This is a genomic window from Achromobacter aegrifaciens (genome assembly GCF_902859735.1).
GTDB classification, from domain to species: Bacteria; Pseudomonadota; Gammaproteobacteria; order Burkholderiales; family Burkholderiaceae_B; genus Achromobacter; species Achromobacter aegrifaciens.
Genome location: NZ_CADIJY010000004.1, coordinates 559445 through 614422 on the forward strand (window position 1 = coordinate 559445; position 54978 = coordinate 614422).

Genomic DNA, 54978 nt, shown 5'->3' on the forward strand with positions numbered 1-54978 from the left:
CACGAGGGACGTTATGACTTCGTGCTGCCCCGCGCTTGAGCACGCCGCCGGGGCGGCGCTGTGCCGGGTCGAAGACATTCCGGATGGCGGCTCGCTGACGGCGGAGATGGGCGCGCAGCCGGTGGTCTTGCTGCGGCGGGGCCAGACGGTCTGGGGCTACGTCAACCGCTGCCCCCACTTCTCGGTGACGCTCAACGCGGCCGACGGCGCGGTCCTGACCTACGAAGCCCAGGTATTGATGTGCGCGCATCATTCGGCCCTGTTCCGCTTCGAGGACGGGCTGTGCATCGAAGGCCCCTGCCAGGGCGCGGCGCTCGACCCGCAACCGCTGCGCGTGGACGCGGGACGCGTCTACGCGGCCGATTCGAATCTGAAAATCGATTGAAAGGTTGACGCCGCCGACAACAGTTGTTACACACACAGACGCATTGCACTTGCCCTCAGAATCTCTCCATAAGAGGTGGTTTATGAACAAGCGTATTGTTGTCGTAGGCGGCGGCGTAGGCGGCACCATGCTCGCCAATCAGCTCGCCGGAAAGCTGTACCCCGAAATCAGCCGCGGTGAAGTCTCCATCACGCTGCTGTCGGACACGCCAGATCACTACTACAAACCGGCGTTCATGTACGTGGCCTTCAACCTCTTCTTCCAAGAGGAACTGAAACGGCCGGAACGTTCCCTGCTGCGCCCCGAGATCGAATTCCGCGTCGACAAGGTCACGCGGTTCCACTTCGACCGCCAAGAGGTCGCCACGCAGAGCGGCAAGCGCTACGGCTATGACTATCTGGTCATCGCCACCGGCTGCGTACCCTCGCCCGAACGCATCGAAGGCCTGAAGGAGGCCGGAGACCACTTCTACCAATACGCGCCCGCCAGGCAGTTGGCGGACCGCCTGTCGCGCATCGAGCGCGGGCGGGTATTCATCAGCGTCACCTTCCCCAAGACGCCCAACGTCCCGCACCAGTGCGGCATCGCGCCGATCGAAACCACGCTGATGCTGGACGACTACCTGCGGCGGCGCGGCGTGCGCGACAAGGTGGAGATCATCTACACCTACCCCACCACCTCGCAGCTGCTTCGCAATTGCCTGTTCCTGCAGCGGCCAACCTGCGAAGTGCTACCCGCCATCTTCGAGCAGAAGGGCATACAGTTTCAACGCGGCTTCACCTTGTCGCGGGTCGATCCCGACCGGCGCATCGCCTACTCGGAGGAAGGCGGCGAACAGCCCTTCGACATCCTCATGGCCACGCCGCCGATACGCGCGGTGGATGTCGTGCTGGAGTCCGGCGTGTCGCAAGCCGAAAACAACGAAGGCTGGCTGCCGACCGACCATGAGACGCTGCAGGTCTACGGGCTGCAGAATGTCTACGTCATCGGCGACACCGTCGACCTGCCGGTCAGCAAGGCGGGCGGCTCCTGCCATAACCAGGCGCCGGTCATCGCCAACAACATCGCCGGCGAGATCCGGCTGGGCCAACCGTGCAGCGCCTATGACGGCCGGGTGCAGGCGGTGGCCCAGATGGGGCTGAACGCCGGCATGCCGCTCTGGTACGACTACACCCATGACGTGCTGCCCACGCCGCCCACCAAACTCGGCGGCCTGCTGCGCCACGGGTTCAACCGCGGCCTGTACTGGGCCGTCGCAAGGGGAATGCTATGAACGCGCCGCACGAAGCAAGCGCCACGCAGGCCGCCGACGCGGCCGCTCCGTTCCTGGGCGGCGGGCCGGGCGCACGCGCGCTGGCCGACAGGCTGGGCCTGCTGGCCGAAGCGGGACGGCTGGACAACATCGCCGACCTGCTGTCGCTGGCGTCCGATCTGGTGGATCTGCTGGATCAGTCCATGGTGGAAAAGCTGGCGCTGCTGTCGGAACAGGCCAGCAGCGCCGCCTGGACCGCCGCCAATACGCTGCGCGATGCCCACACTCGCACATTGCAGGAAGCGCGCCCTCCGAGCCTGACCGGCCTCATCGGCCTGATGCGCGATGAGGACACCCGCCGCGGCATGGCCGTGGTGCTGCGGGCGCTGCAGACGCTGGGCAGGCAGATGGCGGCGCAACGCAAGGACTACGCCGACGCAAGCTGAAGACGCATGTAAAAAACCCCCGGAAACTGGACGTCAGTCCAGCTTCCGGGGGTTGTTTTCATGCGCGGCCGGGATCTCGCCGCGCCGGACCCGTTTACTGCAAGGTCCGCGTAAAGACGAACTGCCCGTCCTGCCAGTCCACCGGCACCACGTCGCGCGGGCCGAAGCGGCCTTCCAGGATCAGGCGCGCCACCGGGTTTTCGATCTGCTGCTGGATCGCGCGCTTCAAGGGGCGCGCGCCGAACACCGGATCGAAGCCGGAGCGGGCCAGTTCCGCCAACGCGGGTTCGCTCACTTCGAGGCGCATCTCCTGCTTTTCCAGGCGCTCGCCCAGGCGGCGCAGCTGGATGCGGGCGATCGACTCGATGTGCTGCGCTTCCAGGCCATGGAACACGACCACTTCGTCGATACGGTTCAGGAATTCGGGGCGCAGGGTCTGCTTGAGCTCGTCCCACACCACTTCCTTGACCACTTCGTAAGGCTTGCCGGCCAGGCTCTGGATATGGTGCGAACCCAGGTTGGACGTCATCACGATCACCGTGTTGCGGAAGTCCACCGTGCGGCCCTGGCCGTCGGTCAGGCGGCCGTCGTCCAGCACCTGCAGCAACACGTTGAAGACGTCCGGATGGGCCTTTTCGACTTCATCCAGCAGCACCACGCTGTACGGCTTGCGGCGCACGGCTTCGGTCAGGTAGCCGCCTTCTTCGTAGCCCACGTATCCCGGCGGCGCGCCGATCAGGCGGGCCACCGAGTGCTTCTCCATGAATTCGCTCATGTCGATGCGGATCATGTGCTCTTCGGAATCGAACAGGAACTCGGCCAGCGCACGCGTCAGCTCGGTCTTGCCCACGCCCGTGGGGCCCAGGAACAGGAAGGAGCCGTAGGGGCGCGACGGGTCCGCCAGGCCGGCGCGCGAACGCCGGATGGCGTCGGACACCAGGCGTACGGCCTCGTCCTGGCCCACCACGCGCTTATGCAGGTATTCCTCCATGTGCAGCAGCTTCTCGCGTTCGCCCTGCATCATCTTGGACACCGGAATGCCGGTGGCGCGCGACACGACCTCGGCGATTTCCTCGGCGCCGACACGGGTGCGCAACAGGCGCGGACGCCCTTCGCCGCCCTCGGCTTCCTCGGCCGCTTCCGCGGCGCCCACTTCGGCCGCCTTCAGGCGCGCTTCCAGGTCCGGCAGCTTGCCGTACTGCAGCTCGGCCAGCTTGTCGAACTGGCCCTTGCGCTGCAGTTCCGCCATTTCGGCGCGCACGCTGTCGATTTCTTCCTTGATGGCCTGCGTGCCCTGCACCGCCGCTTTCTCGGCCTTCCAGATTTCCTCGAAGTCGTTGTACTCGCGTTGCAGCTTTTCGAGTTCGTCCTCGATCACGCCCAGGCGGCGCTTGGAAGCGTCGTCGGATTCCTTCTTGACGGCTTCGCGCTCGATCTTGAGCTGGATGATGCGGCGGTCCAGCTTGTCCATCACTTCCGGCTTGGAATCGATTTCCATGCGGATGCGCGCGCCGGCCTCGTCGATCAGGTCGATGGCCTTGTCAGGCAGGAAGCGGTCGGTGATGTAGCGGTGCGAGAGCTCGGCCGCGGCCACGATGGCCGGGTCGGTGATCTCGACGCCGTGGTGGATTTCATAGCGCTCCTGCAGACCGCGCAGGATGGCGATGGTGGATTCCACGTCGGGCTCGTCGACCAGCACCTTCTGGAAGCGACGCTCCAGCGCCGCGTCCTTCTCGATGTACTTGCGGTATTCGTCCAGCGTGGTCGCGCCGATGCAGTGCAGCTCGCCGCGCGCCAGCGCGGGCTTGAGCATGTTGCCGGCGTCCATCGCGCCTTCGGCCTTGCCCGCGCCCACCATGGTGTGGAGTTCGTCGATGAAGACGATGTTGCTGCCGTCGTCCAGCGACAGCTCTTTCAGCACGGCCTTCAGGCGTTCTTCGAATTCGCCGCGGAACTTCGCGCCGGCCAGCAGCGCGGCCAGATCCAGCGACAGCACACGCTTGCCGCGCAGCGTTTCGGGAACTTCGTCATTGACGATGCGCTGCGCCAGGCCTTCGACGATGGCGGTCTTGCCCACGCCGGGTTCGCCGATCAGCACGGGGTTGTTCTTGGTGCGGCGCTGCAGGATCTGGATGGTGCGGCGGATTTCGTCGTCGCGGCCGATCACCGGGTCGAGCTTGCCTTGGCGGGCGCGCTCGGTCAGGTCCATGGTGTACTTGGACAGGGCTTCGCGGTTGGATTCGCCTTCCGCGCCGGAGACGTTCTCGCCGCCGCGCACGGCGTCGATCGCGGCCTCCAGGGCCTTTTTCTGCAGGCCCGCGTCGCGCAGGATGCGGCCGGCGTCGCCCTTGTCGTCCGCCAGCGCCAGCAGGAACAGTTCGCTGGCAATATAGGTGTCGCCACGGCGCGCGGCTTCCTTGTCGGTGCGGGTCAGCACCGCCTGCAGGTCGCGGCCGACCTGGACGTTGTCGTCGCCCTGCACCTGCGGCAGGGACTTCAGGGCGCTGTCGATGGCCGACTGCACCCGGTTGACGGCCACGCCGGCGCGCGCCAGCAGGCTGCCCGCGCCGCTGTCGGAATCCGACAGCAAGGCGGAGAGCACGTGGATGGGCTCGATGTAGGGATGGTCGTTGCGGGCGGCCAGACTCTGAGCGTCGGCCAGGGCTTGCTGGAACTTGGTAGTCAGTTTGTCGAATCGCATAATGGTCGTTTGGCTTGTTGGGGAGCCTGACCGATACGTGCCGGCTGGCTCGATATCCTGAATATGCGGCCAGATGCGAGAATTTCAACACCCTGCCCGCGCCATGGTTTTTTCGACGTGCAGCAACAACCTGACCTATGAGCATATACGTTTTTGTCTACGGCACCCTACGCGCGGGCGAAATCAATGACCTGGCTCAAGCCGCCGCCCGGCGCGGCCTGCCGGCGGCCCGCCATGTCGGTCCGGCCAGCGTGCCGGGCCGCCTGGTGGACTTCGGCGACTGGCCCGGCCTGATCCCGGTGGACGACGGCCGGCGCGTGCGCGGCGACGTTTTCCAGGTGGAGCCCGCCCTGGTGGCGCTGATGGACGAGATCGAGGAGTACGAATCCGGCAAGCCCTGCTGCTTCGTGCGGCGCGAGGTCGTGGCGCGCCTGGAACCGCCCGCGCAAGCCCCGGAACTGCGCTGCCAGTACTATCCGATAGACCCAGCCCTGCGCGGCGCGGCGGTCGATATAGCCGCCGACGACTGGGTCGCTTACCGCCTTGCGCGCCCCCTATCGGACGCCCCGTAAGACGCCCGTAGTAACAACGGACTACAATACAGCTTGTCTTAAGCTTTATACCCATGCCGGCATCCGTCCGCGCAATGGGCACTATAGAGGTCATCGTATGCAAAAACGGGTCCCCGTTGCCCCTGATGCCGCCCATTGCTCCACATGCATGCTGGGGCATGTGTGCGTGCCCGTGGGCATGGCAGCCGCGGAAGTGGAAAAGCTGGACGAACTGGTCAGGGAACGCGTGCGCCTTGAAAAAGGCAAGCCGCTCTATTCGCTGAATCACCCGCTGGACGCGGTCTACAGCGTGCGCTTCGGCAGCCTCAAGACGCAGCTGGAAGACGCGACCGGCCAGATCCAGGTCACCGGCTTTCATCTGCCCGGCGAAATCGTCGGCATGGACGGCATGCTGGACGGCAAGCACGTCTCGACCGCCGTGGCGCTGGAAGATTCCGAGGTCTGCGTCATCCGCCTGGCCGACATCGACCGGGTCGCGGCCCACCTGCCCTCGCTGCAGCAGCAATTCCGCCGCCTGATGAGCCGCGAAATCAACCGCTCGCACCAGATGCTGGCATCGCTGGGCTCCATGCGCTCCGAGCAGCGCCTGGCCGCGTTCCTGCTGAACTTGTCGCAGCGCTACGCTTCGCTGGGCTATTCCTCCACCGAATTCGTGCTGCGCATGAGCCGCGAGGAAATCGGCAACTACCTCGGCCTGACCCTGGAAACGGTCAGCCGGCTGTTCTCGCGCTTTGCGCGCGACGGCCTCATCAAGATCAACCAGCGCGAGGTCCGCATCCTGGACCTGCCCGCGCTCAAGCAGTTGCTGGGCCAAGAGAGCTGCTGAATTTCCGCCGCGCCATGCGCCGCGCACCTATCCTCCCCTTGCTTGTAGCGCGGCCGGACCGCATGCGCGGCCTGGCCGCGCTGTTCGCCCTGGCGGCGCTCGCGCCGCTGGCCGCGCGCGCGCAGACGCCCCTGCCCGACCCTTACGACTACAGCGAAACCGCGCCCGCGCCCAAGCGCGCGGCGCCCTTGCGCTGGCAGTCCGTGGAACTGGGCAAGCCCGGCCACCGCTACAAGATGCCGGTCTACGCCAACCGCGACCTGGCCAAGGACGACCTGCGCAACATCAAGCAGGTCGTGGTCGTGATCCACGGCGTCAAGCGCGACGCCGACCGCTATTACGAATCTGTCGCCGCGCTGCTGGCGCACAACCCCGAGCGGGCCCGCGACACCCTGATCCTGGCGCCGCGCTTCTCGGGCTCCATCGATTCGGGTTTCGGCGGCATGGCGGCCTGGCGCAAGGCCAGCTGGGAAGACGGGGAAGACAGCGTGCAGGCCGCGGGACGCCCCGCGCCCGTCAGCTCGTTCCAGGTGCTGGACGACCTGCTGCGCAGCCTGGACGACCGCAAGCGCCTGGCCTCGCTGGCCGGCATCGTGCTGGCCGGCCACTCGGCCGGCGGGCAGTTGGTACAACGCTACGCGGTGCTGAACAACATCGACGGCCCGCTGCGGCGCGACGGGCTGGCGCTGCGCTACGTCGTCGCCAATCCTTCGTCCTACCTGTACCTGAGCAACGAGCGCCCCCGCGCCGACGGCAAGGGCTATGCGCCCTACGAGCGCGGCATCTGCCCCACCTACAACCAGTACAAGTACGGCCCGGACAAGCTGCCCGCGTACTCGCGCGAGACCGACGAATCCAAGCTCTTTGTGCGCTACGCCGCGCGCGACGTCACCTATCTGCTGGGCGGCGCAGACAACAATCCCGAAGACCGCCTGCTGGACAAGACCTGCGGCGCGGAAGCCCAGGGCGCGACCCGGCTGGCCCGCGGCATAGGCTACGCACAATACGAACACGTGCTGGCCGCCCGCGGCGCCAAACCCGTGACGCTGCACCGGCGCGCCTTCGAAGTGGCCGGTATCGGCCACAACAGCAAAGGCATGTTCGGCTCGGTCTGCGGCACGCAGGCGCTGCTGGGCGACGAGGCCCAGGCGGCGGACGGCGCCGCGCCTTGCGAAGTCATCAAGCCACGCGGCAAGTGAGCCGGCGCGGCCAGGCCTGACAAAAAGCTGAACAAGAAGCGGTATTGATACGCGTGCATTTCCGCGCGCGCAGGCGCAACATAACGCAATGCATGTTCCATTCGCGGCCCACCCGCGATCGCGTGTCCGGCGTCCCCCGACAAACGCACCCGAAGGATGGATATGACACAAGCGTATCTCGACATCCCCGACGCGAAGCGCCGCATCAAGGCGATCTTCATCGGCTCCATGGGCAATCTGGTGGAGTGGTATGACTTCTACGCCTATACCGCTTTCGCCCTGTACTTCGCCCCCGCGTTTTTCCCGTCCCACGACCCGGTCGTCCAGCAACTGAACGCGGCCACGCTGTTCGCGGCCGGCTTCATCGTGCGTCCGCTCGGCGGCTGGCTGTTCGGCCATCTGGCCGACCGCCATGGGCGGCGCCTGTCGCTGATGGTGTCGGTGGGGATGATGTGCGTGGGCTCGCTGATCATCGCGGTCACGCCCACCTATGCCACCATCGGCCTGGCCGCGCCCGCGCTGCTGGCCCTGGCGCGCGTGATCGAGGGGCTGAGCCTGGGCGGCGAGTATGGCGCCAGCGCCACCTACCTGACCGAGATCGCGGACCCCGAGCATCGCGGCTTCTATTCCAGCTTCCAGTACGTCACGCTGATCGGCGGCCAGCTCTGCGCCATCCTGGTGCTGCTGCTGTTGCAGAACGTGTTCCTGACCCACGAGCAGTTGGTGGAATGGGGCTGGCGCATCCCCTTCGTGATCGGCGCCATGCTGGCCATCATCACGGCCCTGATGCGGCGCGACATGCCCGAGACGGATTCCTACAAGGAGGCGCAGAAAGCGCCCAAGCCGCAGACCAGTTCGCTGCGCGGCCTGCTGAAATATCCGCGCGAGGTCGCGATCGTGGTGGGCCTGACCGCGGGCGGCACCGCGGCGTTCTATACCTTCACCACCTACATGCAGACCTTCGTGCGGCAGACCTCGGGCTTCTCCGACATCGTCACGACCTACATCATCGCCGGGTCGCTGATCTTCGCGCTGATCCTGCAGCCGGTGTATGGCGCGCTGTCCGACAAGATCGGGCGCAAGCCGCTGCTGGTGTTCTTCGGCGTGGCAGGCGCGGCGCTCACGGTGCCCATCCTGATGACGCTGTCGCATACGCATTCGCCCTTCATGGCCTTCCTGCTGATCTGCGGCGCCTGGGTGTTCACGGCCGGCTACACCTCCATCAACGCGGTGGTGAAGGCGGAGCTCTTCCCCACCAACATCCGCGCCACCGGCGTGGCCGTGCCCTACGCCGTGACGGTGTCGATCTTCGGCGGCACGGCGCCGGCCATTGCCCTGTTTTTCAAACAGCAGGGGCACGAGGAGTGGTTCTACTACTACCTCGCCGGCATCATCTTCCTGTCGCTGCTGGTGTACGCCACCATGCGCGACACCAAGCACCGGTCGGCCATGCACCAGCACGCCTGATTCCTTTCGCGCCAACTTTGTTGCTTGACAGTCCCGCGGCTTCGGCTTAATACTTAACCCTATGGTTAAGTTTAAAGACGACACGCTGGACAGCATCTTTTCGGCCCTGGCAGACGGCACGCGGCGCCGGGTGCTGGCCGACCTGGAACAAGGCGCGGCCTCGGTCAGCGAGCTGGCCCGGCCGCACGCCATGTCCCTGCCCGCTTTCATGAAGCATCTGCGCGTGCTGGAAGACGCCGGCCTGATCGCCCGCGCCAAGGACGGCCGCGTCGTGAACTGCACGCTATCGCCCGAACCCATGCGGGCGGCATCCGACTGGCTGGCCCGCTACGAGAAGTTCTGGAACGGGCAGCTGGATTCGCTGGCGCGCTACCTGTACCACGAGGAAGAGGTCCACCCATGGAAAAACGAAGCACCCGAGGCGAAACAGCCCCCATCGAACTCCGCCTCAAACGCCGCTTCGACGCCCCCGTCGAACGCGTCTGGCGCGCCTGGACGGACCCGCAAGCGCTGATGCGCTGGTTCGGTCCCGCCGAAACCCGCAAGGTGTTGCGGGCGGAAACCGACGTGCGCGTGGGCGGCGCCTATCAGGTGGGATTCGCCACCGAGGACGGGCTGGAGCACCACGCCAGCGGCCACTACCGCGAAGTCGAACCGCAGCGCCGCCTGGTGTTTACCTGGGCCTGGCGCGATACGCCCGCGGAAGTCTCGCTGATCACCCTGGAATTCACCCCTGCCGGCGGCGGCACCGAGCTTGCCTTCCTGCAAACCCCGTTCGTCGACCAGGCCACCCGCGACAGCCACCAGCATGGCTGGCTGGGCGCGCTGGAACGGCTGGCGGCCCATCTGGCGAAGCCGGCCTGAATCCCCGCCGTTCGCCCTACCCGGGCCTGCCGGCCCGTTCCAAGGAGACACACGATGCAGACCGATCACCCCGTCGTATCCCGAGCGCAATGGGACATCGCGCGCGAGGCGCTGCTGCGCCGCGAAAAAGAACTGACTCATGCCCAGGACGCGCTGGCCCGCGAGCGCATGGCCCTGCCCTGGGTCAAAGTGGACAAGCCCTATCGCTTCCAGGGCGCGGCCGGCTCCGTGGACCTGGCCGCGCTGTTCCAGGGCAGGAGCCAGCTCATCGTCTACCACTTCATGTTCGGCCCGGACTGGGAGGAAGGCTGCGTGGGCTGCTCGTTCCTGGCCGACCACATGGACAGCGCGCTCATGCACCTGCGCCAGCATGACGTGACGGTGGTCGCCGTGTCGCGAGCCCCCTACGCCAAGCTGGAGGCCTTCAAGCGCCGCATGGGCTGGCAGTTCCCCTGGTACTCGTCCGAAGGCTGCGACTTCAATTTCGACCTGCTGGCCTCCGTGCCCAAGGCCGACGGCAGCATGGAGGAAAACTCCGGCGCCAGCGCGTTCTTCCGCGACCCGGACGGCGAGATCTTTCATACCTATTCAAGCTTCTCGCGCGGCGTGGAAAGGCTGGCCGGGGCCTACAACTACCTGGAATTGGCGCCCCTGGGCCGCAACGAGAACGGCCCGCACTTCAACCTGGGCGACTGGGTACGCCATCATGACCGCTACGACGACGCGCGGCCGCACGCCTGCCACGCCTGCGGCTAGGCGCAAGCCCGGCGATGCAGTCCGCGTGGCCTCCGACGCCGCCGTCCTGTGGCTGGCCTGCACCGCAGCCATGGCCGCGGGGCTGTGGGCAGACACGCTGCGCACGCCGGCGGCGCTGCTGGCCAGCCTGTGCGGGGCGTCCGGCGGGCTGCTGGACCAAGCGTGGCGCCATGCGGCCCTGATGCCCGCCAGCAGCGCAGCCATGCTGCTTGCCGCGCTACTGCCACTGCCGGGCGCGCCGCGCATGGCAGCGCGGCTGGCCTGCGCGCTGGCGATGGCGCTGGGCATGCTGGCAGGGGCTCAATGGGGCATGGCGGCGGCGCTGGCCGCGAGCGTCGCGCCATTCGGCGGAATGGCGGCCGGCATGGCGCTGGGAATGGGCGTCGCCATGGCCGCCGCGGCGCTGATTGCAGGCGCTAGCGCCGCGCCCCGGTAAGCGGGCGCGGTGGCGCAACGGGCGCGGCCTCGATCGGCGCGGCCAGGGGCGCCTGGATTTCCAGGGCGGACTCGGCCTGCGCCACGCAGGGCAGGATCCAGCCTTCTTCCTTCTCGTCGCGCGACAGCCCCGGCCACTCGATGCGGTACGAGATCTCGCCTTCCAGCAGCAGGCACATACAGGCGCGGCATGTGCCGTTACGGCACGAACTGGGCAGCTTGATGCCGGCCGCCTGCGCCGCCAGCAGCACGGAGGTATCGGCCGACGCGTCAAAGCGCAGGCCGGCGGGCTGCACCAGAACGGGAAATGCGGACATGTCTGGACAGATTCCGGACGGGCTTCAGCCCGCGTGGTCCTGCCAGTCCAGCTGCCAGGCGCCGGACAGCACGTTCTGCATCCACAGCACGCAGGTCAGCGTCTTGGCGTCGGTGACCTCGCCCTTGGCGCAAGCCTCGATCAGCTCGGCGGGATCCGCGCTGATCACATCCAGGAATTCGTCCTGGTCCAATTGGCGAGGCCCGGCGCGCAGGCCGCGGGCGAAGTAGATATGGATGATCTCGGTGGAATACGCGATGGCCAGGTGCAGCGCTCCCGCATGCGCCCACTGATCCGCGGTATAGCCGGTTTCCTCCAGCAGCTCGCGCTTGCCGCAGGCCAGCGGATCCTCGCCCGGATCCAGCTTGCCGGCCGGGAACTCGGTCATCACGCGTCCGATGGGATAACGGAACTGACGCTCCAGCAGGACCCGGCCATCGTCCAGCAGCGGGATCACCACCACCGCGCCCGGATGCACCACGTACTCGCGCGTGGCCGTGTTGCCGTTGGGCAGGCTGACCGTGTCGCGCCGGATCTTCAGGAAGGCGCCGTTGTATGGCGCCTCGCTGGCGAGGAGTTTTTCTTCGAGATGGGAATCGGGCTTGCGGGTCATGGCGGGTCGGATACCTCAAGGGACGCGCGGATGATGGCCAGTCCGCGCGGGCAGCACGAGCTTACCATCGCCGCCCGCCTTCCCCGATGACGCCTACTCCGCGACGCGGATGACGAGCTTGCCGAAGTGCCGGCCCGACGCCAGGTGCTCGAACGCCTCGCGCGCTTCGGCAAACGAGTAGACGCGGTCGATGACCGGCGCGATGCGCGCCACGTCGACGAAACGCGCCACGTCCTCGAGCATCTTGCGGCTGCCGACGAAGATGCCTTCCAGCCGCTTGACGCCCGCGATCAACGCCAGGGGCGCGACCGGCACGGCCGCGAAGCCGCTGACGCCGCCGATGACCGCAATGGTGCCTCCCATGCGCGCGGCCGCGACGGAACGTTCGAGCGTGCCTTCGCCGCCGACTTCCACCACCACGTGGGCGCCCTCGCCGCCGGTCAGGCGCAGCACTTCGTCCTGCCATTGCGGCGTTTCACGGTAGTTGATCGTAAGGTCCGCGCCCAGCTCGCGCGCGCGGGCCAGCTTGTCCGCGCTGGACGAGGTGATGATGGTTCGCATGCCGGCTGCCTTGGCCAGTTGCAGGCCCCAGATGGAAACCCCGCCCGTGCCCAGGAACAAAGCCGTCTGGCCCGCCTTGGCGCGTCCGGCGACGAACAGCGCGTTCCATGCGGTGACGGCGGCGCAAGGCAGGGTCGAGGCCTGCTCGTCGCTCAAGGATGCCGGCGTTGCGACCAGGGCGTGCTCGGCAAACACGCTCTCGGTGGACAGCAGGCCGTCGGTGGCGGCGCCCGGCGCCAGCGCCACCGTGGCAGGCGTGGGCTCGCCATCGATCCAGTCCGGCATGAATGCGCCCATGACGCGGTCGCCGACCTTGAACCGGCTCACGCCCGCACCCACCTCGATCACCTCGCCCGCGGCGTCGGAGGCGGGTATGACCGGATCGCCCGAACCCTTCAGATACTCGCCGCGCGCCACCATCAGGTCGCGGTAGTTCAGCGACACGGCCTTGATGCGCACGCGCAGCTCCAACGGCCCCAGGCTGCGAGGCTGGCGCGTGACGCGCTCCAGCGAAGCGATGTCCTTGCCGCTGGTGACGGTGTATGCCTGCATGTTGTTTCTCCTATCGATTCAAAAAAGGCCCCCACGCTGCGCCTTCGGCTTGCTGCCCCCCAAGGGGGCTTTTTTTTGCCTTGGGGCGGCCCGGCGGCAAAAAAGACCGCCGCCCGCCATTGGCGGCTATCCGTGACGGTCAAGTACCGATAAGATATATGGGAACCAATTTCCCTAGTGGCGAATGTTTTTCATTTCATTGAATCCCACTAGGAACCAATAAATGCAGGGAGTCCATGATGGCTACAGCGATCACCTATGACCGGCTGAGCGGCATCGAAGTCTTCGTTCAGGCCGTGGAAGCAGGCAGCTTCGCGCTCGCGGCGCAACGCCTGAACCTCACGCGCTCCGCGGTGGGCAAGTCCATCGCGCGGCTGGAGGCGCGGCTGGGCGCCAGGCTGTTCCACCGCACCACCCGCCAGCAAAGCCTGACCGACGATGGCCAGGCCTATTACGACCGTTGCGTGCGCGCGCTGGCCGAACTGCAGACCGCCGAGGCCGAGCTGGACAGCGGCCGGCGCGAGCCCCAGGGTCGCTTGCGCGTCAGCGCGCCGTTGGTGTTCGGCCGCCATTGCGTCGCGCCCGTGCTGCGCGAACTGGCACAGCAGCATCCGCAACTGCAGGTGGAGGTTTCATTCAACGACCGGGTGGTCGATCTGATCGAGGAAGGCTACGACCTGGGCATCCGCGTGGGCGAGCTGCCCGACAGCGCCAGCCTGGCCGCGCGGCGGCTCGGCATGCAGACCATGGGCATCGGGGCTTCTCCCGCATACATCCAGGCACATGGCCGCCCGGTCACCGTGGATGAGATGCAGCGGCATGCCGCCATCGTCTACACGCGCAACGGCGTGGACAAGGCCTGGGCGCTGCATGGGCCCAACGGCCAGGTACTGCAGCTGCGCCCGCGTCCGTGCCTGCGCCTGGACGACCTGCAAGCCATCGCGGACGCCGCCATCGCCGGCGCGGGGCTCGCCTGGCTGCCCTGCTGGATGCTGACGCACTATGTGCGCACCGGCGAGCTGGACGTGCTGATGCACGGTGATCGCCTGGCCGCGCAAGAGGTGCACGCCGTCTGGCCGCAAGCGCGCTACCTGCCGTCCAAGACGCGGGCCGCCATCGACGCGCTGGCGGCCCGCGTACCCTCGATGCTGGCCGCCTGAGCGGCTCAGCCGAACTTGCGGCGGGCGTCCAGCGCCAGGCCGGCGCCGATGCTGCCGAACAGGTCGCCTTCGACGCTGCGCGCGCCCGGCACCAGGGCTGACACCGATTCGCGCAAACGCGGCACGCGGCTGGAACCGCCGGTGAAGAACACCGTATCCACGTCCGCGGTCGATACGCCGGCGTCGCGCAGCAACGCGCCCACCGTGGTCTCGACCTTTTCGATCAGGCGGCCCACGCAGGCGTCGAACGAGGGGCGCGTCACGTCCACGCCCAGCTCCGGCGCGATGCGCGACAGGTCGATGCGCGCGGCGGGCGTCTCCGACAGTGCGATCTTGGCCTCTTCGACCTGCACCGCCACCCAGTGGCCGGCGCGCTGCTTGACCAGGTTCAGCAGCAGGTCGATCTTCTCGCGGTCGCCGGCCTCGGCGCGGATGTAGGCGAAATGTTCGGCGGCCTTGCGCGTATAGGCCTGGTTGATGGTGTGCCAGCAGGCCAGGTTGCCATATTGCGTGGAGGGCACATCCTTGCCGCTGCGCAGCTGGCTGCCCAGGCCCAGCATGGGCATCACGTGCGCCAGGCTGAGCTGCTTGTCGAAGTCCACCCCGCCGATGTGCACGCCGCCGTAGGCCAGGATGTCTTCGCGGCGGTCGGCCTTGGTGGCGCGGCCGGGCCCCAGGCGGATCAGCGAGAAATCGGAAGTACCGCCGCCGATGTCGATGACCAGCACCAGTTCTTCGCGGTCGATCTGCGATTCATAATCGAATGCGGCGGCCAGCGGCTCGAACTGGAACTCGATATCGGTGAAGCCGACGCTGCGCGCGATCTCGCCCAGCGTGTCCTGGGCGGTCTGGTCGGCGGCCGGATTGTCATCCACGAAGAACACCGGCCGGCCCAGCACGGCGCGCGTGAAGCCGCGCCCCGCTGCGGTTTCCGCGCGGCGCTTGAGTTCGGCGATGAAGCGCGTGAGCAGGACGCGGAACGGAATCGAACGGCCCTGCACTTCCGTCGAGCCGTCGATCAGCGAGCTGCCCAGCAGGCTCTTCATCGAGCGCATCAGGCGCCCGTCGTAGCCCGCCAGGTAGTCGGAGATGGCGGCCCGGCCATAGCTGACTTCGGCGTCTTCGTCATGGAAGAAAATGGCCGAGGGCAAGGTGGTCTTGCCGTCTTCCAGGGCGAGGAGCGCGCGCTGATCGGGGCGGCTCCAGCCCACGGTGGAATTGGACGTGCCGAAGTCGACGCCGCATGCGGTGGAAATCATGGGGAATTCTGGGGCTGAAAGCAAAACGGCGCATAAGTGTAGCCGCAACCGCCAGAATCGCCATATCAGCCCGTGCGCGCCAGCGCCCTGGCCGTGAACGCCAGCGTCGCGGCCGCCACCAGCAAGCCGCTGGCAAAGCCCCCCGCGTAGCCGACCTGGGCCGCCAGCCCGGTCATGAGGGACGAGGTCAGGATCTCGCCCAGGTCGCGCGCGCTCTGCACCGCCGTCATGTCGGTGCCGGCCTGCTCGCCACGGCTGGCAAAGCGCATGGCCAGCGTCATCAGGGCCACGGACGCGGCGCCCGCGCCGAACGCGCCCAGCGCCTGCGCGCCCAGGGCGCTACCCGCCTGCGACGGCATCCAGCCCTGGGCCTGCGCCATCCAGGCCAGCGCGGCCGCGCCCGAGGCAGCCAGGCCCAGCGCCAGCACCGCGCGCGCGCCCAGCCGGCCGATCAGCCATGCGCCACCGCCGCAACCCAGCAGCACCGTCACCACGCCCCCCGCCATGCCGACGCGCCCCACGGCCTCGACCGCCCAGCCCGCATCCACCAGGAACAGCTTGGACAGGCCATAGCCCGCCACCGCCGTCATGGCCGACAGGAAGGCGGCCGCGGCCAGGGCCCAGGCGCCGGGGCGGCGCACGAAGGCGCCCAGCGTGGCGCGGCGCCTGGCCGCGGGCATGGCCAGTTCGGTTTCACGCCAGGCGGCCGCCAGCAGCAGGCTGAACGCCACCACGGCCGCCAGGGTCAGCAACGCGCCGGTCTGTCCGATATGGCCGGCCAGTACCAGGCAACCCGGTCCGCCGAAGAAGAAGCCCACCATGGTGCCGCCCACCTGCACGGCATTGGCGCGCGCCAGATCCTGCCCCTGGAAGCGCTCCGCCGTCAGGCCGTCGGTGGCGATATCCTGCGTCGCACTGGCCAACGAAGCCAGCGCCATCAAAGCGACCACCCAGGCCGCCCCCGCGGCATCGATGCCGAGCAAGGACAGCGCCAGCAGGCAGGCCAGCACCACGGCCTGCATCGGCAGGATCCAGCTGCGCCGCCGGCCCATGGCGCGGGTCCAGCGGTTGTCGACCACGGGCGCCCACAGGAACTTCAGCACCCAAGGCAGGCCGACCAGCGGCAGCCAGGCCAGCGCGTGCAGGTCCGCGCCGTCGCGGCGCAGCAGCGTGGGCAAAGCCTCCATGGCCACGCCCAGCGGTATGCCTTGGGAAAAATACAAGGCGCCTATCATCACGAACATGCGTGCGTCTGCAATACGGTTCACTTCAGATTTCCTTCAACAAGGGGCTGCGGGATTGCGGCGCATCCGCGCGACGGTGTTCGCTGCCCTGCCCCGGCGTCACGAACAGGATCTTGCCGGGACAGGCCACGTGCAGCCTGTGCCACACGCCGCGCGGCACGATGGCGCTGCGCCGGGTATCCAGCAGCATGTCGGTCTGGACGCCGTCCTCCGCCATCAGCGTGACCACCACGCGCCCTTCCAGCACGCAGAGCATTTCATCGCCGGCCGGGTGGCGCTCCCACACATCGCCATGCACGTCGGCGTCGCTGGCCACGGCCTTGATGCCGACCAGCCATTCGTCCTGCGGCGCGAGGCGGCGCAGACGGCCCACGTCGCGCATGGCGCCGTCGCGCCCCAGCGCCACGAAGTGGTCCAGCCAGTCGAACACCGGCCCGGTATCGGGTGCACTCATCGATCTCTCCTTCTGGTTGCCGGCGGACGCGCGGTGGGCATCCGCCGCGGGTCATCAGTATTCGGCGCGCAGGGTCAGCATGACGTTGCGGGGCTCGCCGTAGCGGTTGTTCCAGGCCGTGCCCGACAGGCTCTGGTAATAGCCGCGGTCGAACAGGTTGTTGACGTTGAGCGCCGCGGTCACGTGCTTGTCCACGCGATAGGCCATGCGCAGGTCCACCAGCGCATAGCCGCCCTGGCGCAGCGTGACGGGACCGGACACCGTGGAATAGCCCGACTGCACCTGCAGCCCGCCGCCCACGCTCAGCCGCCGCTCCATGCCAGGCAAGGCATAGTTGGTCCACAGGCGGAAGATGTGCTTGGGCGTGAAGCGCGCGAACGGCTGTCCGCCGGATTCCGAATCCGTCAGGTACTTGCTGGTGTTGAAGGTGTAGCCCGCGGCCACCGTCCAGTAGGGCGTGATGCTGCCGGAGGCTTCAGCCTCGATCCCACGACTGCGCACTTCCCCACCCGAGATGTAGTAGCAGTTGCGGCCCACGCATGGCCATGCCGGGTCCTCCTGCGCGCGGTTCTTCTGCTGGATCTGGAACACGGCCAGCGACAGGTTCAAGGCGCCGTCCGCCAGTTCGCCTTTGACGCCGGCCTCGTAGTTGGTGCCGGTAATGGGATCCAGCGGCTGGCCGTCGCGCGTCAGCTCGCCCTGCGGCTGGAAGACCTGTGCATAGCTGCCATACAGCGACCATTGGCGGTCGAGGTCGACGATCAGCCCGCCATAGGGCGTGAACTCCGGATCGATGCGCTGGCGCGCGCGGGGCGCGCTCTGGTTCCACCAGCTCATGCGTCCGCCCAGCACCAGCGTCACCGGATCGGCCAGCGAAAAGCGGCCCATGCCGTAGACGCCCTGCTGCTTGAGCCGGGTCTCCCCGGGCGAGGTGTACGGCCCCACGCCAGGCTCGGGCACGCTGTGCGGATCCCAGTCGAAGACGTTGACCGGCACGTTCGGATAGGGCGTCAGGTCCGCGCTGTACTGCTCGGACGTGGTGCGTTGGGCATTGCCGCCCAACAGCAGTTCATGGCGCCGGCCGAACAGTTGCACCGGGCCGCCGACATAGGCGTCCACGCTGGCCTGGGTGTTGTCGAACTTGTAGGCCGCGCCCATCAAGGAGGAACCCAACCCGGTCTGGCGGTCTATCGCGCCATAAGCGCCGGCGTACTTCAGGTTGCTGTCCGCGGTCAGGTAATTGGCGCTGATCTTGGCGCTCCAGCCTTGGCCGAAGCGATGCTCCAGGTCCGCGAACACGCGCGTCGTATCCCAGTTGAAGCGGTCCCAGGCCACGTCCAGGTAGGTCGAGCGCTTCAGGCCGATATCGCCGCCGTCCTTGTAGCGCGGCACGCCGGCCATGTTGGTGGTGGAGCGGATGCGTTGAGTCTGCAGGCCGGCGGACAGCACCGTGTCCGGCCCCAGGTCCACCTCGCCTATTGCGTAGAGCAGCGCCGATTGCTGATCCGCGACGTCATAGAAATAGCCACGGTCTTCCACGGCGCCGACGATGCGGCCGCGCACGCTGCCGCTGTCGTTCAAGGGGCCGCCCAGGTCGGCCTCCGCACGGTAGCGATCCCAGCTGCCGGCGCTGAGGGAGCCGTTGAACGAGAACTCGCGTTGCGGCCGCTTGCGCACCAGGTTCACCGTGGCGGCGGGATTGCCCGCGCCATGCATCAGGCCGTTGGCGCCGCGCAGGATCTCCACGCGTTCGTACACCGCCATGTCCTGCGGCGATGCCGCCATGTTGCCCATCAGCACGGGCACGCCGTCCTGCTCGAACGAATCTACTTTGAAGCCGCGCGCGTAGTACGCGGTGGTCAGCAGCTGATAGGGCTGCACCGTGATGCCGGTGGCGTGCTGCATCACCTCATCCAGGCTTTGCAGGTTCTGCTCGCGCATCCGCTCCTGCCCGATCACCGTCACCGACTGCGGAATCTCGCGCAGCGTCAGCGGCAGTTTGCCGAGGGTCGCCATGTCCTGCGCCACGCCCTCGCCGCTGACCGTCACCGCCGGCAGCGACGCGGCCTCCTGCGCCAGCGCCGGCCCCGCCGCCACCGCCAGCCACAGCGGCCAATGCCGCGCCCGCGCCGCGTTCCTGCGCGGCGCCCCCGTTTTCACCTGTTTTCGCACTGCCTGTCCTCTTAGAATTTTATTGAGAATAATTCTCAAGTAATTCTAGGAACGACAGCGGCCGCGCGTTGGCGATTGCGGAAGTCTTGCTGGCGATTGCGGAAGTTTCGACGCCTTAGCGGCCCGGCGCGACACTGCTGGGCAGCACGCCGTAGCGGCGCAGGAACGCCTTGGTGAAGTGCGAATCGGTATAGCCGCAGGCGTAGGCCGCCTCGGACACGGTATAGGCGCCTTCGGCCAGCAGCGCCTGGGCCTGCTCCATGCGCCGCTCGCGCACGTAGGCGTAGACGCTCTGGCCGAACAGCTTGCGAAAGCCGGTGGTGAGCTTGTTGACGTTCACGCCCACGCGTCGCGCCAGTTCGGGCAGCGAGGGCGGGTCCTGCAGGTTCGCCGCAACCAGGTCGCGCGCGTGATGCAGGCGTTCCACGTCGGCGCGCGTCAGGCCGCGCACGGGAGCACCCTGCTCCGCCGGCTGCAGCGCGCCCAAGGCAAGCGCGGTCAGTTCCAGCGCCTTGGCCGAGAGGTACATGCGCCTGAGCGCGCCCTGCACCGGGCAGGCCAGCATCTGGTGGCCCAAGGCCTCCAGCTTGCGGTCCGCCCGCATATTGGCCTCGGCGTATGCGCCAACGGCCCGCGGCGCGCGCAGCAGGCCCGCCAATTGGGCCGGATCCATGGCAAAGGCATCGCGCAGATGGTCCAGTCCCGTGCGCAGGGACACGAAGCGCAAGGACTGATGGGCGCCAAACTCGTGCTCCATGCCCATGGCGTCCTGGCACACGCTCAGGTGCAGCGCGGGCCCGCTCACGCGGGTGGACGCGGCGCCGCGCACGCTATAGCGCAGGTCCCCGTCCAGCACGAGCACCAGCTTCAGGCCCGGCTCCAGGCGCTCCTGCACGCGCTCGTCGCGGCCAAAGCGCAGCGTGCCGCCCGCCAGCGAAATAGCGGGCGTGGCGGCCGATACGGTCCAATCAGGTTCGGGATGGGCGGCGGTCAAGATGGCGGCTCCGTCGCGGCGGGCAGCGCTGTTGATGAGATTGAATATTATTACCGTTTGACCAGAACGGAAAGCCGCCCGTTGGGCGGCGGCGCGCGCCTTATTGCTGGCGACGCTGCTCCAGCTCTTTCAGGCACTGCGCCACGCCGGCCTGCATCTGCGCGTTCGACACGGCGGCGCGGTCCGACACTTCGCGGCAGCGCACGTACTGGGCCTGGCTTTCCGGCGTGTCGCGGATGACCGCGGGCGCGGAGCCGGCTTCGGGCGTGACCGTCATGCGCAACGTGGAAGGCGGCGACAGGCTGCCGTCCTTGGAGCGCACGCTGGGGTACTGGTATTCCTGCGTGACGGGCGCCGCATTCTGCGCCTGTACGGCGCCGGCCGCGCACAAGGCGGCAAGCAGGAAGGCGGAAATGTGGAGTTTCTTCATGACGACCTCTCTTCAATGGACTGACGTCCAGGGCGCGCTCCGGGGCCCCTGGACATGCCGCACTATGGTATCCCCGGCCGCTGGCGCGCGGCGTGCCAAGACGCTACACAATCCGCCACAGTTGTTTCCCGGGGTTTCTCTGGCGGGCCGCCCTACGCGGGCCGCGCCCTACTTCTTCGGCGCGGACTGGCGCAGCGGCGCCAGCAAGGAAGACAAGCCGTTGTGGTCCAGCTCGTGCATCAGGGCCAGCAGACGCCCCAATTCACCCGGCGGAAAGCCCTTGCGCGCGAACCAGGCCAGGTAGGGCCCGGGCAAATCCGCGATCAGGCGTCCCTGGTACTTGCCGAAGGGCATGGTGCGCGTGACCAGCAAGGACAGCAGTTCAGGATCCATGGCGGTCACCGGGCAACCACGGCGGCGAAGGCAATGTCCGCCGCAGGCCCGGCCAGCGCATTGATGCGGGCCAGCACGGCCTCGGCATCGGCTGGCGCGGGATTCGTCTCGAACAGCGCGCGCTGCACGTCTATCACGATCAAAGCGGAGGTCATGGTTTTCTCAAATTGGTTGGGCGTCAGTCCTGCGCGGCAGCGACCCGCGCGTACATCCAGAAGTCGCGAGGGTCGCCGCGCACCAGGCGGTAGCGGCGCATCAGTCCTTCGCGCTGAAATCCGCAGCGTTCCAGCACGCCGGCCGACGCCACGTTGGTATCCAGCACGGTAGCCTGGATGCGTGCGAAGCCCAACTCGCGCAAGGCCCACTCGGTCACGGACACACAGGCGCGCGTGGCGATGCCACGCCGCCAGTACGGCGGCGCGACGTCATAGGCGATCTCCGCGCGCCGCGCGGACGCAGCGATCTCGTTCAAGCCTATGGTGCCCGCCAAGACGCCGTCCAGCGTGACGATGGCCAGGCGCAGGCTGTGCGATACCGCTGGCTGACCATAACCGCGGATCAGGCGCACCAGCGTATCCGGTCCGTCCAACTGCCAGCTGGTATGGCGCGTGACCGCCTCGTCGCGCAGATATGCGTGCCAATCGGCCGCGTCTGCTTCCCGCAATGGGCGCAGACGCAAGCCTTCCAGCCCCAGTACGGGCAGGTCCTGCGGATAGTCAGTGAGTTGCGGAATCATCCTGGAGCGCGGTTGGCTGCGGCGGCAGCGCCGCGACATGGCGCAGCTTATCAGGGTTGCGCACGATGTAGATGGCGGCGATCCTGCCGTCGCGCACCTCCAGCGTGGTGGACCGGGGCAAACCGTCCAGTTCGGTCGCCAGCACCCCCGGCATGCCGTTCAATTGCGTCACCACGGCGTCCAGGAACTGGCCGCTGGGCTTTTTCGCCAGACCGGCAAAAAAACGCGCGATCTTGTCGCTGCCCAGAATGGGCCTGAACACGGCCAGCTTTTTGCCGCCGCCGTCCGCATGCAGCACGGCGTCATGCGCCAACAGGCTGCGCAGGGCATCCACATCGCCCGCGCGCGATGCCTGCCAGAAGGCATCGGCGATGCGCGCGCCTTCCTGCTCCGTCACTGCGAACCGCGGACGCGCGTCGCGCACGCGGCTGCGCGCCCGCGCGGCCAACTGGCGGCAGGCTGCCTCGTTCCGGCCCAGCGTCGCCGCGATCTCCGCGAACGGCATGTCGAACACGTCGTGCAGCAGGAAAGCGGCCCGTTCCAATGCGGACAGGCGCTCCAGCGCCAGCATCAGCGCCACCGACAGATCGTGCGCAATCTCCCCCGCACCCGCCGCCTCATAGCTGCCCGCGTCGGGCAAGGGTTCGGGCAGCCATGGCCCCACGTACTCCTCGCGCCGCGCGCGCGCCGATTTCAACTGGTCCAGGCACAGCCGCGTGACCGTCCGCGACAGGAAGGCGCGAGGCGTCTCGACCCGGCCGCGGTCCGCGTCGCGCCAGCGCAGCCACGCGTCCTGCACGATGTCCTCGGCCTCCGCCCATGACCCCAACATGCGGTAGGCCAGGCCCTGCAAATGCCTGCGATGGGGCTCGAAGTCGGCAACGGCATCGGGAATGGCGGACGCGCTCATACGGCCTGGCCTCAGTGCTTGGGATGCTGCGAGCGGAACCCGACTGCGATGCGGTTCCAGCTATTGATCATGTTGATGGCGACGGTCAGGTTGACCTGCTCTTCCTCGTTGAAATGCCTTGCCATTTCGGCGTAGTCCGCGTCCGGCGCGCGAGTATCTGCAAGTCTGGTCAACGACTCCGTCCACGCCAGCGCGGCGCGCTCACGCTCGCTGTACAGCGAAGATTCGCGCCAGGCATCCAGCAGGTACAGGCGCATTTCGGTTTCGCCCTGTTTACGGGCATCGGTGGAATGCATGTGCAGGCAGTAGGCGCAACCATTGATCTGCGAAGCGCGCATCTTCACCAGTTCGAGCAGGCTGTGTTCCAGGCCGCAGCTTTCGACGAAGTCGTTCAGGGCGATCATGGCTTTCATGGCCTTGGGCGAGGCGGTGTAGGCGTTCAGGCGGGCGGTGCTCATGGCGGGTCTCCGGCAAGGTAGGCATGCGCCGCAGGATGCGGCGCCATTACCCGTAGGACGAGACAGCCTGCCACGGCGTGACATCGCCCGCCGGAAAATTTGTAAATCCGGCTAGAAAGCCAGCCGTCCGCGCAGCTCCCCGAACGGCACCATCACATGTTCGCGATAGGCTGGACGGGCCTGCAGGCGCTCGTACCAGGCCTGCAGATGGGGCATGGACGGATGCGGGATGTCCAGTTCGAAGTAGCGGTAGAGCGTGGTGCCCGCCGGAATGTCGGCCAGGCCCAGGGTTTCGCCGCCCAGATACGGACGGTCCGCCAGCGCGCGGTCCAGTTGCCGCAGGCAGGCATGCGTGGCGGCGATGGAGCGCTCGATGGCCGCCGTGTCGCGCTGCGCCTCGGGGGTGCGGTAACAGCCCCAGAACACGCCCATCAGAAAGGCTGGCTGCAAGGCGGTCTGGGCCCAGTCCATCCAGCCGTCGGCGCCGGCCCGCTGCGCGGGGTCGTCCGCCCAGAAGCGGCCGGCGCCGTCGCGCGCGGCCAGATAGCGCAGGATGGCATGGGACTCCCAGACCGTCGTCGCGCCATCGCGCAGCAGCGGCACCTTGCCGTGCGGATTCATGGCGCGGAACTCGGCCGTGTCCAGCAGCCCGTGCTCGCCGCCAGCCAGCACATGTTCGTATTCCAGGCCCAGCTCTCCCGCCAGCCACAGCACCTTCTGCACATTGAATGAACTGCGGCGTCCCCAAATGGTCAGCATGGCGATGGTCCTCAGGCAGCTTGCACGATGCGCGGCTCGCAACGCACCGGGAAGTTGACCGAATTGGCAATGAAGCAGAAATGATGCGCGCGCTCGTGCAGTTCGGCCGCCAGCGCAGCGTCGTCGCCAGCGCGGATGGTCACTTCGGGGCGCAAGGTGACGGCGCTGAAGAAGCCGCCACGCTCGCGGTCCTCGACCATGACGCCTTCGGCCTCGTCGCGGTAGGCCTCCACCGTCACCCCTTCGACCGCGCAGAAGTGCAGATACCAGAGCTTGTGGCACGCGGACAGCGACGCCACCAGCATGTCCTCGGGATTCCAGCGCGCGGGATCGCCGCGGAAGGCCGGATCGGACGATCCCGGCACATCGGGCTTGCCCGCCGCACGGATCACGTGGTCGCGGGAATAGGCCGCGTAGCTGGACGTGCCGGAGCCGGTGTTGCCGGTCCAGTCGACGGTGACGTTGTAACGGTGTTCGCCTTTCATCGGAATCGTCCTGTTCAAGAGGGAAGGCCCGGGCCGGTGCGCCTGGAAAATAAGGTAGCGTAGCGCATGCACGGCCGCTGCCGGCCCCCGCGCTTTACATCCCGTTTCAGCACCGCCCCGTTACTGTCCGTATCGTGACCGGTTTGCCAAACAGGAGCTCGCCATGATGAAAACCACCCTGACCTGCGCCCTGACGCTAGCCCTGCTCGCCGGCTGCGCGCCCTCCCGGCCCGGCGCCGGCGGTTCCGCCCCCGTCGACAGCCACACCGCCCGCGATTCGCTGGACTGGGCCGGCAGCTACGAAGGCACCCTGCCCTGCGCCGACTGCCCGGGCATCCGAACCCGCCTGACCTTGGAACAGGATGGCCGCTACGAAAGACAGACCCAGTACCTGGACCGCCAGCCGCAGCCCGAGGTGGTAACCGGCACATTCAGCTGGGAGTCCGACGGCAGCACCATCCGCCTGGACGCGTCCGGCGACAGCCAGCGCTACTTCGTGGGCGAAAACCAGGTGACCATGCTGTACCGCGACGGCACCCGACCTACAGGTCCGCTGGCCCCGCACTACGTACTGCGCCGCGCACAATAAGGCATCGCGCAACGCGCGCGCTTGCGGCTATGCTTGCCGCATCGTGCGCGCCAGCGCGCGCCCCTACGCCCAAGGAAACCATGAAGACCGACCACGAGCTGCTTTCCGCCTTCGCCCCCACCGGCGCGTTGCGCGCGTCCATCAACCTGGGCAATCCCATCCTCGCCCACGCCGATCCCGTCACCGGCCAGGCCGGCGGCGTCTCGGTCGACCTGGCAACTGAACTGGCGCGGCGCCTGGACGTGCAGCTGGAACTGGTGGTCTTCAAGTCGGCCGGCGAATCCGTCAATGCCGTGGCCGCAGAAGAGGCCGACGTGGGCTTCTTCGCCATCGATCCGCTGCGCGGCGCGCAGATCGCATTCACCGCGCCCTACGTGGTCATCGAAGGCGCGTACCTGGTGCGCCAGGACTCGCCCATCGCCAGCATGGACCAGGTGGACCGCAAGGGCCAGCGCGTGGTGGTCGGCAAGGGCAGCGCCTACGACCTGCACCTCACGCGGGAACTCAAGCAGGCGGAGATCTTCCGCGCACCAACCTCGCCCGCCGTCGTCGACACCTTCATGCAGGAAAACATGGAAGTCGCCGCAGGCGTGAAGCAGCAGCTTGAAGTCGACGCGCAGCGCCTGGGCGGCCTGCGCCTGCTGGACGGCCACTTCATGCTGATCCGGCAGGCCATGGGCGTGCCCAAGAGCCGCGGCGACAAGGCCAGCGCCTACCTGGCTGCCTTCGTCGAGGCCATGAAGAAATCGGGCTTCGTCGCCGAAGCCCTGGCCCGCCACAAGATCCAGGGCGCCGCGGTGGCGCCACTGGAGGCCTGAGCCCGCTGCTCGCGCCTCGCAAGAACAAGGCCCCGCTCGAGCGGGGCCTTGTTTTATGCGCCATCGGCGCGTCCTCAGTGGCTGATCATCCAGGGCCTTGCGCCCGCGAACGACTTCGCCCCATCGGGCGTGGTGCGCGTCTTGCCCGCCGTCTTGCCGCCGGAGCAGCATCCGCAATTCATGCCGTGGCCGGAACGCGAACTGCGCGGCTCGTGGGCGCTGCGTTCATTGACCGCGCGCGCCCGGTTCACCGCGGACGATAGCGCCGAGATCGCCGGCGCTCCGCCCAGGATGCGGCCGCACATCGCGCCGCATTGCGGGCAGGCCGCGGGATCGCGCCACTGGGCCAGAGGCACCAGCGCCGCGAACTCGCCGCAATCGCCGCAGGCATAGTCATACATGGGCATGGGATGGCTCCTAGCGGTCGCGCGACAGCGGCATGTCCACGCCGCCCTGGATGTGCTTGACGGGGCCGGACGCCGACGGTTGGATGTCGAAGTCGAAAATCTCCGTCGGCAGCCACAGCGTGGCGCAGGAGTTGGGGATGTCCACCACCCCGCTGATATGCCCCTGCACCGGCGCGCAGCCCAGCAATGAATACGCCTGGGCGCCCGAATAGCCGAACTTCTTCAGGTACTCGATGGCGTTCAGGCAGGCCTGCCGGTACGCGACGTTCACGTCCAGGTAGTGCTGCTTGCCGGATTCGTCCACCGAAATGCCTTCGAAGATCAGGAAGTCCTTGTAGGCCGGCGTGATCGGGCTGGGCTTGAAGATCGGATTCCTGATCGCGTACTTGTCCATGCCGCCCTTGATCAGCGACACGCGCATGTGCACCCAGCCCGCCATTTCAATGGCGCCGCAGAACGTGATCTCGCCGTCGCCCTGCGAAAAATGCAGGTCGCCCACCGACAGGCCGCCGCCCTTCACATAGACCGGAAAGAACACGCGCGCGCCGCGCGAAAGGTCCTTGATGTCGCAGTTGCCGCCGTGCTCGCGCGGCGGCACCGTGCGCGCGCCTTCGCCCGCCGCCTTGTCGCGCTCCGCTCCCTGCATGGCGCCCATGTGTGCCGTCTTCGGCGCGGGCGGATTGGCCAGCGGCGGCACGCGGTTGGGATTGGTGTCGATCAGCGCCTGCTCGCGCCGGTTCCAGGTATCCAGAAGCTTCTTGTCCGGCAGGCAGCCGATCAGCCCGGGATGGATCAACCCGGCGAAGTTCACGCCCGGGATATGGCGGGACGACGTGAACATGCCATGGAAATCCCAGATGGATTTCTGCGCGTGCGGAAAATGCTCGGTCAGGAAGCCGCCGCCGTTATTGCGGCTGAAGAAGCCGTTGAACCCCCACAGGCTGTCCGGCTTGGCGCCGATGTCCAGCAGGTCCACCACCAGCAAGTCGCCAGGCTCGGCCCCTTCCACACCCACCGGCCCCGAGAGAAAGTGCACCGTGGACAGGTCTACGTCGCGGACGTCGTCGGCGCTGTCGTCGTTCTTGATTGCGCCGCCGGTCCAGTCATAGGTTTCCAGCACGAAGTCATCCCCGGGCTTGACCCACACGGCCATCGGAATGTCCGGATGCCAGCGATTGTGGATCTGTGCGTTCTCGTAGGGGGATTGGGCCAGGTCGACCTTGATGAGGGTATCGGTCATTCTCTTTCATCTCCAACGTAACTTGTTGATAAAACAGAAATTTCTATCTCCGACTGTCTCGCGAGCGCGCCAGGCGGCGTTGCAAGTCGTTGATATGTAAAGAACAGTAGGCGAGTTTCAGGCAACCGTAAACTGGGTTTTCGACCAGTAACCAGGGGATAAATTGGAGTAGAACTTAAGAGGCATGGGATGCGTCATGCGCCCGCTGCACCCCCACCTGCCATCACCTGATCCAGGGCCATCGCACAACACTCTTTCCATATATTCAATACAAAAAACTACACACGCAGGAAACATACCTCCGCCAGACTAATGGATCCGAAATTCAGTTCCTTTTCAAAGGGCAGTGAGCGTATCTATTGGATGCCATGTCGACCGCCCCCTCCGTCTCGTGCAGCACTGCGCGAAATTGTGCGATTTATATTTCCGGCGGCATCGGCGACGGAGTGCTCAGCATGGTTTTTGCCCGGGCATTGGCCGAACAAACCGGAGGGACGGTCTCATTGCTCATGACTCAAAATGAGTCCGCGCAAGAACTGTTCCGCGCTCAGCCCTATGTAGGGGAAGTCATCTCGCTGCGATCGGAAAACCGGCTGCAAGGCTGGGAACGAATCACACGGGTGAAGCAGGTCCTGGCGGATCGCGCCTACGACAGCCTGTTTCTCTTTACCTTCCGTACTCACATTGCGCTGGCGGCCCGCTTGGCAGGAATTCCACGGCGCATCGGTTTCGTACGCATGCATCATCCGCATCTCGCGGCACTGCTCACGCATCGTCTCTGGGTACGCCGCAAAGGAACCCCGCACCCCGACATCTATACATGGCTGCCGTTGCTGTATGCCAAGGCTGGCTATCAGTATGAGCCACGTTATCCGTCGCTATTCTGTACGGATTCGGCGAGCAGCAAGGCCATCCAGTTCTGCCAAGCGCAATCGCGGACGGTTGGCTTCGGCTTGAATGGATCGATACCCTGCAAACGCTATAGCGGCAGAGCATTTGCGGAGGTCGCGCGCATCTTGCATGCGCAAGATAGCGGACTGCGTTTTGCATTGGTGGGCGGCAGCGATGTCCAGGAGATCGCCCAAGAAATTCGCAGCTTGCTGCCCGAGTCCATTGTTTTGTTGGACGCAACGCAACAGGCCACGGACATATGCGATAGCCAGGCGCTGATCGCGCGCTGTTCGGTGTTTGTTTCCAACGACAGCATGGGCATGCACATTGCGGCGGCCCACGGAATACCGACCATAGGTCTGTTCGGCGCCACTCCTGCGTTGCGGTATGTGCCCTGGCTGCATCCGATTGAAGCCGCCGTAAAGGGCGACATGGCCAGCATTGCGCCGCAGACAGTGGCCGAGGCGATCTGGAAGCATCTGGCGGCAGCGGGTTCGGACGGATCTGCCCATCCGGCGCACTGATGCTCGCGGCAGTTATGATGCTGCCCATTCAGTCGCATTCCCAAGGTATCCCCGCATGGCCGCTCTTGACCGACGCTCCCTCGCCGTCCTGCTCCTCTGCGCCGCCAGCGCCCCCGCCGTCGCGCAAGACTGCGTTGCGCAGGTCCAGGCAGAGCAGGCGCGCATCGACCGCGCGCAGGACGTGCAGCGCACGCGCGAAGCATCCAACGATCTGCAATTGAATCGCGAGCTGTGCCAGGGCCGGCTGGACCTGCTGGATGCGCGCTACGCCCTGGTCGACGACTTCGAGGCCTGCCGCCGCAAGGGGGTCGAGTTTCCGGCGAAGATGGCGCGCGCGCTGAGCGACGCGTCCGAGGAACTGGCCGACAAAAAGGCCGCATGGATCAGAACCTGCGGCCTGCAGATGAAGGATTGAGCGGCCCGCCAGCCGGCGGGCGCGCGGCTCAGGCGGCCTGCTTCTCAGCGCTGTGCGGGAAGAAGATGGCCCGGCTTGGATCGAAGCCGTAGCGGTGCTCGAACTCGGTCGCATCCGCGGCCAGCGCCAGCACCGAATCCAGGATGAAATCGGCCTTCTCGTCTGGCAGCAGCACGCTGAAGTTCAGCCGGATGAAGCCCGGCTTTTCCATCTCGCGGCCGTCCAGGATGGCCTGGCGCATCTGCTGCGATTCTTCAGCGTCGATATCCAGCAGGCGATGCACGTAGGGTCCCGCGCAGGCGCAACCGCCGCGCGCCTGGATGCCGAAGCGGTCGCTCAGCATGCGCGTCACCAGTTGCTGGTGCACGAAGCCGCCGCGGCCGTTGCGCACCCGGAACGAGAAGATCGGCAAACGGGCCGCCGTCAGCGAACCCAGCAGTTCCAACTGCGCAGCGCCCTGCCATCTGGCCAGCGCGCGCTGTACGAAGTGTTGATTGCGTTGGCGCATGAAATCGGCGCCCAGCGCTTCCTTCACAAGCAGCACCAGCGCCGCGCGGATATCGCCCACCACATTGGGCGTGCCCGCTTCCTCGCGCGCTTCCAGGCTGCCGCTGTAGTCGTGGCCCGCGGGCGAAACAAAGCGCACCGTGCCGCCGCCGGGCCAGGTGGGCTTGGTGTCCAGCACCGCGTCGCGGCGCACGATTAGCACGCCCGAGGCGCCCGGGCCGCCGATGAACTTGTGCGGCGAGAAAACAATCGCGTCGATCGCCGCGTCGGCAGCAGGCGTCATCCGCATCGTCAGATAAGGCGCACCACCTGCGTAGTCCCACAGCATCTTCGCGCCCGCGGCCTTGACGCGCCGGGTCACTGCCGCCACGTCCGCCACGATGCCCGTCACGTTCGAAGCCGCCGACAGCGCGCAGACGACCAGCGCGCCCTTCCCGGCTTGCAGCGCCGCGTCCAGCTGGGCCAGCTCGGGGCCGCCTTCCGGGCTTTCCGCCAGCTCGACGACTTCAGCGCCGCATTCGCGCCACGGCAGGATGTTGGAATGGTGTTCGTAGGGGCCGATGATGATGCGCACCTTGCGGCCCGCGGCGATGGCCTCGCGCACGCCGAACAGATGCACCAGCCGGTTGATCCCCGCCGTCGCGCCAGACCCCGCAAAAATCACGGCATGCTCATCGCTCGCGCCGCAGCACCGCGCAATCGCCGCGCGCGCCTCGCGGCGCAGGCGGGTAATGAAACCGCCGCAGTATGACGCCTCGGTATGCGAGTTGGCGTAGTACGGCAGCACCTGCTCAAGAATGAAACGCTCGACCTGCATCAGCGCCCGGCCGGACGCAACGTAGTCGGCGTACACCAGCGGCTTGATGCCATAGGGCCCCTCGACCACCGCATCCTTGCCGATCAGCCCCTCGGCCAGCGCCGCGGCCACGTCGTCCGTCTTCAGGCTTTCCTGGAATTGCTGCAACGGAGTGATCTTGGCGGGGGTCGTTTTGGTAGGCGTATTCATGTCGGGGATGTTCCTGGGCACACCGAAATATCATACGATGGAAAGAAATTTGAAACCTCACCTAAATTTTGCCAAAAACCTCATAAATTGGGTCATTTGATCTTTTAAATGGAAAAAATAGATAAATTTGATCTGAATATCATCTCCTGCCTGCAAAAGGACGGCGCGCTGTCGCAACGCGAGCTGGCCGATCGCGTCGGCCTGTCGCAAAACGCCTGCTGGCGCAGGCTGCAGCGCTTGAACGCCTGCGGCATCATTCGCGGCACCCGGGCCGAGGTCAATCTGGTCGAACTGGGACTGGACCTGACGGTCTTCGTGATGATCCGCACCAGCCATCACGCCAAGGCCTGGGCTGACGGCTTTCGCCAACATGTGGAACGCCTGCCCGAAGTCACGGAGTTCTATCGCATCGGCGGCGACTGGGATTACCTGATCAAGGTGGTCTGCCGCGGCATGGCCGGGTACGACCGCTTCTACCAGAAGCTGATCACGGATTTCGAGCTTTCCACGGTGACCGGGTTCTTCAGCATGGAGGCCATCATCGAGAACCGGCCTCCGGATCTGGGGGGATTGGAGGGATAAGGCAGGCGGGGTACGACCCATGCGGACATGACAGAACCGTGACGCCGGGACGATCGGATTTGTAATTCCAATGACTGCGGATTGTCGGGCGACGGCCTGCACACTGGCCCTGCCAATCCGCCAGAAGACATGGTTTCCGTGGCTTCCGGTCGGTATGACGCATATCGATCTTCCCCGCTCACGGAGTCCCCATGAAAAAGCTATACGCCGCGGCGGCCGCCACGGCACTGTCTGGCGCCGCCTATGCGCAGCCCTCTTCCGTCACGCTCTATGGCCTTATCGACACCGGCATCGGCTACGCCAACGTCGATGGCGCCTACACCGATCCCGCCACCGGCAGCCGCACCCGCGTCGACAGCAGCCGCATCGGGTCCACCACCGGCACCACCGCGGGTTCGCGCTGGGGCCTGCGCGGCAAGGAAGACTTGGGCGACGGCCTGTATGCGCTCTTCCAGCTGGAGTCCGGCTACGACAGCCGCAACGGCAACTCGCTGCAAGGCGGCCGCCTGTTCGGCCGCGAAGCCACCGTGGGCCTGGGCAGCGCCGACTGGGGCGAAGTCCGCCTGGGCCGGCAATACAACGTCGCCGCGCGCTACTTCACCGGCATGTTCGGCTCGTCGTTCGGCGGCGGCTTCAATCAGTTGAACACCGGCGCGGGCCTGGGCTTCAGCTCGGCCTACTTCGTGCGCTACGACAACCTGGTCGTCTATGAAACCCCGTCGATGGGCGGCTTCAAGGGCGCCGTCGGCTATGCCTTCAACGCCGACGACCGCCGCCTGGCCCAGACAGGCTTCGCCACCGCCGACAACACCCGCGCCATCACGGCCGGCCTGCGCTACGACAACGGCCCCGTGATGGGCTTTGCCACCTATGACCAGCTCAATGCCTCGAACAAGCTGAGCCCAAGCCAGACCGACGCCACGCCGCGCTCCTACATTGTCGGCGGCTCCTACGACTTCGAGGTCGTCAAGGTCGCCCTGGCCTACAACCGCATGAGCGACGGCTGGTTCGCGGGCAAAGGCTTCCCCAATGGCGGCAGCATCGGCGGCTTCACCGGCACCCCGTCCTACGCATTCGTCAAGGGCTTCCGCTCCAACGCCTACATGCTGGCGCTGGCCGCCCCGGTCGGCAGATCCGGCGGCGCGTTCGCATCGTGGCAGCGCGCCGATGCCAACAACAAGCTGCTCACGGGCGGCGACGCCACCAGCAACACCTACAGCCTGGGCTACAACTACAACCTGTCCAAACGGACCGATCTGTATGCGGTGGCGTCCTACACCACCAACTGGGCGTTCCTGGACAACGTCAAGGCGACCGAAGTGAACATGGGCATCCGCCACCGGTTCTAGCGCCAGCATTCACAAAACGCTGTATGCAGGGAATCCCTTGATTGCGCCCTCCTCCGCGAAGGGAAGGCCAGATGATCGCCGCGCGCCGTTTTGGCGCGCGTTTTTTCTGACGCCGCGCGGCTGCCGGCCGCGCATGAAGACTTGTGCCGATCACATCGGACCCGCCGCCAGCATATAGCTGCCGCCCCGTATCGTATGCAGCAGCTTGGGCCCCGGCCCTGCATCGATCTTCTTGCGCAACCTGCGCATCGTGACCGCGACCGCATGCGACTTGAAATTACGCTTGTCGTGGATATGCAGCTTCATTTTCCAGACCTGCTCGGCCAGCTCCCATCCCACGCACACGACCCCGGGCCGCTGCATCAGAAAAGCCAGCAAACCGAATTCCTTGGGCGTGAGCGGCAGGAACTGCCGGTCGCGGTAGGCGCGGCAACGCAACAAGTCCAGCTCCAGATCGGCAAGCTGCAACCTGGGACTGGACTCGGGGGGATTGATCACGGAGGATTCAGCCACGCCGGGCGCTCCTGCCCCGCGGGCGGCTATCGCCGCGACGCGTTCTGGCGTTGCACTTCAGCCTGGTACTCCGGCCCCGAACGCAGGCGGAAGTACTCCGTAAATGCCGCCTTGTACTCCGGACTGTAGATGTCCGGCGTCTCTTCGCCACGCCAGAAGCGGTCCACGCCCGCGCGCTTCCATAGCGCCAGGTCGGCCAGCACTTCGGCGCGCGTCAACGACGGACCATTGGGGTTGGCCAAACCAGCGGGCGGCGGCGCGGACTGCGCCAGCGCCGTGCCGGTGGCGGCGGCCGACAGCGCCAGGATCAATGCGGCTTTGCGGATCATCTGCATGCTTGTTTCCTATGTATCGTGGAGGGGACTGCACGATCAAATTCTAGGAAGGCGATGCAGACAGAAAGCGGATAGCGGGATTACGTTTTTGAAATGGCGGACCGCGGACGCGTGGCCCGCGATGCCGCTACCAAGCCAGGCCCTGCTCAGCGAATCCCAGGCGCCGCGGCCTCAAGAACACATAGCAATGCTGGAATCCATCCGCCACGACGTGGCGCGCGCCCGTCGTCCCCGCGATACCGGGCTCGAATGTCTTGAAAACCTGAAACCCCTTGGCCTGCTCGACCACGAAACTCAGGCGCTCCGGTTTGTCGTTGTAGCCAAGCACCAGCATTCCATCGTCGGCCAGGACACGATGGCATTCAAACATCAGCTGATTGAATGCTTCTTCCGTATCCAGGCCGAAGCCGATCAGCCCATTGGCGAACACCACGTCAAAGCTATGGGGCGGATAGTAGGTAGACAGCTCAGTCGCGGAACCCACCACGTGCCTGTTGGGCTGACCGTACGCGGCGTTGCGCGGATTCAGGTCTATCGAATAGAAATCCAGATCCAGCAGCCGGTCGTAGTGCCAGTTGTGCTTATCCAGCCCGATGAAAAGACATCTGGCCGCTGGAGCCGCGATGCCGCGCCGGAAATGCTCATTGACGTAGTCGAAGACCTCTTGCTCCATGAACATCCTGCTGGGCACCCGCAGCCGGAAATCGGCGCCCAACATTCTCAAAAGGCCCGGAGAAACCCGGAAAACAGCGCGCTTCAGCGCGTAAGCTATTTTTTTAACGAACCTCATGATCCCCAAGATCTCAAAAACCCGAAAAACGCCAGACCTGCTACCGGCATTCCCGCCGGCCAGCCGTCGCGCTTTCAAATTTTATTTTTGGGAGAGATTCTTTATCCGGAGTTTTTCTGAATTGGTAATTACTTTTTCTTGTGGCGCGGCCACAGAAAAACATGGCGATGCTGGAATCCAGCCCGCCATGACGCGTGAATTTCCAAAAAAAAGTGCCCGACTGAATTTTCAGCTGAAGAGAATTTCGTCGGACACTTTTTAGACAGGCGATGCAGACAGAAAGCCAATAGCGGGATTACGTTTTCGGAATAGCGGGCGGCTCTGAGCGGCCGTCCCCAGCTATGCCGCCGCCAGGTCCATGCCCAGTTCACCCAGCCCCAGGCGCCGAGGCCGCAAGAACACATAGCGATGCTTGAACCCATCCGCTACGACGTGGCTCGCGCCCGTCATTCCCGCTATGCCGGGCTCAAACGTCTTGAAGACTTGAAAACCCGCGGCCTGCTCAACCTTGAAACCCAGGCGGTCAGGCTTGTCGTTATAGCCCAGCACCAGCATCCCATCGCTGGTGAGGACACGATGGCATTCAAACATCAGTTGATTGAATGCTTCCTCCGTATCCAGCCCGAAACCGATAAGCCCATTGGCGAAGACCACGTCGAAGCTGTTCGGAGAATAGTAGGAAGACAATTCGGTCGCCGAACCCACCACGTGCCTGTTGGGCGGGCCATAGGCCGCGTTGCGCGGATTCAAGTCTATGGAATAGAAGTCGAGATCCAGCAGCCGGTCATAGTGCCAGTTGTGCTTGTCCAGACCGATGAAAAGGCATCTCGCCGCCGGAGCCGCCGCGCCGCGCCGGAAATGTTGATTGACGTAATCGAAGACCTCTTGCTCCATGAACATCCGGCTAGGCACCCGCAAGCGGAAATCAAGGCCTAGTTTCCTGGCAAGAGCCGGAGACGCGCGGAAAACGGCGCGCTTGAACGCGTAAGGTATTTTTTGACGAACTTCATGATCCTCCAGAACTTCAAAACAAACCCGTATGGCACCAAGTGCCGAAACGGCCCTCCCGCGGGCCGCCAGCCCCACTTGTTTTTTGTGAGGTCTGTTCTTTGGTCGAATTCTTCCTTGGCTTGCCTGATGGCTATCGAAACGCAGCCTTGACAAGCCTGAATTTTCTTGTTCGAAGAGCTATCAGACCCGATCGCCACTTTGGTGGCGGCAGGTCACGCCGTGTCCGTCCAAACCATGGAGATGCACACGTCCCGAGGGAAAGAGTCCTGGCCGGGCTGCTCGATAGGCAGCAGTCTGATGAATCAATTTGCCGGCGCTGTCCCAGTGCATCGCCCCGTTGCGCTGCGCTGGGATAGGATTCCTGCGTCGTAGCGGCTCAGGAGGGAGCCTGAGGCTACGCGTCTTCTATTGATAGCTAACGGCTGGTCAGGGCGATTCTTAATGTTTTGGGTTTGTTTTTTGGATTTTTCCGTCCCGAAAAAAAGTGACGCGCGCCCGGAATTTTCCAGTTATCAACTGTCCAACTTTTAGGGAGGAGGTCACTTGGACCACAGGAAGCTCTTGGTCTTGTAGCGGACCTCGTCGTAGGCCGAACCGGTTTCCATCCCGGCGACCAGGTTGATGTCGCGTCCCGCGACCAGCGTAAGGTTGCCGCCCGCCGCGATGGTCGAGCCGACGCATGAACGGCGGCGATTTGGGCGGTAGGGAATTACAGCGGCAGAAATAAATAGCCCCGGCTGCGCCGGGGCTATTTATATATATCTAGAAGACTTCGTGCCTGAGTCGTTTAAAGCAATCACTCTTCTTGATAGCTTCCTCTATATCAGAGGATCGATCAGTAGCATTTATGTAGAGCAAAACCGGGTAATCCGGAAAACCCTGTTCAACTGGCTCCTCATCAAATGGATCAAGATTCATCTTCAGAACAAAATTTTCCGAATCATTACTACCGAACATGTAGTAATCACCGCCATGATAGGTGCTATTTCTTTCCTCAAAAGAAATCCCAAAAACTTCCTCAATACGACTTCTTGCCAGCAGAAGGCTTATATCTTTGGCACCATATAGATCATATGCATTGTTCATTTCGGAAGAACCACACTTGGAGAACGACTTGCAGCTGTTGCAACAGAGTCATAAATCATAAAGTTAACTTCACGGTCCGCCTGTGTACTCAGCTTACTTGCTAAATCTCTTAGCCCAAGAGCTTGCAAGTCTCTAGCACTTAGAGGACCTGTACGAGAACCACCGCTACGCACCAATAAAGGTGTCAGACTGAGCTAACCCGGGTTTTCCGGACACCCGAAGAAGTAGACAATACTTGAAGGAGGTGTCCCATGGATAAATCCAAACCCGAAGGCAAGCCGCTTGAAGCCAAACGCCAGTATCACAGTCGAGACTTCAAGATCGAGGCGGTCAGACAACTGGAGGAAGGCAAGGTCAGCGGCACGCAACTATCGCTGATGCTGGGCGTGAAGCGGTCGATTATTTACCGATGGAAGAAAGAGCTGGCGACACACGGCCCAGACGTCTCATTTCCCGGTAAAGGCAAGGCTCGCACCGACGAGCAGACCGAGATTCAGCGCCTCAAGCGTCAGTTGGCCGAGGTCACCGAAGAGCGCGATATCCTAAAAAAAGCGGCAGCGTACTTTGCGCGGGAACTGCCGTGAGGTACGCCTTTGTGCAGGCTCATCAGCAGCAGTTCCGGGTCGCTCGGTTATGCCGGGCCTTGCACGTCAGCCGCAGCGGATATTACGACTGGCAACGTCGTGAACCCTCGGCAAGGCAGCAAGAGGACGTCAAGCTGCTCGCGGCCATCGAGCAGACCCATCAGACCTGCCGGCAAGCGTATGGCGCGGAAAAGACCTGGCGCGCGCTTAACGCCAACGGCGTGGCGTGCGGCAAGCATCGCGTCGCAAGACTGCGACGCCAGGCCGGCATCGAGGCGCTGCGCAAGCAGCGGTTTCGTCGGCTGGAGAAGCATTCGCTGCTGGGGCCAGCCCCGAACCGCCTGCAACGTCAGTTCACCGTGCAATGTCCCAATAAAGTCTGGGTGGGCGACATAACGGTTGTACCAACACGGACAGGCTGGCTATATCTGGCCGTACTGCTGGATCTCTACTCTCGGTCGGTGATCGGCTGGAGCATGGCCGAGAAGGCCGACCGCAGGTTGTTGGTCCATGCACTTCAAATGGCCCTAGCCCGGCGCCGTCCCGATCCTGGACTTTGCACCACAGCGATCGCGGTGCGCAGTACAGTTCGGCAGAGTACCGAGGCATGCTTAAGGACCACGGCATCATCATCAGCATGAGCGCCAAGGGAGATCCCTACGATAATGCCGTCGCAGAGAGCTTCTTCAGCAACTTAAAGAACGAATTAACGCATCACAAGGTCTTCCACAGCAGGGAGCATGCGCGGCTGGCGATCTTTAACTACATTGAGGTCTTCTATAACCGCCAGCGAATCCACCAGGGGCTAGGTTATCGAACCCCTGCCCAGGTCGAGGCCTCCGTGCCTTAACCAAACTGTCCGAGAAATCCGGGTCAGCTCAGTCTGACACCTTATATCCAAACGGTTTGGTCGCCTGATGAAGCGTATAAGGCCGGCACCATGCACGCCCTGATCATCTACAAGCTAAAAGCTTGAGTCCGCCCCGTGCAACAAGCCATTGATTCAGAATACATTTCCCCAGAATTCCGTTGGGAAAACTCAGAGTTCGACACCATTTCTTATCTCTATCTTCGAAACCAATACAAATCTAAAGCCTCAAGATCAGCTCTTAGCTCTGCAGCCTCATCAGGAGGCAAGCCCTTCAAAGCAGAGGAGATATCAATCTCCTTGAACAACTCAGAGATAATATCGAGATGATATTTCTCAACCGCCCTCGAAGACCTTCCTGCTAAAAGAACCAGAGTTAAAACCTCCAGCATTAACTTTTCAATTGGCATATCAAAGGAGTTTTCAAGCTCGCTATAGGCATAGCCAGCTTCGCTTTCACCCGCCCCCCACGGACTTTTATGACTTAGCTTGACTCTGCAATAGCTATAATAGCTGCCCAGAAACCAAGCACGGATTTCACCATAAGTTACGCGTTCTTCCGTCATGGGGTCTTCCTCGGCGGGCAGAGCATACCCCCCCTGGTTATCAAAGATACTGACTGTAACATTTGAATGTTTTGCTTTCAAAAAAGGTGTCAGACTACATTTTCGGCTGTGGAAAATGTAGTCTGACACCTTTTTTAGTCCACTGAGCGTCAACCGCCGTGTTGTCATTGCACTCCGCACCGTGCTTATCAAGGCGTTGAGCCGGTTCAAATGTAGGCTGGGGATCGAGTCCTGAAGCAGTTTCTGCAATACTCCGACTGCGTGCATGGCCTGTCTTCCTTCAAACGGTTTGGTCGCCCGATGAAGGGTATAGGACTGGCACCATGCACGCCCTGATCATCTACAAGCTAAAAGCTTGAGTCCGCCCCGTGTAACAGGCCATTGATTCAGAATGCATTTCCCCAGAAATTCGTGGGGAAACCTCAGAGTCTGACACCTTATTTATATTGAACCAGCTAATCAGCGACTATTTTTTGCAGCAAGCCCGCGACTTCGGCTCTAAGCGCCTCACCGTCAAATTCATATTCTTCCCTAGATTCGTCTGGTTCGTACATATCCGCAGCACAAAAAATACTGGACAAACACTCGCTCAACGAAGGCTCATCGAGCTGAAGGACATTGCTATCTCGTTCAATTTTCCAAAGCTCAATATAAGCTTCAGAAAAAACTTTGGCTTTCAGTCTTCCTGCTACATACGATCTTGCAAACTCGAGGATAGTGAGACTCATCGCAGAACTCCATTTTTAATAGAGTTTTCAAACTGCTGAGTTCCCGGCGAGAGCTTAAAGCCCGTCACAAAATTCCCTGACGCATCGAGCACAACAGCGTTGTTGGCGGTCGAATTAAAGTGGGAATAAAGGTGTCAGACTACCGAATAAAGGTGTCAGTCTGACACCTTTTTTTCAGCACTCGAACCGCTTCCCAATGAACTCTCCCTGAGGACTGCTGTAACTCCCGTAGGTCGACCAAGTGAGTCGAGTTCGCCAAGAATTACGTTGCTTGGGGCATTTGGACTTGGCCTGGCGAGTGTCGGATAGCTGCTTCCTGCAGATTAAAAAGGGTGTCAGGCGACACTTTCACATTCGGAAAATTTAGTCTGACACCTTATATCCCAATCTGCATCCCCTACTGACCAAACGCCTGCTGGAATTCCAGTTGCTCGCGCACCTCTTTTGAGCGCCCGTACCAGCAACGTCTCCAGCAGTGCCTGTCGCCTTTGAACCAACTAGTTAAGTCAAAACAACTCTATAATTTCTTTCGCTAACCATGCCTCACTTTTATCTATAGAAATGTAGCATCCTTCGAATGAGCCGCTTGTCAAAACAAGCCTATGCCCTGCATATTCAATAGTAACTAGAATTGAGTAAGGACCTTGCTCACGCTTTATTTCCTCTGCATTTAGTTTTTTCAAAACAACACCAACAAACTCCTCAAATCTTTCTTCCTCATACTCATTAAAATAGACAAAATTACCAAGCTCGGAACTAGACTCAGAAAAACGATTCATGTTCACATCCCCAACCCATTATTCACGCTTTCTCTAGATGACTGGGATTTTTCGATAATTTTGCGCCACAAATCATCCCCAGAAAGACCTTGTGACGAGTATTTATTAGTGATCTCCGACCACGTTCTATTGGGATCACTCTTATTCAAAGAGTCTGCCAAATCTCTGTTAGACATTAACTCTCTAGCTGTAGACCTTAAATCATTCCTCATGGCAAACGCCTGCTTAGCCTGATCTTCCAGCGACAGTCCTGCATCAATTCGACTGGGAATTTCTGCCTCTTTAGATAAGTACCAAGCCCTAGCCTCTCTATCAGTTAGAGTCCTAGGTTGAGCAATATTGTCCCACCACTTTGTATAGGCGGCAGAATCATCGATTGCTTTTGCACCACCTCCCGCCACCCTCCCTACATCAAGGGATTTTTCCACTTCGGCAAACACGTGAACCGCCTGGCCGCCCTTCTTAAGCATGCCGCCAACTACCGGCACCAAGCCAATCGACGCAAAATACCGATTCGCCTCATCCCCAGTCGCCGTCTTCCCAGTCACAAGCTCGTACAGCGAACTTGCGTTTGACACCCCTGGAGCCAGATCCAAAACGGCTTGAGCAAGCGCGTCCGCTTTCTCCTTGGTCAAGTCTGGGTAGTGGGTGAGCGTTATGACTTCGTCATACGCCGCCGCCATACGATCCGCTTCCGCCCATCCCGCTTGCAGGCAGCTATTGCTATCACCGCAAGCCGCCTCCAAACGCCCAACGAGTTCGGCCTTCAGACGAGCAACCTTGTCGCGGTTGCGGTAGAGGCTGTTGTTTTCAGCCTCTATACGGGCAGCGACCTCCGCCGACACTGCAGACGATGGATCAATCGAGGCTGCGATACCCGCGACGATGCTGCTGATCAGATTGACGCGTGCTTGTGCATCTTCTGGAGACAGATCGTTGGCTTTATCGCCCTCCGCGCTCTCCAGCAACTTGCTAAGGACTACACCAGACAGCGCCCCCGCGCCGCCGGCGCCGCACGCCGAACCCTGAGCGGCGGCACCAGCGCAACCCAACAACGTGTGAAGGGCCATGTGTCCAACCGAGCCCTCCCCGCCCAACGCGCTACTGATCTCCTTGATCTTGACCGCGCCCAAGGTTTGCAGATAGTTGACCGCAGCGGATTGGACAACCTGCGCAGTACCTGCCGTCACGTTGCCGCTGATGGCCCCGAGAATGACCGTGCTCAATTGACGATACGTCCCCTGAGAGCCCCAGTTGCTTTCCAGCTCCGCATATTCTTGAGCGGCCCGAATTCGCTCGGAGTAAGGCAACGAAGCGTCCTCTGAACGCGCCTTCGCGTCCTTCAGCTCCTCCGCCCGGTTCGCCAAAAACTGCCCCACCTGGCGTCCAGTCTCTCCCACGATCTCGAAGCCCGCCCCCACTTCCTTCTCGTCAAAGATCGGATCCAGGCTGTTCAGCGTGTCCTTGGTGTCGCGATTCAGGCTAGCGATTGCCTCTGCTGCCGTCTGGCCCGTCTGCACCTTCTGACCGGTCTCGTCGCGTATGACGATCTTGCCGCCACTGATGCCGCTGAGCGTCGTGGAGTTGGATTCGCCCTTGGCGCCCATCGGCACAGGCGGGACCGCGCTGACGCCGTTGATGGCAGGCAGGTTCGAATTCGGCGTCGCCTTGGAGCCGCCCGCGGCATCGCCCTTGCCATCCGTGCCGACGTTGTTCTTGTCCTTGCCGTCCTCCTTACCGCCGCCAAAGCTCACGCCCCCGCCCAATTGCAGGGACTGGCCTTCATAGCGGGCTCGGTTCTCGATGTCGCGGCTGGTCAGCGTGCCGGTGATCAAGACGTTCCTGGCGTCGGCTACAGCCTTGTCGCTGCTGGCGATCACTCCGCCGATCAGGCCGGTGTTCTTGGCAACGTCCAGTTGGAAGCCGCCATCGCCCGCCCATAGCCCGGTCTGTTCGGTGACGCTGGCGTACTTGCTGTCGATGTTGGTCTTGCCATAGTTGCCGCTTACCGAGCTGGCGCCATAGCAGATGGGCGGAATGCACAGGCTGACCTGCACGCCTACGCTGCGGTCACGAGCAGTGAAGCTATTGATGTCCTGCAGGCTCTCGACGAGCAGATTGCCGCCCACGGTTGCCAGGATGCGATCGCCGCTTGCCTGCGCGCCGCGCAGCACGGTGTCGCCGCCGGAGTTCATGGTCAGCGTGTTCCCGGCCTGGACGTGGGTGTTGTTCCAGGTGGAGGCTTGTCCATCGGACTTGCTCTTGCTGCCGCCCGCCCCGAGGTTGATGCTGAAGCCTTGCTGGCTTCCGCCCAGGGAGAAGCCCACGCCTATGCTGGCGTTGCTGCTCTTGCCGTCGGTTTTCTGGCTGGACGTGTTCTGCTGCGCGATGAGCAGCAGATCGCCTTGCGCGTCCAACAGCACGTTGCGTCCAGCCGCGAGGTCAGAGCCGGCCACGATAATGTCGGATTGCTCGCCTTTGCCTGCCGCAATGATCGTCAGGTCACGGCCGGCTGCAATGGCTGCGCCGCTGGCGGTGCTGCTTTGTCCAGTGCTGGTCTGACTGGCGCTGCTGGCGCCCAGGTCCACGTTGAGGCTGATGCCGCCTGCCCTGGCGGGATCCTTGGCCACGGCGTCGTATGCGTTCTTCGCCGCGAGGCCCGCCGCGACGGCGGCGATGGCCTGCAAGCGCCCATTGTTGCTTTCCTGGGCTGCCTCGCGCATGCGGTTGGTGCTCTGCACCGCGCTGATAACCGGATTGCTGGCGCTGACAGTCACGCCGATCTGACTGGTCTCCTGGAATCGGCGATAGACGCTGGTGTCGTAGCTGCCGTCAATCGTGACAGTCTGCCCACCCAACAACATGTCGCGGCCCGCGCGAATGTCGCTACCACGTATCAACAAGTCATCTTGGGCGATGATGGAGACGTCGCCCTGCCGACTCGTGATCGTGCTGCCTGCGGCGCTGGGCGTGCTGCTGCGTTCATCCAGACTGCCGCTGCTGCTGCGCACGCCCACCGTGAGGAAATAAAGGTGTCAGACTACATTTTCCGGTGTGAAAAATTTAGTTTGACACCTTATTTCTCCAGCGAATCCACCAGGGGCTAGGTTATCGAACCCCTGCCCAGGTCGAGGCCTCCGTGCCTTAACCAAAATGTCCGAGAAATCCGGGTCAACTCAGGCTGACACCTTATATCCATGCAGCTTTTTTACCAACGACCCAACCTAATTTTTCAGCAGACTTTCGACCACACTTCTATCAATAGTTCTGAACACTACTTCTATCTCGTGCCTATCGTCATCGACCCAATCAAGGACCGAGTCACGCAAAATCTCAAGATATACCTGTAGATCGTCGATTGGCAGTCGCGGCAGGGACTCATGCACAAGGACGATTTTTTGACACGGAATCCAGCTGAGATCTCTTAAACAGTCATACAAGGCATCCCAGTTGAATCCAAAGTATCCCGGAAACCAAAGTAGATAATACAGTGCTTTTATTAATTCCTCAATTCCTCTGTAGTCTCAATAATGGGATCAATGCGAACATAAAAAACCTCGGTCGTGTCATATGAAGGTGAAATTTCTAAAAACAAGAATGGCGACATTTTCAACAGACCTTAATTTTTTATTTGGATGAAGGTTTTGTAGTGGTCGGCGGTGTAATACATTTCGCCGCCTTTCCCTACGACTATTCGCTGAGGCCCAGGCCCTGCAATGCCCGGTAGTAAAGGTGTCAGACTACATTTTCAGGTTTGAAAAACGTAGTCTGACACCTTATTTTGAATCCGCCCTACCGCGCCAGTCGCTTTTTGACCTAATCAGCAGCTTTAAAAAAATGCTTATCTAGATCAGCAGACGGGAATTGACCAGGTAGAACTTTTGACGAAATATCCTTACCAAGAAGCCTTAAAAGAAACTCAACACAGCCACAATTGTAGATCTCTTCTTCCCCTTGGTCGGAGCTATGAATAGCAACTTTCCATGAATCTGGCTCTCCATCAACCAACCAAACAAAAGTTTCTCCATTATCTGTCACTGCCCAAGGAAGAAAAGAACCTTCCGCGGGATAGTCTGGCCTTGGATAGTCCGATAAAAACTCCTGCCGCATTACAGCGTACGCGCCTACAAAGCATTTACTTTTCTCATAATTCAAATTTGAATTTTTTGAAAAAGGATCTAGCACCCACACAAAATCGTCTATCGCCCTGCATCCATAAATTGAAATAAATTCTTTAAAATCATTGGGCAGTCGCAGGTTCTCCTCAGTTTCAAGATTCGTCCAAGCGGCCTTGTCAAAGGCTCGCGGAGAGGGTGGCGGGAGAAGGCTAATCAGCTTATTTATCATTCCTACTTCACCCCACTTAGGAAACCTCAGTGTCAGACTACAATTTTCGCTGGCCGCCCGCGCCGTCGGGTAACCACCTGCCGATGCAGGCCATGCTCCAAACCCGCACAATACTCTTCCGACCCAAGCGGGTTTCCTGACTGGGTCGACTGTCGAATGCGCTCAATTTCTTCAGTGGGCATCGCTGATTCCACGTAGCTGCGATAAACAGCTCGGCGCTCATCCTCCGAACACCCCAGTGCCAGATACAAGGGATGCGGTTCCAGCACTCCACCTTCGGCCATCCCCATACGACCTCTATAGCTCGACCATGGATAGTCTGCTGCGTGTGCTGCCATGTGCGCTCGCACCGGGTTAAGTTAGATATACCTGCAACATGCTAGCAAGTCAGAAAAAAGGTGTCAGACTACATTTTCGGGTGTGGAAAATGTAGTCTGACACCTTATTTTGTTTTTCCTTTCGTGACACCCTTTTCGTGAGATCTTTTTCGCAGCCCGACTTCTTTTTTTCTGAGCAACGTTTCATTTCGTTCCCTTAACCTGAAGTTCCCTTCTAAGCACGTCCAACATGTCGGACCAGTTTTTAAAAAGCCACTCATCCCCTTCGAGAGAAGCATTTGCCGTCGGCATATATCTGACAAAAGAAGAGACAGACACAGGATAACCAAAATCTGCGTACAACTCCTCAACGACCCTCAAGGGATCTCGATATGAATTCCTATTTCTAAATACCCAAAGAAAAATCAAGAAAATCCATACCTTTTCCTCTCGCTCGATATCTCTCGGGAATTCTGAAGCAAGATTACTAACGTGCTGCATCACCACATTTACGTCATCACCGGCCAAGCAGGCTAACTCATAATGTTCAGCAGAAGAATCTACGGCAAGATTTTTAACAGCATACTGAACGGCGCCACGAGGACTCAAGAAACCGCGCTCCAACCCATATTTTATGTCGCCCCATTGCATCCAGGGCGCTTCTTCAAGACAAAAATTACTATCCAACTTAATATCCACAACTCGCCCCATTATTTTGGCAGCCTAGATGGAACCTGATTTGGCGTTCCCGTTATTTTCCCCTCAGGTATTAAAAAATAGGTGTCAGACCACATTGTCAGGTGTGAAAAATGTAGTCTGACACCTTTTTGGTCGCGCCCTTGAGAAAAAAAGGTGCCAGACCAAATTTTCGATTATTGAAAATGTAGTCTGACACCTTTTCCCATCTACGGGCTAGCTCAGTCTGACACCTTTTTTTTCTCCCGCAAGCGGAAATCAGGGCCTAGTTTCCTGCCAAGAGCCGGAGACGCGCAGAATATTGAAAATGTAGTCTGACACCTTATTTTTTTCCCGTTCCTTTGTGAACGAACTCTACATCGATTTCGTACTAACTAGGGGGGCAGGTCATGACACCTTATTTCATCTACGGGCTAGCTCAGTCTGACACCTTTTTTTCTCCCGCAAGCGGAAATCAAGGCCTAGTTTCCTGCCAAGAGCCGGAGACGCGCGGAATATTGAAAATGTAGTCTGACACCTTATTTTCGCGCCCCCTAACATCTTTCGAAAATAGGTTATAGATAAAACTTTCAACGCTGGAAGATGTAGTCTGACTACCTTATTTTCATGCAGGGTCTAACATCTTATTCCCTGCACCTTCCAACTTTTATTTTTCCCTAGCAATCAGAATCGCTCTATCAAGCATTTCTGTAGTTACATACAGAACAAAGCCAAGTCGATTACCTCTTTCGAAGCTATCTCTATAGGACACGAGAATATCCACTTCGCGCGCCATTGCTAGGGCTGCCAAATGGCGAAGCGGCATAGCGCCCTTGGCATCCGTTGGCAAACTTCTATATATTGCCAGCCCAGATTCAAGACTCTCGGCGTCAGCCCAGGAGATAGCCTCTTCAGCCAACCCCAACACATCGCCAGTTGATAATTCCAACATTTTTCTTGGCGGACTATTTCTAACTACAATCGGCTCATATTCAATATTTTCCCCAAAAATACGCGAGACTGCTTGTGAAAACGGCTTGCAAGATATCGACGGCATGAACGTAACTCTAAGATGATCAGATCGCTTGCGAATCGTTGGAAATATCCGGATCATCTTATCGCCGAAATCCAGCACACAAAAATGATCGCCCACCTCGTCAGGTTTGCAACTCCATCCACATTTTTCAAGAATTGAAGTAATTTCAATCTCTGTCATTTCTTAGCTCCGGGAAAACGCAGCGGTTCGACTGGAATACCATTAGGATAGCCTTGGTCTTTAAGTGGTATTCCGGGAATCAGTCCGAACTCCCTCGCCACCTGGCCTCGGGGGATAGAATTCCCATTCTCTATCTGCGGGAAGATCTCAGACTGCCTAATACTTAAGTCCGCATTCCCTGTCTTTATTTCGATAATTTTTATCCCACCATCAGGAGCTCTTGCCACGATATCCGGTCTGCAACGACCAACGACCCCGCATGAGTTTCCAAAAGAGATCTCTCTCTCACTAACACTATAACCCTGCTTAACTAGTTGATCCTTGACATCATCCACCATGTCTAAGTGGTGGTCATAATGATCTCTAATAGTGATTCTCGAAGCACCCGCGCCTCCAATGGCCTCTCCCTCGCCCTCGGAGAATATCAACCCCGGCCCGATTTTATCTGGCATCGGCGTTACGGTCGTAGTCCGCCCCGACGGCCCCTTATTCTCCTGCCCCGGCACCCCACCAATCTCAGGCACATCCCCCGACTTACCAGGCAACTGCGTATCCGGCACTGTTCCCACACCACCACCAGGCGGCACGCCCACCGGTGGCACCGGGTCTCCGGGTTTCCCTGGAATGCTCTGGGGTTCGCCGCCGGTGGCGATGTACTGAACAACCGCCAACAACAGCGCTTGGTCCTCCGACAAGCCAGGCGTCTTGCCGATCAGGTCTGCGGTCATCGCTGTGATCGCTGCGAATGCAACTGGCCCGATCACCTTCTCTTCGCATGCCGGTGACCGGAAGCAAGCCCCTAGCGCCGCCATACCACCACGCTTGAGCAGGGTCGCTACCGCGTTGTTCTCGGTTTCCAGTCTGCCGCTGTTAACCACCGCACTCGCATCCGCTCCCAGCCCAACAGCGACGCCTGCCAACAGCGAGGACACCAGATTGCTACGAGCCTCCTTGTCTTCCGGTGACAAGGCCGAACCAGACTTGCCGCTGGCGGCATCCAACAAGGCGTTCACCACTGAGGCAGCTCCCGCGCCTAGCGCGGAAGCCCCGCAACCATCACCGCGTGCCGAGCCTCCAGCACATCCCACCAGCGTGTGCAGCGCAGCGCGTGCAGCTTGTGCTTCCGCACCGCCACCCAACGCATCGGAGTACAGTTTGACCTGCTGCGCGGTCAACCCCTGGAGGTAGTTGACTGCGCTGGCTTTCGCCACATCAGAAACACCACCGGTAACATTGCCTGTCACACCGCCCAGAATCGCGGTGGCGATCAGACGGTATTGGCCGCCGGGCTCCCACTTTGCAGCATCGCCCAGATCATCAGTCAGCCGGGCAATACGTGCGGAGTCCCCTCCGCCGGGCTTCTTCAATTCAGCGGTCAACTCATCAGAGAGCGCCTTCGCCTCCTTCGCCCGATTCGTCAAAAACTGCCCCACCTGCCGCTGGGCTTCCGACGCAATCTCAAACCCCGCCTCGATCTTCTCCTTATCAAAAATCGGCTTCAGCGCATTCAAGGTATCCGAGGTATCCCGGTTCAACGCCGCGATCGTTTCCGCCGCCGTCATCCCGCTCAGATCCTGCTGCGCAGCCACGTCACGAATCACGACCGTGCCGCCGCTGATGGCGCTTTGCGTGGTCGAGTTGCCGCTGCCCTTGGCGGCCACGACGATGGGCGTGCCCATGCCGAAGCCGCTGCTGCCGGTGGCGATGGACGTGGCATGGTCCTTGCTGGCGCCGCCTGCCACTTGGCCGTCCTTGGTGGTCCCTAGGCCGGAATCCGCTCCCTTGGGTCCGCCGAAGCCGAAGCCCCCGCCTATCGAGACCTGGCCGCCGCTGTACTTGGCGCTGTTCTTGATGCTCTCTGTGATCAGCGTGCCGGTGTCGAGCTTGTTCAGCCCCTCCGCCACGGCCTGGTCGCTGCTGGCGATAACGCTGCCGATCAGGGTGGTGTTGTTCTTGACGTCGATCTGGAAGCCGCCGTCGCCCGCCCGCAAGCCCGTCTGCTCCATGACGGACTTGAAGTTGCTGTTCATCTTGCCGGTGCTGGCGTTGGCCGAGAAACTACTGGCCCCGGCGCAGAACGGCGGTATGCACAGGCTCAGCCCGAAGCCGGCGCTCTTGTTCTTGGAGTCGTACTTGCTGCTGTCCTGCAGGCTCTCCAGCAGAAGGTTGCCGCCCACGGACGCGATGATGCGATCCGCCTCCCCCGTCGCGCCCTTGAGCGTGGTGTCCCCGCCCGACTGAATCGCCAGCACGTTGCCTGCCGTGACATGGCTGTTGGTCCAGCTTTCGTCCTTGCCGTTGGCCGAACCCCGGCCAACCGAGGCGCCCAGTTCCAACGTGAAGCCGTTGCGCTCGCCGCCAGTCGAGAAGCCGATGCCGATGCTGCCGCTGCTGCTCTTGCTTTCGGTCTTCTGTTCGAAGGCGTTGCGCGCGGCCTGCAACACGATGTCGCCTTCGGCCTTGAGCACCACATTGTTGCCCGCCGACACGTTCGAGCCCGTAACTGTGATGTCGGAGTCCTTGCCCGCGCCTTCCGCAACGATGGTCAAGTCCTTGCCCGCAGTGACGGTCGAGCCATAGGCGTTGGACGAGCTGCGATCAGTGGTGCTGGTGCTCTTGCTGGTACCCAGGCTGAGCTTGATGCTGATACCGCCCACCTGGTCGATCTTGTTGCTAGAACCAGGCTCGGCCAACTCCGCCGCTTGGGCGGCCAGGGCGGACTTGCGGACGGCGTCGTAGGCGTTGACGCCCGCGATGCCGGTGGTTACCCCGGCGAGACCCTTCATGACGGTGTTGTCCGTCTTGCCTGCCGCGTCGGCCATGCGCGCGCCGGTCTGCACGGCACTGACCAAGGGGTTGCTGGCGGTGAGCGTCAACCCGGTCTGCTTGATCTCATGGAACTCCTTCTCGCGCGCGGTATCGAGCGCCGCGGCGATGTTCACCTCCTTGCCGATCAGCGTCATGTCGCCCTGGCGCGCCAGGAGGTTGCTGCCCGTGATGTTCAGTGCCTCACCGGCCTTGATCAGCACATCGCCTTCAACGCTGCCCACCGTGCTGGCGGTGTTGAAAATCTTCTTGCCGTCGATCCAGTCGGTCTGCTTGCTGCTGCCGTAGCTGATGCCGCCCATCGCACCGAAGCCGGACTTCTTGACCATCTTGTAGTTGTAGCTGTCCTCGGCGTTCTGGCCGGGCAGGATGTTCACGTCGCGCTCGGCGGACATGACCAGGTCCTTCTGCGCGGCGACGTTCGACCCCACCACGTTCAGGTCCCGCCCCGCCATCAACACCGCTGTGTCGCCGGTAAAGGTCGAACCCTTGGCCTGTTCCCAATCGTTGGAGGTAATGGTGTGCGTGGTCTTGGAAGACAGGAAGCTCTTGGTCTTGTAGCGGACCTCGTCATAGGCCGAACCGGTTTCCACGCCGGCGACCAGGTTGATGTCGCGCCCCGCGCCCACGGCGAGTTGCTTGCCGGCGGTGACTTCGGCCGCACGCGCGTTGACGTCCTGCCCCGCGACCAGCGTAAGGTTGCCGCCCGCAGCGAGGGTCGAGCCGACTTCGGCGCTGGTGCTCAGGTCGTGGCGGTTATTCTTGTTCAGGACCAGCGTTTCGCCATGACTTTCAGTCAGCGTCTCCAGCGCGATATCGCGCCCGGCCTGCAGGCGCGCATCATCCTTGACCGAGACTTGCGCCGCGGTCAGCGTGATATCGCGGCCGGCCTGCATGTTGAGGTTGCCGGCATCGACGCGGGCCACGCCGCTGACGTGCGTGCCCCAGGTGCTGCCGAAGTTCTCGGACGCCGCGGTGGACGTCAGGGCGATGTCGTTCCCGGCCTTCAGGGCGACGTTGTCGCCCTTGATCAGCGACACCAGGTTGGTCAGGTCCTCGCGCGCGGCGAGGTCGACGGTGGAACCCTGGATCAGCCCGCCGCCCTGGTTGACGATGTTGCCGGCGGTCATGACGGTGGCTTCGCGCGCGCCGATGGTGCCGCTGTTGACGATGTCGCCTTCGGCCTCCAGCTTGACGTTGCGGCCGGCCATGAGAGTGCCGTCGCCCTTCAGGTCGCCTTCGCGCACCAGCAGGTAGACCTGCGGGACCAGCACGGTCTCGGTGGTGCCGTCGGGCAGCGTGACGGTCTGTTCGACCAGCCAGACCAGGTCGGTGGTCAGTTGGCGCTGTTGCGCCTCGGTCAGCGCGACGCCGAGCTGGACGCCGTTGTCGCGGGCGAATTGCGCGCCGGCGGCGAGCAGGGCCTTGTACTGGCTGTCGTTATCGCTGTACTTGTCGAGGAAGCGCTGGCCGGTGGTGGCCAGGATCTGGTCGGACACGAGCTTCTGTTCATAGAAACCGTCGCCCGAACCGGCGCCGTGAAGAAACGTGTCAGACTAAATTCTCAGCTATGGAAAATTTAGTCCAGTAAAAATTTTACGGAAAATTCAGATTGAAGTTTTTTTTGTCTATTTACATAAAAATCACTCTACAAACTGGAACTGCGGAACTCTGTAGGCATGATTCGTCGATTTTTTTGGATCAAAAAAAACATTGTCGTCCAAATGACTCTTGACGCGCTTTCGCACCACATCCACCTCATAAAACCGCTCATGCAAGTCAAATATAGATTCTGACAACTGTATGTAAACCGACTCGTCTCCCCAAGCTTCAACCTTGTACGCTGGCGCCGAAAGCAGTCTTTCTCGTCCAATAAGTTTCACATAGGCAGGTCCAAACACTTGAGACCATGCAACATCTGGAACGCATTTCATCAATCTATGAGTTGGAATCATAAAGTGAGATGCAAAAGGCAAAAATCCGTTTGCCAATCCCACAGCCTTGTACGCCTCGGTCGTGCTATCGCAGATAGCATATTCAACCCCAAAGCGACCTACCATATGTCGGAAATAATCAACCAAGTTTTTTACTTGATCAGCGTGATTAACTGAGACCTCCAACGCATGGCTGGCGAACTGGGGGCCACGCAGTGGATATGTACGTTTCCGAAATACCCCCCAGCCCTTCGGTATCGCTTTACGCTTCCACATTATGCTATTCACATCTTGACTAAGAAACTCACGCAACTCTGCTGCCGTCAACTCCAGATTGATTGGCTCTACAACTCCCCAATGGGAAGGAGAAAAACTCGGGACCGCAACGCTAAAATCTTCAATAAGATTTACAAAATCGGCCGCACCACTAAACGACGGTGTCAACAATATCTGCCCGTCTACGCCAATGTACTTTTTTTTCAAATCTCCACTCCTCGACTAAGGCACCCACGGGTTAAGCGTTTTCTTTTCCAAGTCGAAAACGCGAATCGATCCGCCGCTATCATCAATCAACCGGGCTAGAGGTTCAGATATCTTCGTCCGTGGAGAAACTATAAGATCAATCCCCTCAAACTGTTTGAACGCACCGTTGCCGGAACCCAGCCCTTTGGTAACCACCCCTCCCTCTTCTACCAACTTGGCATATGCTCGAAATTGGGCACTATTACTTAGCTTGGCCACATCCTTAATTTCCAGAATTCTAACGGTTTTCTCCGTACCATCCGGAATCACAGTAACCAACCTTCCATTCACACTGGCAGTAAAAGAGGTAGTGTTTTTTTCCAACGACACATATCCCAGAACCACCTCTTCAAATGTCTTACCCTGCGCCTGATTCGCTGCGATTTGCTTCGCCGCCGCCACGGCAGGCCCATTCTTCAAGACCCGAGCCAGATCGCCAAGCTTATCTACCGCCTTGCCCAGTTGTGCGCCTCGTACGACTCCCAAAGCTGCAAAGAAATAACTGGCTTCCTCTTTGCTGGCGGCAGTCTCGCCGGTGGACAACTCATAGGCAGACATTGCCATTCCAGGGAATGTCAACAGCCCACCTACGGCCTCGGCGAACATTGTCACATGGACGTCCGACATCAGAGCTAACTGCTCCGATATACTTGCCCCGCTCTGAATGTTATAGATCGTCAGTAGCGCATCAATCTTGCTCGATGACACGTCCAGCGTTCTAAGCGCTTGTTCGTATGCCGCAGGGCTAAGCCTTCCTTCATCCCATTCCTGTTCCAACGCTGCGCGTTGACTAGCGGTCGCCTGCGCGACCGAGGCCGGATTTCGGTAAAAGGAGTTGTTTTCGGATTCAATCCGCGCAGCTGCGTTCGCTGTCGCTGCTTGCCCTCCTAGTCCACCAACGACACTCGCGACAATCCCACTTAAGAGGTTGTTCTTCGCTTCGTTTTCTTCGGCGCTGCCATCCGCCGAGGTCGCAAGCAGATAACCCAGGACACTGCTCAAACCCGCCCCGGCTGCGCCGCTGGAGCACGCAGATCCTTGTACTGCGGCGGAACCGCATGCCAGCACACCATGCAGTGCGGCGCGCACGCCTTCCGATTGCGCGCCGGCTGGCAGAGAATCCGCCCATTCCTTTACCAATTTGGAGCCCTGCGCTTGCAGATATCCGACTGCCGCGTTGACAGCGAAATCGCCAACACTACCGGTCACATTGCCTGAGGCCGCTGCCATTACCACTGTGACCGCAGGAAAAAGGTGTCAGACTACATTTTCAGCTGTGGAAAATGTAGTCTGACACCTTTTTTCTCCAAAGCGCGTTCACCCTATCGCCCGGATTACGCCTAATCTCTTGACGGGTAAGACGGTATCTTTTTTATAGCCTGAAACTTTTTATATTAGATTTTATTTAGTTTTTTGCACAACTCATACAGCCTACTTCTCAGGCAGTCAAATTCACAATTTTCCGCGACAAGCACCTTTCCTTCCTGATAAAGAACAACATCATTGATTGACCCACTCCCCCCATACATGGATAAAAACCCATATGTCATATCTACAATATTTTCGTCAAACCGTTCTCGAACTTGTTCCAGAGTAGCAGCCCAATCTCCCCCTCCCCCTAGAAGGAGTAAATCAACCATCCTCTTTACAAGTGAATCAACATCACTGGTAGCACTCATTTCAATGGACTCCATTTAATTATCTCAAAAAGGAAAAAGGTGTCAAACTAAATTTTCACATTTGGAAAATTTAGCCTGACACTCTATTTTTCTCAATTTAAGTTCTCATTCTTATTTTTTACTTTTCCTATCTAGCCACCCCGGAGGATAGGGAGGCTCTTCAAATGGCTTTATTTTTAGCGCTATCGCTCTGCCAGAGAGCCCTCCGACCCCCGCCAAAACGAAGCCAAAATACATGACCCAACCTGTCTCCCACACCTTCACGTCAAGAAATATTAACGAAACCCCCAGGACGGTAAAAGCGTATTGATAAATCGTCCTAATAGATCCATCAACAATAACATGACGCCTAAACCTATCCATAAAATCAGTTTCCATATTTTCCTCTCGCATATTCTCTAACTTCATTTAGCATTATCGCGCGATCTGACCAAGCCCAACCTGAGCAAGGTAGGCCCCCAGGAAAAAGGTGTCAGACTACATTTTCAGCTGTGGAAAATGTAGTCTGACACCTTTTTTCTCTCTCTGCTTTTACCAAATCCACAATTTAATTAAAGGCGTGCAAAAGCACTGGATACCTATCTGACGCAAAAGCACCTTTCATATCAGCGGTCGAATCACTCACAGATTTACTTTCCGGCCTTTTCACTCGTATCTTCCCGAGTTTTGGGTAGTCCAGCTCTTCGTTTCTTCAACCATCCGTGCGGATAAGGTGGGTCTTCAAATGAACGAATACCCAATTGGTGCGCCCTCGCGGCATACCCCCCGAATCCCCCTATCGCCAGCCCTACGATGTATATCCATCCGGTACGCCAGAGATCGAAATCAAGGAAAACGATAGCGCCCCCTGCGATTACCAAAACCGCACCATATATCGGTCTCAGGTAACCACCGCGCACAAATATCGCCTTAAGCGATCGTCTCACTATAAACATATGGCTTACCGTACATTTGTCACGACGCCGCGCCAAATCACTTGCCAAATGCATCGCGAGGTTCCGCAAAACGCAGTAGACCTGTCTTGTGACATTGGTAGGGGTACTTTTCGGTGCATCGCTGTACCATGGAGCGCGCCAGTTTATTCGCGACATCCGCCGCGATCCGCTGTCCCTCGGCATTCGGCCCACGATTTGAAAAATCACGCAGAGAGATCCCATACGTATCCTCGACCATGCCACGGTACTCGCCCGACTCTGCGTCATACAGACGGATACCCACTGACACACTGGCAGGATACTGTTGTGAACCCTCGAATGCGCCCGGCTCGCTCACCGCAACCACATATTTGACACCAGCCGCCAACGCATCCTCGTTCATCGCTTTCGGTCTGGCCGTCTTGGGATCGAACTTGCGCAACTTGAATACCGCCTTAACTCCCACTGCGTCCATGGCACCTGGCAGTTCGGCATTCAATGCGTTGCATACTGATTCGGCAGCGTAGGTCGCAGGATAGGCTGTTCTGGCACCTATGAAAC

The 54978-nt window shown here is 61.7% G+C and carries 62 protein-coding genes (2 of these 62 only partly in view); 23 read left to right on the plus strand and 39 right to left on the minus strand.

The window, feature by feature from the left end; all coding sequences use genetic code 11:
* From HV766_RS15635 to HV766_RS15650, 4 genes are all read left to right on the plus strand, one after another.
* Positions 1 to 39, plus strand: partial view of an intradiol ring-cleavage dioxygenase gene (locus tag HV766_RS15635; RefSeq protein ID WP_175164162.1) — the end only. Its footprint begins 834 nt before the window's first position; 39 of the gene's 873 nt are visible here — the last part of the coding sequence; the start codon falls outside the window, past its left edge; its stop codon occupies positions 37 to 39.
* Positions 14 to 385, plus strand: a complete 372-nt coding sequence (locus tag HV766_RS15640; RefSeq protein WP_054452499.1) for a Rieske (2Fe-2S) protein — start codon at positions 14 to 16, stop codon at positions 383 to 385. Before HV766_RS15635 ends, HV766_RS15640 begins: the two co-directional genes overlap by 26 nt.
* Positions 386 to 467: 82 nt before the next feature.
* Positions 468 to 1658, plus strand: coding sequence for an NAD(P)/FAD-dependent oxidoreductase (locus tag HV766_RS15645; protein ID WP_054452501.1), 1191 nt, complete (start codon positions 468 to 470; stop codon positions 1656 to 1658).
* The gene (locus HV766_RS15650; protein ID WP_175164159.1) at positions 1655 to 2083 is read left to right on the plus strand and encodes a DUF1641 domain-containing protein; all 429 of its coding nucleotides are present in this window, start codon (positions 1655 to 1657) and stop codon (positions 2081 to 2083) included. The genes HV766_RS15645 and HV766_RS15650 overlap by 4 nt, the downstream gene beginning before the upstream one ends.
* A 94-nt stretch (positions 2084 to 2177) precedes the next feature.
* Here the strand turns inward: HV766_RS15650 and clpB are convergent, their stop codons facing one another.
* The gene (gene clpB / locus HV766_RS15655; RefSeq protein ID WP_054452508.1) at positions 2178 to 4784 is read right to left on the minus strand and encodes an ATP-dependent chaperone ClpB; all 2607 of its coding nucleotides are present in this window, start codon (positions 4782 to 4784) and stop codon (positions 2178 to 2180) included.
* A 137-nt stretch (positions 4785 to 4921) separates the two neighbouring features.
* Between clpB and HV766_RS15660 the strand changes: the two genes are divergently transcribed.
* The 8 genes from HV766_RS15660 to HV766_RS15695 all read left to right on the plus strand — a co-directional run bounded on the left by HV766_RS15660 (position 4922) and on the right by HV766_RS15695 (position 10904).
* Positions 4922 to 5356, plus strand: a complete 435-nt coding sequence (locus HV766_RS15660) for a gamma-glutamylcyclotransferase family protein (protein ID WP_054452511.1) — start codon at positions 4922 to 4924, stop codon at positions 5354 to 5356.
* 97 nt (positions 5357 to 5453) lie between these two features.
* Entirely contained in the window at positions 5454 to 6182 is a 729-nt protein-coding gene (locus HV766_RS15665; RefSeq protein WP_013394848.1) for a helix-turn-helix domain-containing protein, read from the plus strand.
* Between the two features lie 14 nt (positions 6183 to 6196).
* The gene (locus HV766_RS15670) at positions 6197 to 7381 is read left to right on the plus strand and encodes a hypothetical protein (RefSeq protein ID WP_254593322.1); all 1185 of its coding nucleotides are present in this window, start codon (positions 6197 to 6199) and stop codon (positions 7379 to 7381) included.
* A gap of 162 nt (positions 7382 to 7543) precedes the next feature.
* Positions 7544 to 8848: an MFS transporter gene (locus HV766_RS15675; protein ID WP_054452516.1), complete on the plus strand. Its 1305-nt coding sequence runs from the start codon at positions 7544 to 7546 to the stop codon at positions 8846 to 8848.
* Between the two features lie 61 nt (positions 8849 to 8909).
* The gene (locus HV766_RS15680) at positions 8910 to 9362 is read left to right on the plus strand and encodes an ArsR/SmtB family transcription factor (RefSeq protein WP_119449275.1); all 453 of its coding nucleotides are present in this window, start codon (positions 8910 to 8912) and stop codon (positions 9360 to 9362) included.
* Positions 9248 to 9712, plus strand: a complete 465-nt coding sequence (locus HV766_RS15685) for an SRPBCC family protein (RefSeq protein ID WP_119449274.1) — start codon at positions 9248 to 9250, stop codon at positions 9710 to 9712. The genes HV766_RS15680 and HV766_RS15685 overlap by 115 nt, the downstream gene beginning before the upstream one ends.
* A 54-nt stretch (positions 9713 to 9766) precedes the next feature.
* Complete coding sequence (locus HV766_RS15690) at positions 9767 to 10468, plus strand: DUF899 domain-containing protein (RefSeq protein WP_175181452.1); 702 nt, start codon at positions 9767 to 9769, stop codon at positions 10466 to 10468.
* Positions 10419 to 10904 carry a hypothetical protein gene (locus HV766_RS15695; protein WP_254593323.1) on the plus strand — a complete coding sequence of 162 codons (486 nt, stop codon included), beginning with the start codon at positions 10419 to 10421 and terminating at the stop codon, positions 10902 to 10904. Before HV766_RS15690 ends, HV766_RS15695 begins: the two co-directional genes overlap by 50 nt.
* Here the strand turns inward: HV766_RS15695 and HV766_RS15700 are convergent.
* From HV766_RS15700 to HV766_RS15710, 3 genes are all read right to left on the minus strand, one after another.
* Positions 10885 to 11220: a 2Fe-2S iron-sulfur cluster-binding protein gene (locus HV766_RS15700; RefSeq protein WP_175181453.1), complete on the minus strand. Its 336-nt coding sequence runs from the start codon at positions 11218 to 11220 to the stop codon at positions 10885 to 10887. The two genes, HV766_RS15695 and HV766_RS15700, sit on opposite strands and share 20 nt — an antisense overlap.
* A gap of 24 nt (positions 11221 to 11244) precedes the next feature.
* Complete coding sequence (locus HV766_RS15705) at positions 11245 to 11832, minus strand: NUDIX domain-containing protein (protein WP_175181454.1); 588 nt, start codon at positions 11830 to 11832, stop codon at positions 11245 to 11247.
* A gap of 93 nt (positions 11833 to 11925) precedes the next feature.
* Entirely contained in the window at positions 11926 to 12945 is a 1020-nt protein-coding gene (locus HV766_RS15710; RefSeq protein WP_119449272.1) for a zinc-dependent alcohol dehydrogenase family protein, read from the minus strand.
* Between the two features lie 239 nt (positions 12946 to 13184).
* Between HV766_RS15710 and HV766_RS15715 the strand changes: the two genes are divergently transcribed.
* Entirely contained in the window at positions 13185 to 14105 is a 921-nt protein-coding gene (locus HV766_RS15715) for a LysR family transcriptional regulator (RefSeq protein ID WP_175181455.1), read from the plus strand.
* Positions 14106 to 14110: 5 nt separating this feature from the next.
* On the opposite strand, the gene HV766_RS15720 is transcribed toward HV766_RS15715, so the two are convergent.
* The 13 genes from HV766_RS15720 to HV766_RS15780 form a co-directional block, all read right to left on the minus strand.
* Positions 14111 to 15364 (minus strand): Hsp70 family protein, encoded by a 1254-nt coding sequence (locus HV766_RS15720; RefSeq protein ID WP_054452538.1) that lies wholly within the window; start codon positions 15362 to 15364, stop codon positions 14111 to 14113.
* 65 nt (positions 15365 to 15429) lie between these two features.
* Complete coding sequence (locus HV766_RS15725) at positions 15430 to 16608, minus strand: RhtX/FptX family siderophore transporter (protein ID WP_054452541.1); 1179 nt, start codon at positions 16606 to 16608, stop codon at positions 15430 to 15432.
* Positions 16609 to 16633: 25 nt separating this feature from the next.
* Positions 16634 to 17062, minus strand: a complete 429-nt coding sequence (locus tag HV766_RS15730) for a cupin domain-containing protein (protein ID WP_119449271.1) — start codon at positions 17060 to 17062, stop codon at positions 16634 to 16636.
* A gap of 54 nt (positions 17063 to 17116) precedes the next feature.
* Entirely contained in the window at positions 17117 to 19234 is a 2118-nt protein-coding gene (locus tag HV766_RS15735) for a TonB-dependent siderophore receptor (RefSeq protein WP_302476944.1), read from the minus strand.
* Between the two features lie 115 nt (positions 19235 to 19349).
* Positions 19350 to 20228, minus strand: a complete 879-nt coding sequence (locus HV766_RS15740) for a helix-turn-helix transcriptional regulator (protein ID WP_175164269.1) — start codon at positions 20226 to 20228, stop codon at positions 19350 to 19352.
* 100 nt (positions 20229 to 20328) lie between these two features.
* Positions 20329 to 20658, minus strand: a complete 330-nt coding sequence (locus HV766_RS15745) for a hypothetical protein (protein WP_054452546.1) — start codon at positions 20656 to 20658, stop codon at positions 20329 to 20331.
* A 168-nt stretch (positions 20659 to 20826) separates the two neighbouring features.
* A complete protein-coding gene (locus HV766_RS15750; protein ID WP_041655832.1) occupies positions 20827 to 21051 on the minus strand; it encodes a DUF3820 family protein in 225 nt (74 codons plus the stop codon).
* Positions 21052 to 21056: 5 nt separating this feature from the next.
* A complete protein-coding gene (locus tag HV766_RS15755; RefSeq protein WP_225588762.1) occupies positions 21057 to 21206 on the minus strand; it encodes a hypothetical protein in 150 nt (49 codons plus the stop codon).
* 23 nt (positions 21207 to 21229) lie between these two features.
* A complete protein-coding gene (locus HV766_RS15760) occupies positions 21230 to 21787 on the minus strand; it encodes a GNAT family N-acetyltransferase (protein WP_175181456.1) in 558 nt (185 codons plus the stop codon).
* Complete coding sequence (locus HV766_RS15765) at positions 21768 to 22697, minus strand: sigma-70 family RNA polymerase sigma factor (protein ID WP_175181457.1); 930 nt, start codon at positions 22695 to 22697, stop codon at positions 21768 to 21770. Before HV766_RS15765 ends, HV766_RS15760 begins: the two co-directional genes overlap by 20 nt.
* A gap of 11 nt (positions 22698 to 22708) precedes the next feature.
* Positions 22709 to 23155, minus strand: coding sequence for a carboxymuconolactone decarboxylase family protein (locus HV766_RS15770; RefSeq protein WP_054452557.1), 447 nt, complete (start codon positions 23153 to 23155; stop codon positions 22709 to 22711).
* Positions 23156 to 23266: 111 nt separating this feature from the next.
* Positions 23267 to 23914, minus strand: coding sequence for a glutathione S-transferase family protein (locus tag HV766_RS15775; protein WP_175181458.1), 648 nt, complete (start codon positions 23912 to 23914; stop codon positions 23267 to 23269).
* Positions 23915 to 23925: 11 nt separating this feature from the next.
* On the minus strand, positions 23926 to 24399 hold the full coding sequence (locus tag HV766_RS15780) for an OsmC family protein (protein ID WP_054452562.1): 474 nt from the start codon (positions 24397 to 24399) through the stop codon (positions 23926 to 23928).
* A 163-nt stretch (positions 24400 to 24562) separates the two neighbouring features.
* Between HV766_RS15780 and HV766_RS15785 the strand changes: the two genes are divergently transcribed.
* Positions 24563 to 24988: a copper resistance protein NlpE gene (locus tag HV766_RS15785; RefSeq protein WP_054452565.1), complete on the plus strand. Its 426-nt coding sequence runs from the start codon at positions 24563 to 24565 to the stop codon at positions 24986 to 24988.
* Between the two features lie 80 nt (positions 24989 to 25068).
* Positions 25069 to 25806: an ABC transporter substrate-binding protein gene (locus tag HV766_RS15790; RefSeq protein ID WP_175181459.1), complete on the plus strand. Its 738-nt coding sequence runs from the start codon at positions 25069 to 25071 to the stop codon at positions 25804 to 25806.
* A 74-nt stretch (positions 25807 to 25880) separates the two neighbouring features.
* Here HV766_RS15790 and HV766_RS15795 read toward each other — a convergent pair whose 3' ends face one another.
* Both HV766_RS15795 and fmdA read right to left on the minus strand, forming a co-directional pair.
* On the minus strand, positions 25881 to 26213 hold the full coding sequence (locus tag HV766_RS15795; protein WP_125472600.1) for an FmdB family zinc ribbon protein: 333 nt from the start codon (positions 26211 to 26213) through the stop codon (positions 25881 to 25883).
* A 10-nt stretch (positions 26214 to 26223) separates the two neighbouring features.
* A complete protein-coding gene (gene fmdA / locus HV766_RS15800) occupies positions 26224 to 27453 on the minus strand; it encodes a formamidase (protein ID WP_054452573.1) in 1230 nt (409 codons plus the stop codon).
* A gap of 368 nt (positions 27454 to 27821) precedes the next feature.
* Here fmdA and HV766_RS15805 point away from each other — a divergent pair, with 368 nt between their 5' ends.
* Both HV766_RS15805 and HV766_RS15810 read left to right on the plus strand, forming a co-directional pair.
* Positions 27822 to 28868, plus strand: coding sequence for a glycosyltransferase family 9 protein (locus tag HV766_RS15805; protein ID WP_054452574.1), 1047 nt, complete (start codon positions 27822 to 27824; stop codon positions 28866 to 28868).
* A 55-nt stretch (positions 28869 to 28923) separates the two neighbouring features.
* Positions 28924 to 29283 carry a hypothetical protein gene (locus tag HV766_RS15810; RefSeq protein WP_054452577.1) on the plus strand — a complete coding sequence of 120 codons (360 nt, stop codon included), beginning with the start codon at positions 28924 to 28926 and terminating at the stop codon, positions 29281 to 29283.
* A 28-nt stretch (positions 29284 to 29311) separates the two neighbouring features.
* Here HV766_RS15810 and HV766_RS15815 read toward each other — a convergent pair whose 3' ends face one another.
* Positions 29312 to 30796, minus strand: coding sequence for an aminotransferase class V-fold PLP-dependent enzyme (locus tag HV766_RS15815; RefSeq protein WP_175181460.1), 1485 nt, complete (start codon positions 30794 to 30796; stop codon positions 29312 to 29314).
* Positions 30797 to 30904: 108 nt separating this feature from the next.
* On the opposite strand from HV766_RS15815, the gene HV766_RS15820 reads away from it, so the two are divergent.
* Positions 30905 to 31378: an Lrp/AsnC family transcriptional regulator gene (locus HV766_RS15820; RefSeq protein WP_054452588.1), complete on the plus strand. Its 474-nt coding sequence runs from the start codon at positions 30905 to 30907 to the stop codon at positions 31376 to 31378.
* Between the two features lie 191 nt (positions 31379 to 31569).
* On the plus strand, positions 31570 to 32727 hold the full coding sequence (locus tag HV766_RS15825; RefSeq protein WP_175181461.1) for a porin: 1158 nt from the start codon (positions 31570 to 31572) through the stop codon (positions 32725 to 32727).
* A gap of 150 nt (positions 32728 to 32877) precedes the next feature.
* Here the strand turns inward: HV766_RS15825 and HV766_RS15830 are convergent, their stop codons facing one another.
* The 3 genes from HV766_RS15830 to HV766_RS15840 all read right to left on the minus strand — a co-directional run bounded on the left by HV766_RS15830 (position 32878) and on the right by HV766_RS15840 (position 34365).
* Complete coding sequence (locus HV766_RS15830; RefSeq protein WP_088158210.1) at positions 32878 to 33240, minus strand: winged helix-turn-helix domain-containing protein; 363 nt, start codon at positions 33238 to 33240, stop codon at positions 32878 to 32880.
* Between the two features lie 26 nt (positions 33241 to 33266).
* Positions 33267 to 33575 carry a DUF4148 domain-containing protein gene (locus tag HV766_RS15835; protein ID WP_175181462.1) on the minus strand — a complete coding sequence of 103 codons (309 nt, stop codon included), beginning with the start codon at positions 33573 to 33575 and terminating at the stop codon, positions 33267 to 33269.
* A gap of 127 nt (positions 33576 to 33702) precedes the next feature.
* Positions 33703 to 34365, minus strand: coding sequence for a methyltransferase domain-containing protein (locus HV766_RS15840; protein WP_175181463.1), 663 nt, complete (start codon positions 34363 to 34365; stop codon positions 33703 to 33705).
* Between HV766_RS15840 and HV766_RS15845 the strand changes: the two genes are divergently transcribed.
* A complete protein-coding gene (locus tag HV766_RS15845) occupies positions 34364 to 34627 on the plus strand; it encodes a hypothetical protein (RefSeq protein ID WP_175181464.1) in 264 nt (87 codons plus the stop codon). The genes HV766_RS15840 and HV766_RS15845 overlap by 2 nt on opposite strands.
* Before the next feature lie 77 nt (positions 34628 to 34704).
* On the opposite strand, the gene HV766_RS15850 is transcribed toward HV766_RS15845, so the two are convergent.
* Positions 34705 to 35529: a class I SAM-dependent methyltransferase gene (locus tag HV766_RS15850; protein WP_254593324.1), complete on the minus strand. Its 825-nt coding sequence runs from the start codon at positions 35527 to 35529 to the stop codon at positions 34705 to 34707.
* Positions 35530 to 36138: 609 nt separating this feature from the next.
* Entirely contained in the window at positions 36139 to 36462 is a 324-nt protein-coding gene (locus HV766_RS15855) for a hypothetical protein (RefSeq protein ID WP_175181465.1), read from the minus strand.
* A gap of 251 nt (positions 36463 to 36713) precedes the next feature.
* Between HV766_RS15855 and HV766_RS15860 the strand changes: the two genes are divergently transcribed.
* From HV766_RS15860 to HV766_RS15870, 3 genes are read left to right on the plus strand one after another with little or no spacing between them, the layout of a single operon-like run.
* Entirely contained in the window at positions 36714 to 37046 is a 333-nt protein-coding gene (locus HV766_RS15860; RefSeq protein WP_175181466.1) for a transposase, read from the plus strand.
* Positions 37043 to 37687 carry an IS3 family transposase gene (locus HV766_RS15865; protein ID WP_254593325.1) on the plus strand — a complete coding sequence of 215 codons (645 nt, stop codon included), beginning with the start codon at positions 37043 to 37045 and terminating at the stop codon, positions 37685 to 37687. The genes HV766_RS15860 and HV766_RS15865 overlap by 4 nt, the downstream gene beginning before the upstream one ends.
* Positions 37654 to 37896 carry an integrase core domain-containing protein gene (locus HV766_RS15870; protein WP_175161521.1) on the plus strand — a complete coding sequence of 81 codons (243 nt, stop codon included), beginning with the start codon at positions 37654 to 37656 and terminating at the stop codon, positions 37894 to 37896. The genes HV766_RS15865 and HV766_RS15870 overlap by 34 nt, the downstream gene beginning before the upstream one ends.
* 215 nt (positions 37897 to 38111) lie before the next feature.
* Here the strand turns inward: HV766_RS15870 and imm2 are convergent, their stop codons facing one another.
* The 14 genes from imm2 to HV766_RS15945 all read right to left on the minus strand — a co-directional run.
* The gene (imm2, locus tag HV766_RS15875) at positions 38112 to 38480 is read right to left on the minus strand and encodes an Imm2 family immunity protein (protein WP_175181467.1); all 369 of its coding nucleotides are present in this window, start codon (positions 38478 to 38480) and stop codon (positions 38112 to 38114) included.
* A gap of 455 nt (positions 38481 to 38935) precedes the next feature.
* Positions 38936 to 39208, minus strand: coding sequence for a colicin immunity domain-containing protein (locus HV766_RS15880; protein WP_175181468.1), 273 nt, complete (start codon positions 39206 to 39208; stop codon positions 38936 to 38938).
* Positions 39209 to 39714: 506 nt separating this feature from the next.
* Complete coding sequence (locus tag HV766_RS15890; protein ID WP_175181470.1) at positions 39715 to 39987, minus strand: hypothetical protein; 273 nt, start codon at positions 39985 to 39987, stop codon at positions 39715 to 39717.
* A gap of 2 nt (positions 39988 to 39989) precedes the next feature.
* Positions 39990 to 42998: a hemagglutinin repeat-containing protein gene (locus HV766_RS15895; protein WP_175181471.1), complete on the minus strand. Its 3009-nt coding sequence runs from the start codon at positions 42996 to 42998 to the stop codon at positions 39990 to 39992.
* Between the two features lie 213 nt (positions 42999 to 43211).
* Complete coding sequence (locus HV766_RS30345) at positions 43212 to 43499, minus strand: barstar family protein (RefSeq protein WP_175181504.1); 288 nt, start codon at positions 43497 to 43499, stop codon at positions 43212 to 43214.
* A 107-nt stretch (positions 43500 to 43606) separates the two neighbouring features.
* On the minus strand, positions 43607 to 43726 hold the full coding sequence (locus tag HV766_RS30350) for a ribonuclease domain-containing protein (protein WP_175181505.1): 120 nt from the start codon (positions 43724 to 43726) through the stop codon (positions 43607 to 43609).
* A gap of 77 nt (positions 43727 to 43803) precedes the next feature.
* A complete protein-coding gene (locus HV766_RS15910) occupies positions 43804 to 44334 on the minus strand; it encodes an SMI1/KNR4 family protein (RefSeq protein WP_175181472.1) in 531 nt (176 codons plus the stop codon).
* A 521-nt stretch (positions 44335 to 44855) separates the two neighbouring features.
* The gene (locus tag HV766_RS15915) at positions 44856 to 45350 is read right to left on the minus strand and encodes a DUF2247 family protein (RefSeq protein WP_175181473.1); all 495 of its coding nucleotides are present in this window, start codon (positions 45348 to 45350) and stop codon (positions 44856 to 44858) included.
* Between the two features lie 643 nt (positions 45351 to 45993).
* Entirely contained in the window at positions 45994 to 46542 is a 549-nt protein-coding gene (locus tag HV766_RS15920; protein WP_175181474.1) for a DUF6990 domain-containing protein, read from the minus strand.
* The gene (locus tag HV766_RS15925; protein WP_217472156.1) at positions 46539 to 50867 is read right to left on the minus strand and encodes a hemagglutinin repeat-containing protein; all 4329 of its coding nucleotides are present in this window, start codon (positions 50865 to 50867) and stop codon (positions 46539 to 46541) included. The genes HV766_RS15920 and HV766_RS15925 overlap by 4 nt, the downstream gene beginning before the upstream one ends.
* A gap of 144 nt (positions 50868 to 51011) precedes the next feature.
* Positions 51012 to 51785, minus strand: a complete 774-nt coding sequence (locus HV766_RS15930; protein ID WP_147400210.1) for a hypothetical protein — start codon at positions 51783 to 51785, stop codon at positions 51012 to 51014.
* 15 nt (positions 51786 to 51800) lie between these two features.
* Positions 51801 to 53054 (minus strand): hypothetical protein, encoded by a 1254-nt coding sequence (locus HV766_RS30155; RefSeq protein ID WP_217472157.1) that lies wholly within the window; start codon positions 53052 to 53054, stop codon positions 51801 to 51803.
* A 164-nt stretch (positions 53055 to 53218) separates the two neighbouring features.
* Positions 53219 to 53518, minus strand: a complete 300-nt coding sequence (locus HV766_RS15940; protein WP_175181475.1) for a DUF6966 domain-containing protein — start codon at positions 53516 to 53518, stop codon at positions 53219 to 53221.
* Between the two features lie 957 nt (positions 53519 to 54475).
* Positions 54476 to 54978 carry the 3' portion of a hypothetical protein gene (locus HV766_RS15945; RefSeq protein WP_175181476.1) on the minus strand. Its footprint extends 157 nt past the window's final position, so only the last 503 of its 660 coding nucleotides appear in the window; its start codon lies beyond the right edge, outside the window; the stop codon is at positions 54476 to 54478.

What these genes read in the sequence shown, in the direction of transcription:
- HV766_RS15645 (WP_054452501.1), top strand. Translation starts at nt 468, where the DNA reads ATGAACAAGCGTATTGTTGTCGTAGGCGGCGGCGTAGGCGGCACCATG.
- HV766_RS15940 (WP_175181475.1), bottom strand. Translation starts at nt 53,518, where the DNA reads ATGGAGTCCATTGAAATGAGTGCTACCAGTGATGTTGATTCACTTGTA.
- HV766_RS15700 (WP_175181453.1), bottom strand. Translation starts at nt 11,220, where the DNA reads ATGTCCGCATTTCCCGTTCTGGTGCAGCCCGCCGGCCTGCGCTTTGAC.
- clpB (WP_054452508.1), bottom strand. Translation starts at nt 4,784, where the DNA reads ATGCGATTCGACAAACTGACTACCAAGTTCCAGCAAGCCCTGGCCGAC.
- HV766_RS15820 (WP_054452588.1), top strand. Translation starts at nt 30,905, where the DNA reads ATGGAAAAAATAGATAAATTTGATCTGAATATCATCTCCTGCCTGCAA.
- HV766_RS15770 (WP_054452557.1), bottom strand. Translation starts at nt 23,155, where the DNA reads ATGAGCACCGCCCGCCTGAACGCCTACACCGCCTCGCCCAAGGCCATG.
- HV766_RS15725 (WP_054452541.1), bottom strand. Translation starts at nt 16,608, where the DNA reads ATGTTCGTGATGATAGGCGCCTTGTATTTTTCCCAAGGCATACCGCTG.
- HV766_RS15795 (WP_125472600.1), bottom strand. Translation starts at nt 26,213, where the DNA reads ATGCCCATGTATGACTATGCCTGCGGCGATTGCGGCGAGTTCGCGGCG.
- HV766_RS15640 (WP_054452499.1), top strand. Translation starts at nt 14, where the DNA reads ATGACTTCGTGCTGCCCCGCGCTTGAGCACGCCGCCGGGGCGGCGCTG.
- HV766_RS15890 (WP_175181470.1), bottom strand. Translation starts at nt 39,987, where the DNA reads ATGAATCGTTTTTCTGAGTCTAGTTCCGAGCTTGGTAATTTTGTCTAT.
- HV766_RS15815 (WP_175181460.1), bottom strand. Translation starts at nt 30,796, where the DNA reads ATGAATACGCCTACCAAAACGACCCCCGCCAAGATCACTCCGTTGCAG.
- HV766_RS15920 (WP_175181474.1), bottom strand. Translation starts at nt 46,542, where the DNA reads ATGACAGAGATTGAAATTACTTCAATTCTTGAAAAATGTGGATGGAGT.
- HV766_RS15670 (WP_254593322.1), top strand. Translation starts at nt 6,197, where the DNA reads ATGCGCCGCGCACCTATCCTCCCCTTGCTTGTAGCGCGGCCGGACCGC.
- HV766_RS15665 (WP_013394848.1), top strand. Translation starts at nt 5,454, where the DNA reads ATGCAAAAACGGGTCCCCGTTGCCCCTGATGCCGCCCATTGCTCCACA.
- HV766_RS15690 (WP_175181452.1), top strand. Translation starts at nt 9,767, where the DNA reads ATGCAGACCGATCACCCCGTCGTATCCCGAGCGCAATGGGACATCGCG.
- HV766_RS15855 (WP_175181465.1), bottom strand. Translation starts at nt 36,462, where the DNA reads ATGAACAATGCATATGATCTATATGGTGCCAAAGATATAAGCCTTCTG.
- HV766_RS15660 (WP_054452511.1), top strand. Translation starts at nt 4,922, where the DNA reads ATGAGCATATACGTTTTTGTCTACGGCACCCTACGCGCGGGCGAAATC.
- HV766_RS15825 (WP_175181461.1), top strand. Translation starts at nt 31,570, where the DNA reads ATGAAAAAGCTATACGCCGCGGCGGCCGCCACGGCACTGTCTGGCGCC.
- HV766_RS15780 (WP_054452562.1), bottom strand. Translation starts at nt 24,399, where the DNA reads ATGAAAGGCGAACACCGTTACAACGTCACCGTCGACTGGACCGGCAAC.
- fmdA (WP_054452573.1), bottom strand. Translation starts at nt 27,453, where the DNA reads ATGACCGATACCCTCATCAAGGTCGACCTGGCCCAATCCCCCTACGAG.
- HV766_RS15720 (WP_054452538.1), bottom strand. Translation starts at nt 15,364, where the DNA reads ATGATTTCCACCGCATGCGGCGTCGACTTCGGCACGTCCAATTCCACC.
- HV766_RS15810 (WP_054452577.1), top strand. Translation starts at nt 28,924, where the DNA reads ATGGCCGCTCTTGACCGACGCTCCCTCGCCGTCCTGCTCCTCTGCGCC.
- imm2 (WP_175181467.1), bottom strand. Translation starts at nt 38,480, where the DNA reads ATGACGGAAGAACGCGTAACTTATGGTGAAATCCGTGCTTGGTTTCTG.
- HV766_RS15695 (WP_254593323.1), top strand. Translation starts at nt 10,419, where the DNA reads ATGACCGCTACGACGACGCGCGGCCGCACGCCTGCCACGCCTGCGGCT.
- HV766_RS30155 (WP_217472157.1), bottom strand. Translation starts at nt 53,054, where the DNA reads ATGGCAGCGGCCTCAGGCAATGTGACCGGTAGTGTTGGCGATTTCGCT.
- HV766_RS15775 (WP_175181458.1), bottom strand. Translation starts at nt 23,914, where the DNA reads ATGCTGACCATTTGGGGACGCCGCAGTTCATTCAATGTGCAGAAGGTG.
- HV766_RS15650 (WP_175164159.1), top strand. Translation starts at nt 1,655, where the DNA reads ATGAACGCGCCGCACGAAGCAAGCGCCACGCAGGCCGCCGACGCGGCC.
- HV766_RS15685 (WP_119449274.1), top strand. Translation starts at nt 9,248, where the DNA reads ATGGAAAAACGAAGCACCCGAGGCGAAACAGCCCCCATCGAACTCCGC.
- HV766_RS15705 (WP_175181454.1), bottom strand. Translation starts at nt 11,832, where the DNA reads ATGACCCGCAAGCCCGATTCCCATCTCGAAGAAAAACTCCTCGCCAGC.
- HV766_RS15745 (WP_054452546.1), bottom strand. Translation starts at nt 20,658, where the DNA reads ATGAAGAAACTCCACATTTCCGCCTTCCTGCTTGCCGCCTTGTGCGCG.
- HV766_RS15805 (WP_054452574.1), top strand. Translation starts at nt 27,822, where the DNA reads ATGTCGACCGCCCCCTCCGTCTCGTGCAGCACTGCGCGAAATTGTGCG.
- HV766_RS15860 (WP_175181466.1), top strand. Translation starts at nt 36,714, where the DNA reads ATGGATAAATCCAAACCCGAAGGCAAGCCGCTTGAAGCCAAACGCCAG.
- HV766_RS15870 (WP_175161521.1), top strand. Translation starts at nt 37,654, where the DNA reads ATGCTTAAGGACCACGGCATCATCATCAGCATGAGCGCCAAGGGAGAT.
- HV766_RS15765 (WP_175181457.1), bottom strand. Translation starts at nt 22,697, where the DNA reads ATGAGCGCGTCCGCCATTCCCGATGCCGTTGCCGACTTCGAGCCCCAT.
- HV766_RS15710 (WP_119449272.1), bottom strand. Translation starts at nt 12,945, where the DNA reads ATGCAGGCATACACCGTCACCAGCGGCAAGGACATCGCTTCGCTGGAG.
- HV766_RS15840 (WP_175181463.1), bottom strand. Translation starts at nt 34,365, where the DNA reads ATGAGGTTCGTTAAAAAAATAGCTTACGCGCTGAAGCGCGCTGTTTTC.
- HV766_RS15880 (WP_175181468.1), bottom strand. Translation starts at nt 39,208, where the DNA reads ATGAGTCTCACTATCCTCGAGTTTGCAAGATCGTATGTAGCAGGAAGA.
- HV766_RS15730 (WP_119449271.1), bottom strand. Translation starts at nt 17,062, where the DNA reads ATGAGTGCACCCGATACCGGGCCGGTGTTCGACTGGCTGGACCACTTC.
- HV766_RS15715 (WP_175181455.1), top strand. Translation starts at nt 13,185, where the DNA reads ATGGCTACAGCGATCACCTATGACCGGCTGAGCGGCATCGAAGTCTTC.
- HV766_RS15835 (WP_175181462.1), bottom strand. Translation starts at nt 33,575, where the DNA reads ATGCAGATGATCCGCAAAGCCGCATTGATCCTGGCGCTGTCGGCCGCC.
- HV766_RS15680 (WP_119449275.1), top strand. Translation starts at nt 8,910, where the DNA reads ATGGTTAAGTTTAAAGACGACACGCTGGACAGCATCTTTTCGGCCCTG.
- HV766_RS15910 (WP_175181472.1), bottom strand. Translation starts at nt 44,334, where the DNA reads ATGATAAATAAGCTGATTAGCCTTCTCCCGCCACCCTCTCCGCGAGCC.
- HV766_RS15750 (WP_041655832.1), bottom strand. Translation starts at nt 21,051, where the DNA reads ATGGATCCTGAACTGCTGTCCTTGCTGGTCACGCGCACCATGCCCTTC.
- HV766_RS15790 (WP_175181459.1), top strand. Translation starts at nt 25,069, where the DNA reads ATGAAGACCGACCACGAGCTGCTTTCCGCCTTCGCCCCCACCGGCGCG.
- HV766_RS15675 (WP_054452516.1), top strand. Translation starts at nt 7,544, where the DNA reads ATGACACAAGCGTATCTCGACATCCCCGACGCGAAGCGCCGCATCAAG.
- HV766_RS15755 (WP_225588762.1), bottom strand. Translation starts at nt 21,206, where the DNA reads ATGACCTCCGCTTTGATCGTGATAGACGTGCAGCGCGCGCTGTTCGAG.
- HV766_RS15845 (WP_175181464.1), top strand. Translation starts at nt 34,364, where the DNA reads ATGATCCCCAAGATCTCAAAAACCCGAAAAACGCCAGACCTGCTACCG.
- HV766_RS15785 (WP_054452565.1), top strand. Translation starts at nt 24,563, where the DNA reads ATGATGAAAACCACCCTGACCTGCGCCCTGACGCTAGCCCTGCTCGCC.
- HV766_RS15760 (WP_175181456.1), bottom strand. Translation starts at nt 21,787, where the DNA reads ATGATTCCGCAACTCACTGACTATCCGCAGGACCTGCCCGTACTGGGG.